57 protein-coding genes and 1 other annotated feature (2 of these 58 cut by a window edge) are annotated in these 56218 nt (G+C 56.4%); of the genes, 20 read left to right on the top strand and 37 right to left on the bottom strand.

Features of this window, described 5'->3' with window-relative positions; genetic code table 11:
- The 7 genes from uhpB to ACOTZC_RS15640 all read right to left on the bottom strand — a co-directional run.
- Positions 1–98: the beginning of a signal transduction histidine-protein kinase/phosphatase UhpB gene (gene uhpB / locus ACOTZC_RS15610; protein ID WP_333033293.1), read on the bottom strand. Its footprint begins 1408 nt before the window's first position; 98 of the gene's 1506 nt are visible here — the first part of the coding sequence; the start codon lies at positions 96–98; its stop codon lies off the left edge, out of view.
- Positions 95–688 carry a transcriptional regulator UhpA gene (uhpA, locus tag ACOTZC_RS15615; RefSeq protein WP_047173150.1) on the bottom strand — a complete coding sequence of 198 codons (594 nt, stop codon included), beginning with the start codon at positions 686–688 and terminating at the stop codon, positions 95–97. The genes uhpB and uhpA overlap by 4 nt, the downstream gene beginning before the upstream one ends.
- Positions 689–765: 77 nt before the next feature.
- A complete protein-coding gene (gene ilvN, locus ACOTZC_RS15620) occupies positions 766–1053 on the bottom strand; it encodes an acetolactate synthase small subunit (protein ID WP_033144334.1) in 288 nt (95 codons plus the stop codon).
- 3 nt (positions 1054–1056) lie between these two features.
- Entirely contained in the window at positions 1057–2745 is a 1689-nt protein-coding gene (gene ilvB, locus ACOTZC_RS15625) for an acetolactate synthase large subunit (protein WP_045354668.1), read from the bottom strand.
- A gap of 106 nt (positions 2746–2851) precedes the next feature.
- Positions 2852–2950: an ilvB operon leader peptide IvbL gene (gene ivbL, locus ACOTZC_RS15630; protein WP_057979964.1), complete on the bottom strand. Its 99-nt coding sequence runs from the start codon at positions 2948–2950 to the stop codon at positions 2852–2854.
- A 107-nt stretch (positions 2951–3057) separates the two neighbouring features.
- Complete coding sequence (locus tag ACOTZC_RS15635; protein ID WP_126303945.1) at positions 3058–3537, bottom strand: Hcp family type VI secretion system effector; 480 nt, start codon at positions 3535–3537, stop codon at positions 3058–3060.
- Positions 3538–3732: 195 nt separating this feature from the next.
- Complete coding sequence (locus tag ACOTZC_RS15640; RefSeq protein WP_126303947.1) at positions 3733–4446, bottom strand: hypothetical protein; 714 nt, start codon at positions 4444–4446, stop codon at positions 3733–3735.
- 309 nt (positions 4447–4755) lie between these two features.
- Here ACOTZC_RS15640 and ACOTZC_RS15645 point away from each other — a divergent pair, with 309 nt between their 5' ends.
- The 5 genes from ACOTZC_RS15645 (at position 4756) to emrD (ending at position 8023) form a co-directional block, all read left to right on the top strand.
- Positions 4756–5064: a hypothetical protein gene (locus ACOTZC_RS15645; RefSeq protein ID WP_164554888.1), complete on the top strand. Its 309-nt coding sequence runs from the start codon at positions 4756–4758 to the stop codon at positions 5062–5064.
- Between the two features lie 102 nt (positions 5065–5166).
- Positions 5167–5256 carry a type I toxin-antitoxin system toxin TisB gene (tisB, locus tag ACOTZC_RS15650; protein WP_023309830.1) on the top strand — a complete coding sequence of 30 codons (90 nt, stop codon included), beginning with the start codon at positions 5167–5169 and terminating at the stop codon, positions 5254–5256.
- Between the two features lie 64 nt (positions 5257–5320).
- Positions 5321–5767, top strand: a complete 447-nt coding sequence (locus ACOTZC_RS15655) for a GNAT family N-acetyltransferase (RefSeq protein WP_023309829.1) — start codon at positions 5321–5323, stop codon at positions 5765–5767.
- Between the two features lie 62 nt (positions 5768–5829).
- Entirely contained in the window at positions 5830–6663 is an 834-nt protein-coding gene (locus tag ACOTZC_RS15660; protein ID WP_023309828.1) for an EamA family transporter, read from the top strand.
- Positions 6664–6838: 175 nt separating this feature from the next.
- Complete coding sequence (gene emrD, locus ACOTZC_RS15665) at positions 6839–8023, top strand: multidrug efflux MFS transporter EmrD (RefSeq protein WP_126303949.1); 1185 nt, start codon at positions 6839–6841, stop codon at positions 8021–8023.
- Here emrD and ACOTZC_RS15670 read toward each other — a convergent pair.
- Both ACOTZC_RS15670 and dsdC read right to left on the bottom strand, forming a co-directional pair.
- Positions 7926–9014, bottom strand: coding sequence for a cellulase family glycosylhydrolase (locus tag ACOTZC_RS15670; RefSeq protein ID WP_023309826.1), 1089 nt, complete (start codon positions 9012–9014; stop codon positions 7926–7928). The two genes, emrD and ACOTZC_RS15670, sit on opposite strands and share 98 nt — an antisense overlap.
- Before the next feature lie 84 nt (positions 9015–9098).
- Positions 9099–10025, bottom strand: a complete 927-nt coding sequence (gene dsdC / locus ACOTZC_RS15675) for a DNA-binding transcriptional regulator DsdC (protein WP_126303951.1) — start codon at positions 10023–10025, stop codon at positions 9099–9101.
- A gap of 204 nt (positions 10026–10229) precedes the next feature.
- Here dsdC and dsdX point away from each other — a divergent pair, with 204 nt between their 5' ends.
- Both dsdX and dsdA read left to right on the top strand, forming a co-directional pair.
- Positions 10230–11567 (top strand): D-serine transporter DsdX, encoded by a 1338-nt coding sequence (gene dsdX / locus ACOTZC_RS15680; protein WP_126303953.1) that lies wholly within the window; start codon positions 10230–10232, stop codon positions 11565–11567.
- A gap of 17 nt (positions 11568–11584) precedes the next feature.
- Positions 11585–12871 carry a D-serine ammonia-lyase gene (dsdA, locus tag ACOTZC_RS15685; RefSeq protein ID WP_421635867.1) on the top strand — a complete coding sequence of 429 codons (1287 nt, stop codon included), beginning with the start codon at positions 11585–11587 and terminating at the stop codon, positions 12869–12871.
- Between the two features lie 82 nt (positions 12872–12953).
- Here dsdA and ACOTZC_RS15690 read toward each other — a convergent pair whose 3' ends face one another.
- The 4 genes from ACOTZC_RS15690 to ACOTZC_RS15705 all read right to left on the bottom strand — a co-directional run bounded on the left by ACOTZC_RS15690 (position 12954) and on the right by ACOTZC_RS15705 (position 16672).
- Positions 12954–13301, bottom strand: a complete 348-nt coding sequence (locus ACOTZC_RS15690) for a DUF202 domain-containing protein (protein ID WP_023309822.1) — start codon at positions 13299–13301, stop codon at positions 12954–12956.
- Positions 13291–13638, bottom strand: coding sequence for a YidH family protein (locus ACOTZC_RS15695; RefSeq protein ID WP_023309821.1), 348 nt, complete (start codon positions 13636–13638; stop codon positions 13291–13293). Before ACOTZC_RS15695 ends, ACOTZC_RS15690 begins: the two co-directional genes overlap by 11 nt.
- A gap of 92 nt (positions 13639–13730) precedes the next feature.
- Positions 13731–15053: a 6-phospho-alpha-glucosidase gene (locus ACOTZC_RS15700; protein ID WP_023309820.1), complete on the bottom strand. Its 1323-nt coding sequence runs from the start codon at positions 15051–15053 to the stop codon at positions 13731–13733.
- Positions 15050–16672, bottom strand: coding sequence for an alpha-glucoside-specific PTS transporter subunit IIBC (locus ACOTZC_RS15705; protein ID WP_126303955.1), 1623 nt, complete (start codon positions 16670–16672; stop codon positions 15050–15052). The genes ACOTZC_RS15700 and ACOTZC_RS15705 overlap by 4 nt, the downstream gene beginning before the upstream one ends.
- Positions 16673–16893: 221 nt before the next feature.
- On the opposite strand from ACOTZC_RS15705, the gene ACOTZC_RS15710 reads away from it, so the two are divergent.
- Entirely contained in the window at positions 16894–17640 is a 747-nt protein-coding gene (locus ACOTZC_RS15710; RefSeq protein ID WP_063440101.1) for a GntR family transcriptional regulator, read from the top strand.
- On the opposite strand, the gene ACOTZC_RS15715 is transcribed toward ACOTZC_RS15710, so the two are convergent.
- From ACOTZC_RS15715 to ibpA, 3 genes are all read right to left on the bottom strand, one after another.
- Entirely contained in the window at positions 17608–19269 is a 1662-nt protein-coding gene (locus ACOTZC_RS15715; protein ID WP_421635868.1) for a putative transporter, read from the bottom strand. The two genes, ACOTZC_RS15710 and ACOTZC_RS15715, sit on opposite strands and share 33 nt — an antisense overlap.
- Before the next feature lie 165 nt (positions 19270–19434).
- Positions 19435–19863, bottom strand: a complete 429-nt coding sequence (ibpB, locus tag ACOTZC_RS15720; RefSeq protein ID WP_023309816.1) for a small heat shock chaperone IbpB — start codon at positions 19861–19863, stop codon at positions 19435–19437.
- Positions 19864–19999: 136 nt separating this feature from the next.
- A complete protein-coding gene (gene ibpA / locus ACOTZC_RS15725) occupies positions 20000–20410 on the bottom strand; it encodes a small heat shock chaperone IbpA (RefSeq protein WP_008500162.1) in 411 nt (136 codons plus the stop codon).
- Positions 20404–20475, bottom strand: a sequence feature (ROSE (Repression Of Heat Shock gene Expression) occurs in the 5'-region of heat shock genes and acts as an RNA thermometer to modulate expression.). It overlaps the preceding gene by 7 nt.
- 248 nt (positions 20476–20723) lie before the next feature.
- On the opposite strand from ibpA, the gene ACOTZC_RS15730 reads away from it, so the two are divergent.
- Complete coding sequence (locus ACOTZC_RS15730; protein ID WP_024907391.1) at positions 20724–21056, top strand: YceK/YidQ family lipoprotein; 333 nt, start codon at positions 20724–20726, stop codon at positions 21054–21056.
- Here the strand turns inward: ACOTZC_RS15730 and ACOTZC_RS15735 are convergent.
- From ACOTZC_RS15735 to ACOTZC_RS15770, 8 genes are all read right to left on the bottom strand, one after another.
- Positions 21053–22282 (bottom strand): DUF3748 domain-containing protein, encoded by a 1230-nt coding sequence (locus ACOTZC_RS15735; RefSeq protein ID WP_047635108.1) that lies wholly within the window; start codon positions 22280–22282, stop codon positions 21053–21055. The genes ACOTZC_RS15730 and ACOTZC_RS15735 overlap by 4 nt on opposite strands.
- A gap of 51 nt (positions 22283–22333) precedes the next feature.
- Positions 22334–23671, bottom strand: a complete 1338-nt coding sequence (locus ACOTZC_RS15740; RefSeq protein ID WP_080298643.1) for an MFS transporter — start codon at positions 23669–23671, stop codon at positions 22334–22336.
- 78 nt (positions 23672–23749) lie between these two features.
- A complete protein-coding gene (gene dgoD, locus ACOTZC_RS15745; protein WP_045400449.1) occupies positions 23750–24898 on the bottom strand; it encodes a galactonate dehydratase in 1149 nt (382 codons plus the stop codon).
- Positions 24895–25512, bottom strand: a complete 618-nt coding sequence (locus ACOTZC_RS15750) for a 2-dehydro-3-deoxy-6-phosphogalactonate aldolase (protein ID WP_126303959.1) — start codon at positions 25510–25512, stop codon at positions 24895–24897. The genes dgoD and ACOTZC_RS15750 overlap by 4 nt, the downstream gene beginning before the upstream one ends.
- On the bottom strand, positions 25496–26374 hold the full coding sequence (locus tag ACOTZC_RS15755) for a 2-dehydro-3-deoxygalactonokinase (RefSeq protein WP_126303961.1): 879 nt from the start codon (positions 26372–26374) through the stop codon (positions 25496–25498). The genes ACOTZC_RS15750 and ACOTZC_RS15755 overlap by 17 nt, the downstream gene beginning before the upstream one ends.
- Positions 26371–27060 carry a D-galactonate utilization transcriptional regulator DgoR gene (dgoR, locus tag ACOTZC_RS15760; RefSeq protein WP_003861109.1) on the bottom strand — a complete coding sequence of 230 codons (690 nt, stop codon included), beginning with the start codon at positions 27058–27060 and terminating at the stop codon, positions 26371–26373. The genes ACOTZC_RS15755 and dgoR overlap by 4 nt, the downstream gene beginning before the upstream one ends.
- Before the next feature lie 226 nt (positions 27061–27286).
- The gene (yidA, locus tag ACOTZC_RS15765; RefSeq protein WP_421635869.1) at positions 27287–28099 is read right to left on the bottom strand and encodes a sugar-phosphatase; all 813 of its coding nucleotides are present in this window, start codon (positions 28097–28099) and stop codon (positions 27287–27289) included.
- A 115-nt stretch (positions 28100–28214) separates the two neighbouring features.
- On the bottom strand, positions 28215–29240 hold the full coding sequence (locus tag ACOTZC_RS15770) for a zinc-dependent alcohol dehydrogenase family protein (protein WP_126303963.1): 1026 nt from the start codon (positions 29238–29240) through the stop codon (positions 28215–28217).
- A gap of 110 nt (positions 29241–29350) precedes the next feature.
- On the opposite strand from ACOTZC_RS15770, the gene ACOTZC_RS15775 reads away from it, so the two are divergent.
- The gene (locus ACOTZC_RS15775) at positions 29351–30286 is read left to right on the top strand and encodes a LysR substrate-binding domain-containing protein (protein ID WP_421635870.1); all 936 of its coding nucleotides are present in this window, start codon (positions 29351–29353) and stop codon (positions 30284–30286) included.
- Between the two features lie 337 nt (positions 30287–30623).
- Here ACOTZC_RS15775 and ACOTZC_RS15780 read toward each other — a convergent pair whose 3' ends face one another.
- The 5 genes from ACOTZC_RS15780 to dnaA all read right to left on the bottom strand — a co-directional run bounded on the left by ACOTZC_RS15780 (position 30624) and on the right by dnaA (position 37663).
- On the bottom strand, positions 30624–31406 hold the full coding sequence (locus tag ACOTZC_RS15780; protein WP_241238615.1) for a hypothetical protein: 783 nt from the start codon (positions 31404–31406) through the stop codon (positions 30624–30626).
- 244 nt (positions 31407–31650) lie between these two features.
- Positions 31651–34062 (bottom strand): DNA topoisomerase (ATP-hydrolyzing) subunit B, encoded by a 2412-nt coding sequence (gene gyrB, locus ACOTZC_RS15785; protein ID WP_045400464.1) that lies wholly within the window; start codon positions 34060–34062, stop codon positions 31651–31653.
- Between the two features lie 28 nt (positions 34063–34090).
- Positions 34091–35164 (bottom strand): DNA replication/repair protein RecF, encoded by a 1074-nt coding sequence (gene recF / locus ACOTZC_RS15790; protein WP_126303967.1) that lies wholly within the window; start codon positions 35162–35164, stop codon positions 34091–34093.
- On the bottom strand, positions 35164–36264 hold the full coding sequence (gene dnaN / locus ACOTZC_RS15795) for a DNA polymerase III subunit beta (protein WP_023309804.1): 1101 nt from the start codon (positions 36262–36264) through the stop codon (positions 35164–35166). The genes recF and dnaN overlap by 1 nt, the downstream gene beginning before the upstream one ends.
- Before the next feature lie 4 nt (positions 36265–36268).
- Positions 36269–37663, bottom strand: a complete 1395-nt coding sequence (gene dnaA / locus ACOTZC_RS15800; protein ID WP_010426558.1) for a chromosomal replication initiator protein DnaA — start codon at positions 37661–37663, stop codon at positions 36269–36271.
- A 599-nt stretch (positions 37664–38262) separates the two neighbouring features.
- On the opposite strand from dnaA, the gene rpmH reads away from it, so the two are divergent.
- From rpmH to ACOTZC_RS15845, 9 genes are all read left to right on the top strand, one after another.
- Positions 38263–38403, top strand: coding sequence for a 50S ribosomal protein L34 (gene rpmH, locus ACOTZC_RS15805; RefSeq protein ID WP_000831330.1), 141 nt, complete (start codon positions 38263–38265; stop codon positions 38401–38403).
- 16 nt (positions 38404–38419) lie between these two features.
- Positions 38420–38779 (top strand): ribonuclease P protein component, encoded by a 360-nt coding sequence (gene rnpA, locus ACOTZC_RS15810; RefSeq protein WP_032640303.1) that lies wholly within the window; start codon positions 38420–38422, stop codon positions 38777–38779.
- Complete coding sequence (yidD, locus tag ACOTZC_RS15815; protein WP_001307474.1) at positions 38743–39000, top strand: membrane protein insertion efficiency factor YidD; 258 nt, start codon at positions 38743–38745, stop codon at positions 38998–39000. Before rnpA ends, yidD begins: the two co-directional genes overlap by 37 nt.
- Positions 39001–39002: 2 nt before the next feature.
- Entirely contained in the window at positions 39003–40646 is a 1644-nt protein-coding gene (gene yidC / locus ACOTZC_RS15820; protein ID WP_045400466.1) for a membrane protein insertase YidC, read from the top strand.
- Between the two features lie 72 nt (positions 40647–40718).
- Positions 40719–42083 (top strand): tRNA uridine-5-carboxymethylaminomethyl(34) synthesis GTPase MnmE, encoded by a 1365-nt coding sequence (gene mnmE / locus ACOTZC_RS15825; protein ID WP_021242672.1) that lies wholly within the window; start codon positions 40719–40721, stop codon positions 42081–42083.
- 111 nt (positions 42084–42194) lie between these two features.
- Positions 42195–43370 carry an MFS transporter gene (locus tag ACOTZC_RS15830; RefSeq protein ID WP_126303969.1) on the top strand — a complete coding sequence of 392 codons (1176 nt, stop codon included), beginning with the start codon at positions 42195–42197 and terminating at the stop codon, positions 43368–43370.
- Positions 43339–44310: an HTH-type transcriptional regulator YidZ gene (gene yidZ, locus ACOTZC_RS15835; RefSeq protein WP_029741480.1), complete on the top strand. Its 972-nt coding sequence runs from the start codon at positions 43339–43341 to the stop codon at positions 44308–44310. Before ACOTZC_RS15830 ends, yidZ begins: the two co-directional genes overlap by 32 nt.
- Positions 44311–44432: 122 nt before the next feature.
- The gene (locus ACOTZC_RS15840) at positions 44433–45179 is read left to right on the top strand and encodes a 4'-phosphopantetheinyl transferase family protein (protein WP_023309799.1); all 747 of its coding nucleotides are present in this window, start codon (positions 44433–44435) and stop codon (positions 45177–45179) included.
- 36 nt (positions 45180–45215) lie between these two features.
- Positions 45216–45782 (top strand): NADPH-dependent FMN reductase, encoded by a 567-nt coding sequence (locus ACOTZC_RS15845; RefSeq protein WP_023309798.1) that lies wholly within the window; start codon positions 45216–45218, stop codon positions 45780–45782.
- Positions 45783–45873: 91 nt separating this feature from the next.
- Here ACOTZC_RS15845 and adeP read toward each other — a convergent pair whose 3' ends face one another.
- On the bottom strand, positions 45874–47211 hold the full coding sequence (adeP, locus tag ACOTZC_RS15850; RefSeq protein WP_421635873.1) for an adenine permease AdeP: 1338 nt from the start codon (positions 47209–47211) through the stop codon (positions 45874–45876).
- A 164-nt stretch (positions 47212–47375) separates the two neighbouring features.
- On the opposite strand from adeP, the gene yieH reads away from it, so the two are divergent.
- Complete coding sequence (gene yieH, locus ACOTZC_RS15855) at positions 47376–48041, top strand: 6-phosphogluconate phosphatase (protein ID WP_023309796.1); 666 nt, start codon at positions 47376–47378, stop codon at positions 48039–48041.
- A gap of 94 nt (positions 48042–48135) precedes the next feature.
- On the opposite strand, the gene phoU is transcribed toward yieH, so the two are convergent.
- The 7 genes from phoU to glmU form a co-directional block, all read right to left on the bottom strand.
- Entirely contained in the window at positions 48136–48861 is a 726-nt protein-coding gene (gene phoU / locus ACOTZC_RS15860) for a phosphate signaling complex protein PhoU (protein WP_008500182.1), read from the bottom strand.
- 26 nt (positions 48862–48887) lie between these two features.
- Positions 48888–49661: a phosphate ABC transporter ATP-binding protein PstB gene (pstB, locus tag ACOTZC_RS15865; RefSeq protein ID WP_010426574.1), complete on the bottom strand. Its 774-nt coding sequence runs from the start codon at positions 49659–49661 to the stop codon at positions 48888–48890.
- A gap of 47 nt (positions 49662–49708) precedes the next feature.
- Positions 49709–50599: a phosphate ABC transporter permease PstA gene (pstA, locus tag ACOTZC_RS15870; RefSeq protein ID WP_047173129.1), complete on the bottom strand. Its 891-nt coding sequence runs from the start codon at positions 50597–50599 to the stop codon at positions 49709–49711.
- Complete coding sequence (gene pstC, locus ACOTZC_RS15875) at positions 50599–51558, bottom strand: phosphate ABC transporter permease PstC (RefSeq protein ID WP_023309793.1); 960 nt, start codon at positions 51556–51558, stop codon at positions 50599–50601. Before pstC ends, pstA begins: the two co-directional genes overlap by 1 nt.
- Before the next feature lie 128 nt (positions 51559–51686).
- Complete coding sequence (gene pstS / locus ACOTZC_RS15880) at positions 51687–52727, bottom strand: phosphate ABC transporter substrate-binding protein PstS (protein ID WP_008500186.1); 1041 nt, start codon at positions 52725–52727, stop codon at positions 51687–51689.
- A 321-nt stretch (positions 52728–53048) separates the two neighbouring features.
- Positions 53049–54878, bottom strand: coding sequence for a glutamine--fructose-6-phosphate transaminase (isomerizing) (gene glmS, locus ACOTZC_RS15885; protein ID WP_023309792.1), 1830 nt, complete (start codon positions 54876–54878; stop codon positions 53049–53051).
- A 224-nt stretch (positions 54879–55102) separates the two neighbouring features.
- Positions 55103–56218, bottom strand: the 3' portion of a protein-coding gene (glmU, locus tag ACOTZC_RS15890) for a bifunctional UDP-N-acetylglucosamine diphosphorylase/glucosamine-1-phosphate N-acetyltransferase GlmU (protein ID WP_047173128.1). It continues 255 nt past the right edge of the window; 1116 of the gene's 1371 nt are visible here — the last part of the coding sequence; its start codon lies off the right edge, out of view — the gene reads right to left on this strand; its stop codon occupies positions 55103–55105.

Genomic DNA, 56218 nt, shown 5'->3' on the forward strand with positions numbered 1-56218 from the left:
ACCAGGTGCAGGCTGATGCTCCACAGGCAGAACCAGGCGGCGGAGAAGATAAAAAAGCTGGCGGCGACGGCGATCAGCCGCGAAAAGACGGGACTCATTGCCAGCTGTCGAACATGCGGCGCGCCAGCTCGACGTCGTTGCTGACGTTGAGTTTTTCCATCAGGTTGGCGCGATGAACGTGCACGGTTTTCGGGGACAGATCCAGCTCGGCGGCAATCTCTTTTACCGACATGCCCTGGGCAAGCTTCTCTGCCACCTGACGCTCGCGTCGGGTAAGCGGATCCTGGCGCCCGGCCGCCAGCTTGATGGCAATATCCGGCGTTAAATAGCAGCCGCCGGTGGAGACCGTACGCACGGCGGCGATCAGTTCGTCGGGGCTACAGCGTTTGGAGAGGAACCCGCGCGCGCCCGCGTTGAGCGCCTGCTCGACCAGCGCCGGGCTGTCGTGGACCGAGAGCATAATGGTCGCCATCCCTTTCGGCAGCTGGCTTAACAGCTCCAGCCCGGAGAGATCCGGCATCGAGATGTCGCAAATACAAACCTTCACCCCGCGCCCCGGCAGGCCCGCCAGCGCCTCGCGACCGGAGCCAAACTCGGCCACGACCTGAAAATCCGGTTCGAGGTTCAGAAGCTGGGCAAATCCGGAGCGGACGATAAGGTGGTCGTCGATAAGGGCGATGGTGGTCATGGCGCATTCCTGGCGGGCGGATAAAAAAACGCGCCTACCTTAACGATAAGCGCGCGGGTGTTCAAGCAATGAGCGATTTATTCGAAAAACACCGCAATTTTGTTAAACATGGTGGGATCGGACTGGTTGCGCGCCACTCTGGTGACGTCTTCCAGCTTGTCGATCTGCGCCATCATCTGCTCAAGACGCTGGTCGTCGTTGACCAGTAGCCAGATGCGGCTGTGCTCGCTGCCCTGAATCGGCAGACAGAGAATGCCTTCCACGTTAAACGCACGGCGGGCAAAAAGCCCGCAGACGTGGGTCATGACGCCAGGGTGGTTGCGGACGGTGAGTTCCAGAATGACGTTATCATGTTGTTTCTGCATGGCTTATTCTCCCACCATCTCAGTATTTGCCGCTCCCGGCGGCACCATCGGATACACTTTTTGCTCAGGGTCGATACGCACGTGGATCAGCGCCGGGCCGGGGCGAGAAATCGCGTCCTGCAGCGCCGCGTGGGCATCCTCTTCGGCGTTCAGATCGCAGGTGTGCAGGCCGAAACCGGCGGCAATCTGCATAAAGTTAATCATCCCCGGATAGGTCGCGGCAAACACGCCCTGCTTGTAGAACAGGCTCTGCTGCTGGTGCACCAGCCCCAGCGCCTCGTTGTTCATCAGGATGATTTTCACGTCTAACTGGTTTTCGGCCGCGGTGGCCATTTCCTGAATGTTCATCATCAGGCTGCCGTCGCCGGAGAAGCAGATGACCTTGCGGTCCGGATTCGCCAGCGCCGCACCAACTGCTGCAGGCAGACCGAAGCCCATGGTTCCCAGACCGCCGGAGGTCAGCCACTGGCGAGGACGGTTCAGCGGGTAGGCCTGCGCGGTCCACATCTGGTGCTGTCCCACGTCGGTGGTGATAATCGCGCTGTCGTCCACGCAGGCGGCAACGGCGTTGATAAGACCGTAGTGGCTCAGCGGATCGCCTTCGGTTGGGATGGCGCCCGGGAACTCGCGCTGCAGATCGGCCACCAGCTTACGCCAGTCGGCGCGCTCGGCTGCGTCCGTCTGCGGGATCAGCTGCGCCAGCACCTCGGCCACGTCGCCCTGAATCGCCACGTGCGGCTGCTTGATTTTACCCAGCTCGGCGCGGTCGATATCCACGTGAATGATTTTGGCGTTCGGACAGAACTGCTCGGTTTTGCCAATCGCCCGGTCATCAAAACGTGCGCCCATAACAATCAGCAAATCCGCCTCTTGCAGGATGTAGTTGGTGCTGCGCGCGCCGTGCATGCCCAGCATGCCGAGAGAGAGCGGGTGCGCTTTAGGCAGCATGCCCAGCGCCATCAGGGTCATGGTGGTCGGCAGGTTGGCTTTTTCCGCAAACTGGCGGATTTCATCCGCAGCGTTGATGGCCCCACCGCCCAGATAGAGCACCGGGCGTTTGGCGGCGTTAATCATAGCGGCGGCGTCGCGCACGCTCTCAGCGCTGAATTCCGGCGCGGGGGCACGCTCGCCCGGCTCCGGCAGGACGTCTATCTCGATCTCTGCGGTCTGGACATCCTTAGGAATGTCTATCCACACCGGGCCCGGGCGGCCGGACTGCGCAATGCGGAACGCATCGCTAATAACCTGAGGAAGCTCGCTGATGTCGCGAACTAAATAGTTATGTTTGGTGATGGGGATAGAGATGCCGTAGGTGTCCACTTCCTGGAACGCATCGGTGCCGATCATTGAGGACGGTACCTGGCCGGTAATGCAGATCAGCGGAATGGAGTCGAGACGCGCGTCGGCGATGGCGGTGACCAGGTTGGTTGCGCCCGGGCCGCTGCAGGCCATACAGACCGCCGGTTTGCCCTGCGTACGCGCCATGCCCTGAGCAATAAAGCCTGCCCCCTGCTCGTGGCGCGCCAGCACGTGGCGGATCTGCGTGCTTTGGCTTAACGCATCGTACAGCGGCAGCACCGTGCCACCCGGGATGCCCGCAACCGTGGTGATGCCCTGCCGTTCCAGCAGATGAACGATCAGCTGCGCGCCAGTAAAACGCGTCTTGGTGGATGTTGTGCCCGAACTTGCCATGCTCCAGTCCTTTTCTTCTGGGCCGACGTTCCGGGGAGGGTCCTAAACGAAAAACCCCGCCCGGTTTGCGCCGGCGGGGTTTTGGATTCGTGTGTTGATCCAGTCCCTACGGCGCATTGCCGACGACCACCACCACACGCACGACGACCACTGCGGCTGGTTGCGCAGTTTTTAGTAGGGTCGAAGTGAAGATGGATGAAGTCATTGGGGACCTGTGTTTGGAATCATTGATGGAATTTATACAAACACAGGTTTTCGGGCGTGACAATGGAAATATTTTCATCTGCGCAAAAATGCGTCAGGGATCACGTTTCAGTAGGTTGCTGGCTCATTCCAGGAATCGCTGTAGATGACATTGCCGTCGCAATGCTTCCAGGTGATTTTCTCGTAGCGTATGAGAACCGTTTCAAGGTGTGTTCCGGTGTTTGCGCCGGGATACAGGTCTGGTGTGATTGAGGTTATTTTCACATTCTCCAGGAGGATATTAAAATACTCCTGTTCTAAACCCGCCTCATTAATCTGGTACATCTTAATGGTGGCTGACTGGAGCGTTCTTCCTGTACTCAGCGCCCGAAATAAAACCGGGGTTACACGATCAAATTCCTTCTGAAACATAACGGGCATGTGTATGCGCGTCCCCGTCAATTTCCCGGTATTCCCGTTGACTGGAATGTTAACATTATGAGTGAACGATTTGAGTTCAATTGCACCTTCACGTCCTGACACAAGGCAAGGTCCAACCATGGGAGAACCATTTTCATCTGTTAGAAACAAATAAGCTGGGTTTGACATAAAAAATCCTTTTTATAAATTCAATCGTACTTATCAAAGCGGCCGAAAATTATCGGATGCACAATAATAAACACAACAATAGAAATGAATGTTAGTAATACCCAGTGGTCAGGCACCAACCAAAGGAACAAAGAGGCGCACGCAAAAATATAAACGGGGAATAAAACATCCGAAAACAGAATTGATAGCAGACTCTTAAACATGCCTCTTGTCCTTTAAGTCGTCATAAATTGCATCGAAATCCTTATAGAATCCCATTTGTACTTTCTTAATGAGCTCGGACAGGAAAGGCTCAATAAAGTAGTAAAGCATCTCCAGTTGTGCGGCATAGAGGGTGGCGTAATACTGAGGGTCCAGTGTTTTCAGGCGACGGGTAGCAAGAGCGCACTTCTGGTCTGTTCCAATCAATTGAAGCGCCATGACAACGTTAGGTACGCGGCGTGCAAGCCGTTCGACGACGATTTCAGAGAGCAGGCCTGATTCGGAAAGGGATTTGGCCAGCCCCAATGCTATCGCTAAACGCATGGCCTTGTTTGTTGGTATGTTTTTAACAAGTCCGGTGAATTTTGAATCCATCTTACGAACGAGATTTTGTTCATTTCCATTTTCAGAATCGGTAATAACACGTTCAAAATAAAGGTATAGCATGCGTGCTATTACATCGCGATAACGGTAAAGCGAGAGAATTGAGAGGTACATTCTCTTTTCTTCTGAGAGAAGCTCATCACACACATCGTGATAGCTCGGGATTACGCATGATGAGTACCAACTCACACGCTCCATTCCTGAGTAAATATCAGAACCGATCCCCTTTAATGCTCTCCATGTCCCTGCAACGCCTTGCTGTCCATAAATAGCCAACTGCCTGTCACTCTGGAACTTCATCTTTAAATAATCAGATGCTTGCATAATGTATCCATACAATATTTGCGGCTCTGAAAATATACCCTGGAAAGCGCTGAGTTTCAAACAAGTGAAATTATTTCAACTAAACATTCACGTAAAAAATAAGTTGGCTCACTTTTATTTATTATTGTTATACGCGAAGTAATTAAATTACTTGAGAGGTATTAGTAAGTTATATTAGTTTACACATTAAGTGGTGTTATCTTATAAAATGAATCTAATACCTCTCCATTAAATAGAGTGGTTTAAACGATCCTGGCTAGCCCACTTCGAAGCCAAGCAGCAGAACCCTCGCTCATCGAGCAGTTTTTTATGAGGCAGACCAGAAAACAAAAAACCCCGCCGGAGCGAGGTTTTTATCAGGGTTTTGCGGTTGGTCGCCGCAGAACACACTGTGTTACGTCAACGCAAAAAGTATACGCGATCGAAGACGAACGCGCAATTCCGGCACGGATTTTGACGCTTTTGAGTATGGATCGCCTTCCTGATTTTGTCCAAAAAACACTGTTCATGCATACAGTATTTATCTATACTGAGGGTGTTCACAGTGAGCGAGGGGGCCGCAGTTTTACCGGCGCAAAGAAGTCCTGGCTGAAACGGGTGGTGCCGTCAGTGCCTTAACCCCTGAAGTGAGCACACTGTGTTACGTCAATCCAGGTGCTGGCAACAGGCGGCGGAAAGGTACGCCAGCATCGTGCTCCTTTTAACCAAAAGGAGACGCGTATGAGCGTAGTGGATATGGTGATACTTATCCTCAAACTCATTGTTGCTGTACTGCAACTACTTGATGCTGTCCTGAAATTCCTTCGGTAATTCAGGTTCAAGTCGCACCTGAGAGGGGCGGGCAACCGCCCCTCTTTAATAACGAGGGAATGCTATGTCGCGTCTGTTAATTGAGCCCGTCACACCAGATGAGCCGGGGTATATCGCCCTGAAGGCTGAAAGTATCGCATTGAATTTCAACATGCTGCGCAGGCTGGAAGATAACTGGCAGCGTGGTGAGAACCGCTTTAACGCGCCGGGTGAAAAGCTGCTGGGCGCGTTTCTCAACGGCAGGCTGGTCGGCGTGTGCGGCCTCAACCGCGATCCGTTCAGTCAGCAGCCGCGCGCCGGACGTATTCGCCATCTCTATGTCAGCGAGAAGTGCCGCGGGCTGGGCATTGGCAAACAGCTTTTAACCGTGGTGATGGCCGATGCCAGCATCTGGTTTGATTTCCTGAATACCCACGCACCGGAGAGCGCGTACGGCTTCTATCGCCAGGCGGGTTTTACGCTGGTCTCGGACGAGCCGCGGGTGACGCACCGCCTTTTTTGTGCCGTGTAGCCGGCTGGCAGCATCAGGGTGTGAATGTTACAGTTGAGTGACAATTCACCACCCGATACGCTATGACCATCACCGTTTTTTGCATTTTGCTCTTCGCCGCGCTGCTGCATGCCAGCTGGAACGCCATCGTTAAGGCCGGAACGGACAAGCTCTATTCCGCCATAAGCGTCAGCGGATCCGCCACGGTTATCGCTCTGGTCTTACTGCCGTTTTCCCCACAGCCATCTGCTGCAAGCTGGCCGTTTTTGATCGTCTCCTGCGCCTTACAGGTTGTGTACACCGTGCTGGTAGCGAAAACCTATCAGGTCTCCGATATGAGCCAGACCTATCCGCTGATGCGCGGCACCGCCCCGCTGCTGGTGGCGCTGATCGGCGTGCTGGCGCTCGGCGATCGTCTCTCGTGGCTCGCCTGGTCCGGTATCGGAGTAATTTGCCTGTCAATTCTGGCGATGGCGATGCATGGCCGCATACGGTCACGCAAAGGGATCGGGCTGGCGCTGCTGAACGCCTGCTTTATTGCCGGGTATACGCTGGTGGATGGCACCGGCGTGCGTCTGTCGAACACCGCGCTGGGCTATACGCTGTGGACCTTCTTTATGAACGGCTTCTGCCTGTTGAGTTGGGCAATGGTGGCGCGTCGGCGCGAGGCGTCCAGCTACCTGCGCCTGCACTGGAAAAAGGGGCTGCTCGGCGGAGTGGGAACCATGGGATCTTACGGTCTGGCGCTTTGGGCAATGACGCAGGCGCCGCTGGCGGTGGTCGCGGCGCTGCGTGAAACCTCCATACTCTTTGGGGCACTGATCGCGTTTGTCCTTTTAAAAGAGAAGGTTGCGGGCCTGCGTATCGCGGCGGCGCTGGGTATTGCCGGCGGCGCTATTCTGCTGCGCATGGCGTAAATCACTGGCAACATTAGTTGCCGATCTTGTTTACAAATCCTGCCTTTCCCGGTTTTTTCATTCACCACGACAATGCTTAAATTGTCATCTCTCTGTGGTAGATTCCTCGCGCATTTATGGGAATGCGCAGTCACTTATTCTTCATTTTTCTCTTTTGGCAAAAGTATTCAGCGACATGAAAAAACAAAGGAACGTTAACTTATTGTTGATGCTGGTGTTACTGGTGGCCGTCGGTCAGATGGCGCAAACCATCTACATTCCGGCGATTGCCGACATGGCAAAGGAATTGAACGTCCGCGAGGGCGCGGTGCAGAGCGTGATGGCAGCCTACCTGCTGACCTATGGCGTTTCGCAGCTCTTTTACGGCCCGCTGTCTGACCGCGTCGGGCGTCGCCCGGTGATCCTGGTGGGCATGAGCATTTTCATGGTGGCGACGGTGATTGCCATTACCACGCACAGCCTGACCGTATTGATTGCCGCCAGTGCCCTGCAGGGCGTCGGGACCGGCGTCGGTGGGGTGATGGCGCGAACCTTACCGCGCGATATGTATCAGGGCACCCAGCTCCGTCATGCCAACAGCTTGTTGAATATGGGAATTCTGGTCAGCCCGCTTCTCGCCCCGCTGATTGGCGGCCTGCTGGACACGATGTGGTCCTGGCGCGCCTGCTACGCCTTCCTGCTGGTGCTGTGCGTGATTGTCACCTTCAGCATGGCGCGCTGGATGCCGGAAACGCGCCCGCAGGACGCGCCGCGCACGAAGCTCATCACCAGCTATAAAACGCTGTTTGGCAACGGGTCGTTTACCTGCTACCTGCTGATGCTGATCGGCGGCCTGGCGGGCATTGCGGTGTTTGAAGCCTGTTCCGGCGTGCTGCTGGGCGCGGGTCTGGGCCTGAACAGCATGGTCGTGAGTATTCTGTTTATTCTGCCGATCCCGGCGGCGTTCTTCGGCGCGTGGTTTGCCGGACGCCCGAACAAACGCTTCTCCACCCTGATGTGGCAGTCGGTGATCAGCTGTCTGCTGGCGGGCCTGATGATGTGGATACCGGGGCTATTTGGCGTGATGACGGTCTGGACGCTGCTCATCCCGGCAGCGCTGTTCTTCTTCGGCGCGGGGATGCTGTTCCCGCTGGCGACCAGCGGCGCGATGGAGCCGTTCCCGTTCCTCGCAGGCACGGCTGGCGCGCTGGTGGGCGGTTTGCAGAATATCGGCTCCGGCGCGCTGGCCTGGCTCTCGGCGATGATGCCGCAGACCGGGCAGGCTAGTTTGGGCCTGCTGATGACGCTGATGGGGCTGCTGATTTTACTGTGCTGGCTGCCGCTGGCGTCGCGTGTTCCGCATCACGAGCAGCCGGTTTAACCGCATGATGGCCCGGCTTCTCGCCGGGCTTTTCACAGACGGGCGCAATCATCGCCTGCAACAACGGCTCCGGCGCGGGCCGCCAGGCCCCCTCTTCCCCATCGTAAAACTGGAAATCCGCGTTCAGCGCATACGGGATTTTCGCCTTTTGCAGCTCGCAGGCCATAAAGGTGGAGAACGCCATTTGCGAAGCGGTTGGCGTGAGGTGGTTTGACTCTCCCACGCCCCAGCCCCCGACCCAGCTAACGTGCCCGGTTTTTTGCTGCCAGCGCAGCGCGGTATTGATGCGATTATGGATAGCCGCTTTCTCCGCCGCCGTGCCGGACGTCCACGGGTATTTACCGCTATTTTTCAGCGGCCCCCACGGGAAAATATGCCACTCCGCCAGCAGGTAGTTTTGACTGTGCGCGGGCAGCTTCAGGCTGGATAAATCCTCCGGCGCGGCGCGCAGGCGTGGCGCAACAAAGATCATGCGCTGCGGGTCCATGTCGTGGATCGCTTTAATGGTTTTTTCATACACGCGGTTTAGCGACGCGAGGTTGTGGTTAAGCTTGTCGGCCGGCTCATAGATGAGATCAAAACCCAGCAGCGGATAGCTCTGACCGAAATAGTGCGCCACGGCAATCCACCAGTTGATCGTCTCTTTCTCGTTATCGGCTTTCGGGTCGTTTTTATATTCATCAGCCTGATAAGCGATAATCGGGATCACGCCATACTGCTCGCAGGCTTCTACCAGCTTGCGCAGGTGAATTAGCCGCGCTTCCGTCGGCTCATCGGCGACGCGAATGCGCACGTGGGTAATGCCTTTTGCACGAAAATCGCGTACCACCAGCGGGTCGAATTCGCGTATGCCGCGCTCGGTGCGCGCCCAGTCCACATCCATCCCGACGCCCAGCTGCTGCGCATAACGGGCAGCCGTCAGCGGCGGCTCAGCGGCAATCGCCCAGCCGGAAGAGATCAGTAATGCACAGGCAATAAAAGGCTTTAACACGGTTTACCCTGGATAAATCGAAAGCATTACCTGTATTTAGCACGCTTTTTCACATTTCGTGTAGAGCGAAAGCGTAATAATTCTTCAACCTGCCAGTTCTCTCAGCCAGCCGATAAAGGCGTCTATTTTCGGCCACTGACGACCGGAAAGGGTCGAGATATAGTAGTGCTGATGGCATCTCAGGGTCTTTTCACCAAACGGGGCGATAAGCTCGCCCCGTTCAAGCCGTTTCTGCACCAGCCGCTTTCTGCCCATCGCGACGCCGACGTGGTTGATGGCCGCAATAATCGCTAAATCGGAACGATCGAAACCAATGCCCGACGATGGCGGCATATTCACCGCAAAGTGTTGCGCCCAGCTCAGCCACTCATCCGTCCCGGAATCGTTGCTCCAGGCCTGACGGTCGTGCAGTAGCGTGCAGTGGCTGAGGTTATCGGGGTTTTTCAGCAGTTCATGCTCGCGGGCATACTGCGGTGAGCAGACGGGCAAAATCTCCTCGTCCATCAGGAAGTGATGAGAGAGATGGTTTGGCGGCGTATCGTCGAAATAGAGCGCCAGATCGACGCCCGTTCGCTGCATATTGACGTAATCATTGCCGGTCAGGACGGTGAGTGAAATCGACGGATAGCGGCGGGTAAAGTCCCCCAGCATGGGCACCAGCCAGCACTGGGCGATCGACGGCCGGGAGTAGACCGTCAGCGTGCCGGACAGCGCCTGGTTTTTGATATCCAGGATCTCCTGATTCAGGGTATCGAGGGATGATTTCAGCGTCCAGTAAACGCGCTTTCCCTCCTGCGTCAGCTCAACTTTACGGTGCGAGCGGACAAACAGCTGAATGCCCAGCTCCTCTTCCAGCAGGTTGATGCGGTGGCTCACCGCGCTGGGGCTGAGCGACAGCTCCTCCGCCGCCAGGGCGAAGGACTCATGCCGGGCGGCCACTTCAAAGGTATACATTTTCGACAGCTGCCAGCCGTTTAACAGGCGGTTTCTGGCTTCATTCGCATCGGTCATCACAATTCTCACGTGGGTTTTCTGCGCTCAGCATACCGCTCAAGGGTGAATTTATGTGAACCTAATACGAATTAAGTGCGCTTTTTAGAGCGCAGTCACTCAGTTGATCCAATCTGGCTCACCTGAACGCCAATTTATATCGTTTGTCAGCCCACGCCGTTTTTTCGTCCAATACCCACAGATGACATAAGGGTGAGGTGAGATATGGGATCTCAGGTCTGGGTTGTGGCAACGCTGCTGGTCAGCATTGTGTTGATTGTTTTAACCATCGTAAAACTGAAGTTTCACCCGTTCCTCGCGCTGCTGCTGGCGAGCTTTTTCGTCGGCGCGATGATGGGGATGAGCCCGCTGGATATGGTGAACGCCATCGAGAGCGGAATTGGCGGTACGCTGGGCTTCCTGGCGGCGGTGATTGGTCTGGGCACCATTCTCGGCAAGATGATGGAAGTCTCCGGCGCGGCCGAACGCATCGGGATCGCACTGCAGCGCTGCCGCTGGCTGTCGGCGGACGTGATTATGGTGCTGGTGGGCCTTATCTGCGGGATCACGCTATTCGTGGAAGTGGGCGTGGTATTGCTGATCCCGCTGGCGTTTTCCATCGCCAAAAAGACCAATACGTCTCTGCTCAAGCTGGCCATTCCGCTCTGTACCGCGCTGATGGCGGTGCATTGCGTAGTGCCGCCGCATCCGGCCGCGCTGTTTGTGACCAATAAATTAGGCGCGGACGTCGGAACGGTCATTGTCTACGGTTTGATGGTGGGCCTGATGGCCTCGCTGGTCGGCGGCCCGCTGTTCCTGAAACTGCTCGGCAACCGGCTGCCGTTTAAACCGGTTCCGGCGGAATTTTCAGACATGAAGGTGCGGGAAGAGCACACCCTGCCGTCGCTGGGCGCCACGCTGTTCACGGTGCTGCTGCCGATTGCCCTGATGCTGGTGAAAACCATCGCCGAGCTGAATATGGCGAAAGAAGGCACGCTGTATACGCTGCTGGAGTTTATCGGCAACCCGATCACCGCGATGTTTATCGCCGTGTTTGTCGCCTACTACCTGCTGGGGATACGCCAGCATATGGGCATGGGCACGATGCTGACGCATACCGAGCACGGCTTCGGCTCTATCGCCAACATTTTGCTGATTATCGGCGCGGGCGGCGCGTTTAACGCCATCCTGAAAACCAGCGGACTGGCGGACTCGCTGGCGCATATTCTCTCGAACCTGCACATGCACCCTATCCTGCTCGCCTGGCTGGTGGCGCTGGTGCTGCATGCCGCCGTCGGCTCCGCGACGGTGGCGATGATGGGCGCCACGGCGATAGTCGCGCCGATGCTGCCGCTCTACCCGAACGTGAGCCCGGAGATCATCACCATTGCCATCGGTTCCGGTGCCATTGGCTGCACGATCGTGACCGATTCTCTCTTCTGGCTGGTGAAGCAATACTGCGGCGCTACCCTGAACGAGACCTTCAAATACTATACGACGGCGACGTTTATCGCCTCGGTGCTTGCACTTGGCGGCACATTCCTGCTTTCCTTCATTATCTGAGCGCGAAGAGACGTATTATGGAAAACGCAACTATCACTACTTTAACCGCACAGTTTCCTCTGGTTGAGGATCTGATTGCTCTGAAAGAAACCACCTGGCTTAACCCGCGCACCACGACGCTTGCAGAAGGGTTGCCGTACGTCGGGCTGACCAAAGCCGACGTGGACGACGCGCACGCGCGCCTCAACCGCTTCGCGCCGTACCTGGCGAAAGCCTTCCCGGAAACGGCGGCAACGGGCGGGATTATCGAATCCGAACTGGTTGCCATCCCGGCGATGCAAAAGCGGCTGGAGAAAGAATCTGCGAAGTCTATTCCCGGCACGCTGCTGCTGAAAAAAGACAGCCATCTGCCGATCTCCGGCTCGATCAAAGCGCGCGGCGGCATCTATGAGGTGCTGACCCATGCGGAAAAACTGGCGCTGGAAGCCGGGTTGCTGAGCGTTGAAGACGACTACAGGGTTCTGCTGGAACCGCGCTTTAAGGACTTCTTCAGCCAGTACAGCATTGCGGTAGGCTCAACCGGCAACCTTGGGATGTCCATCGGCATTATGAGCGCCCGCATCGGCTTTAAGGTGACGGTGCATATGTCTGCCGACGCCCGCGAATGGAAGAAAGCCAAACTGCGCAGCCACGGCGTCATCGTCGTGGAATATGAGCAGGATTACGGCGTGGCGGTGGAGCAGGGACGAAAAGCGGCGGAAAGCGATCCGAACTGTTTCTTCATTGACGATGAAAACTCCCGCACCCTTTTCCTGGGCTACGCCGTTGCAGGCGAGCGGCTAAAGGCGCAGTTTGCCGAACAGGGCCGCGTGGTGGATGCCGATCATCCCCTGTACGTCTACCTGCCGTGCGGCGTTGGCGGCGGCCCTGGCGGCGTGGCGTTTGGCCTGAAGCTGGCCTTTGGCGATAACGTCCACTGCTTCTTCGCGGAGCCAACGCACTCCCCGTGCATGCTGCTCGGCGTCTACACCGGCCTGCACGATGAGATCGCGGTGCAGGATCTGGGCATTGATAACGTGACGGCGGCGGACGGTCTGGCGGTAGGGCGCGCCTCCGGCTTCGTGGGCCGCGCGATGGAGCGCCTGCTCGACGGGTTCTATACGCTCTCCGATCAGAGCATGTACGACATGCTCGGCTGGCTGGCGCAGGAGGAGGGCATTCGCCTGGAGCCGTCGGCGCTGGCGGGGATGGCCGGTCCAGTGCGCGTTCATTCGCATACCAACGTTACCCACCTGGTTTGGGCGACCGGCGGCGGGATGGTGCCGGAAGACGAGATGGCGAAGTATCTGGCGAAAGGGAAGTAATTATGCCGGGTGGCGGCTGCGCCTTACCCGGCCTACGGTTCGCGGCAGTTGCAGGCCCGGTAAAGCGTAGCCGCCACCGGGCTTACAGGCTCAAAATTTGCTGAATATGAGTTACCGCAAACAGCAGCGACAGCGAGAGAACAGCGAGCGCGATCAGGAACTTATCCCGCACCGCCTTCGGCTGTACAAAATCGTTCTGCGCCACGTCCATCAGGTTACGGCTGCGGGTATAGCGCCATAAAATAATGGCCACCAGCGCCAGCACAATAATGGAAATCCAGAATGGCACCCCTGTGCGGTGCCAGTTGTGCTTGATCGCCAGGGCAATCAGCGCGCCATACCCCAGCAGCGTGCGCAGCCAGGCGAGCGACGTCCGCTCCGGCTGCAGGCCGGGGTCCGCTTCGCGCCGCGCTTTGCGGCTATCCGCCATAGAACACCAGCACCATCACCACGCCCGCCACCGTCAGCAGAATCGTGCTGATAATCAGCAGCCCGCGCGTATAGGGCAGATCCTGCTTCAGACGCATCGCCTTCTCATTGCGCAGCCAGCGCAGGTAGCCGTAAATCGCCAGCACGCCCGCAAACAGGCACAGCAGCAGCGCCAGCACTTCGCGAATCAGCGGCGTGGCGAAATCGGGCGCGAGCTGATCGAGACCCACCCCTGCGGCAAGAAAGCCCAGCGCGGTGCGGATCCACGCTAAAAAAGTGCGTTCATTAGCCAGAGAGAAGCGGTAGTCCGGCGCTTCGCCGAGGCGGGAAATTTTCATGAGGGTTCCTTGTCGTGCTCCAGGCAGGCTTCAGCATAGCGTAAATCGACAAGGACAAGGAGACCGGCATCGGGCGATGCCGGTCAGGACGATTAGTGCAGCTCTGGCCAGTAGTCCTTATTGGCCGCGATCAGGTCATCCAGAATCGCTTTCGCGACGGACGCGCTCGGCACGGTTTTCGACAGGGTGATCGCCTGCCAGAGTTTCTGGTACGAGCGCTGCTCCCAGGCATCCACCACCAGTTTTTCCACCGCCACCTGCTGGCTCATCAGCCCTTTCTGGAAGTGCGGAATATCGCCCACCGTGAGCGGCTCCGGCCCGTTATGGCCAACCAGGCACGGGATCTCCACCATCGCGTCGGCATCAAAGTTATGGATGGCCCCGTTGTTAGGCACAATCAGCAGCATCCGCTCCTGGGTGTTGAAGGCAATCGCCGTCGCCAGATCGACGATGTACGACGCATGTTCGTCGATTTCCAGCTCACCGGCGGCGGAGTGACCGGCTTCAATAATTGCCCGGCAGGCGCTGAACACATGCTTTTCACGGTGATCCATGACCTCATTGGCGCGGGTGCGTTCCGGATTGGAGTGCGCGACCACATAGTCCGGGAACAGGTAATACTTCAGGTAGGTGTTCGGCATGGTATCCGGATCAAGCGCCTGTACATCTCTGGCCTTGGCAAAGGTATCGTTCCAGCTCGCTTCGGTATGCGCATCTTCCGAAGGCGGCACATAGCCGTTTTTCGCCACGTATTCGCGCAGTTTCGGCATCAGATCGTTGCCGTTGAGATCTTCAATCGACGTCCACCAGCCGAAGTGGTTCAGACCGTAGTAGCGCACGCGCATCTCTTTGCGGTTTTTCAGGCCGACAATCTGCGCCATGCGCCCTTCAATGCCGATCGGCATATCGCAGATGTTGAGGATTTTGGCGTTCGGACGCAGGCGACGCGTGGCTTCCGCGACAATCGCCGCCGGGTTGGAGTAGTTCAGCATCCACGCGTTCGGGGAGTACTGCTGCATATAATCCACCAGCTCCAGCACGCCGCCGATCGAGCGCATGCCGTAGGAGATGCCGCCCGGTCCGCAGGTTTCCTGGCCCAGCACGCCGTGGCGCAGCGGGATTTTTTCATCTTTTTCGCGCATCGGGTATTTGCCCACGCGGATATGCGCCATCACAAAATCCACATCGGTAAACGCCGCTTTAGGGTCGGTGGTGTAGCTGAATTCGATCTCCGGCGCCTGCTCCCTGAGGATGATTTTGCACGCTTCGGCGATGGTTTCCTGACGTGCGCCGTCGTTGTCATAGAACTTCAGCGCGCGCAGCGGGAAACGGTCACGGTTGGCTAACAGCATCAGGACGATACCAGGCGTAAAGGTGCTGCCGCCGCCTGCAATGACAACTGAGAATTTTTTCATGATATAGCCTCTGTCAGGGTGGTTTGTTCATTTGTTAAAGGAGTTTTCATCAACGATTCCAGCTGGTCGCGCACCTGAGGAACGTGCAGGCCGACAATCACCTGAATGCCGTTGCCGCGTCGCACCACGCCGTGGGCGCCGAGGGCTTTGAAGACGTCATCGCTTTGGGTTTTCGCCATATCCACCAGCGCAATGCGCAAGCGGGTGGCGCAGTTGTTGATGCTTTCGATGTTGGCCGCGCCGCCGAGCGCCTGCAGGAATCCGGCGGCCTGCCCGACCTGCTGGCTGGCCGCGGCCGGGACGGTGGTTTGCCCGCGCGCCGCCTTATAGTCGGCCTTGCTGTAGAGTTTGATTTCGCTCTCTTCCCGGCCCGGCGTTTTCAGGTTCAGACGTTCGATCAGCGTTTTGAAGACCGCGAAGTAGATGCCGGTGAAGCAGACGCCGATGCCGATCTGGGTGAATACCGTCGAGGCGTGGTTATGAAACATTGGGATCCAGTTTTGCGGCAGGAACTGGTCCAGCAGGCCGCCGCCCATGTTCCCGACCACGCCAAAGGCGTACATCACCGTTGCCATAGTCGCCGCCAGCACCGCATGGACGGCAAACAGCAGCGGCGAGATAAACAGGAAGGTGAACTCAAGAGGTTCCGTGATGCCCACCAGCACGGCGGTGAGCGTGGCCGGCACCAGCAGCCCCGCCACCTTGACGCGGTTTTCCGGCGACGCGGTGTACCAAATCGCCAGCGCAATCCCGACCGAGCCAAACACTTTTGAGTTGCCGTGCAGCGCGAACCCGCCTTCCGGGAAGAGGGTTTTCAGCGGCAGGGTGCTCTGGCTGAACTCCTGCAGGTGCTGTGCCCAGTAGACCTGAATCCCGCCTTCCACCGCCGCCGGGCCGAAGATGAACGGACCGTAGACGAAGTGGTGCAATCCGGTTGGGATCAGAATGCGTTCCAGGAAGGTATACACCCACACGCCCAGCGCACCGGCGGAGCGCAGAAACGCCTGCAGGGACTCAATGCCCATCTGTACTTTTGGCCAGCCCAGCAGCGTCAGCCAGGCGCAGGGGATCATGACGAAGAACGCGAGGATAACGACAAACGAGCTGCCCTGGAAAATCCCCAGAAAGACCGGCAGCGGCTTGTCGAAGTAGCGGTTGTGGATGGCGGTGACGATACCTGAGATCACAATGGCGCCGATGATGCTGGTATCGAGCGTTTTGATGCCGGCAATCATCGCCAGCCCGCTACCCGCCGTCGGCTCGGCGGAGAAGTCGACGCCGAAGAAGTGGCCCCAGGTCATCCCCATCGCGTTAATGAAGTAGTTCCAGGTCAGAAAGCTAATCAGCACCGCCAGACAGGCTCGGCCCTGCGCCTGCTTCGCCAGGCCAATCGGTAAGCCAACGGCAAAAATCAGCGGCATATTGCGAAACACCGCCCAGCCGCCCTCTTCAATGATGTGAACAATCTGCGCGAAAAGATGATCGGGGGCCGTTAGCGCTTCGCCGACAAACAGCGGGTTGCGAAGCATGATGGCGATTCCCACCACGATCCCGGCGAACGGAAACAGCAACACCGGGGTAAACATGGCACCGCCAAAACGTTGTATTTGACTGAGCATTTTTAAATCCTCATGAAACAACCTGTAGGGGTAGAGGCCTTTATGGTTTTTTGCTGGCCTGAGGTGAGCATAAGAACTTACTGATGCGCGAACATGGCGTGCCGCTGCGATTCGTGATCGCATTCATGGTTTTATTTTGACCAATCAGGTCTACTTTTTGAGGTAAACATGGACATGTCAGGACACAATCCACGCTCTGATAAGGGCAGAGAGGTCTACTGGTGATCTACAAATCTATCGCCGACAGATTGCGGCTGCGGCTGAATTCGTCGGACTACAACATCGGCAGCCCGCTGCCCGGCGAAAAGGCGCTGGCGCAGGAGTTCGGCGTGGCGCGAATGACCATCCGCAAGGCGCTCGATCTGCTGGTGAGCTGGGGGCTGGTTGAGCGGCGGCACGGCAGCGGAACCTTTGTCTCGCGCAAAGACGTTCACCACGAAACCACCAACCTGACCGGGCTGGTGGAGGTGCTGCGGCAGCAGGGAAAAGAGGTGCAGAGTAAGGTCTTACAGTTTGAAGTGATGCCCGCCCCGCCCGCTATCGCCAGCCAGCTGCGGATTCAGGTGGATGAGCGGATCTACTTTTCCCGGCGGGTGCGCTACGTGGACGGGAAGCCGCTGATGCTGGAGGACAGCTTTATGCCGGTGAAGCTGTTCCGCAATCTGTCGCTGGCGCATCTTGAGGGGTCTAAGTTTGATTACATCGAGAAGGAGTGCGGGATCACTATCAGCGGCAACTACGAGAGCCTGACGCCGGTGCTGGCAGATAAAACGCTGGCCGGTTATATGAACCTGCCGGAACAGACGCCGCTGCTGCGAATTACGTCTCTCTCCTACAGCGACAGCGGCGAGTTCCTCAATTATTCCGTAATGTTCCGAAATACCAGTGATTACCAGGTGGACTACCATCTGCGGCGCATCCACCCGGAAGATTTACTAGCTCATCCCCCAGAACAGCACCGCCAGTAGCTGCGGGGTGATGATGCGCAGGAACATCACCAGCGGATAGACGGTGGCATAGGAGAGCGCGGCCGCACCGCTGGTGGCGTGCAGGTTGTTGGCAAAAGCCAGCGCGGGTGGATCGGTCATGGAGCCCGCCAGCATCCCGCACAGCGTCAGGTAGTTCATTTTGGCGAACATCCGCGCCAGTATTCCCACCGTCAGCAGCGGGATCGCCGTGATAAAGATACCGTAGCCTACCCAGCTCATCCCTTCGCCCTTGACCAGGGTATCGACAAAATCCCCGCCGGACTTCAGCCCGACCACCGCCAGGAACAGCACGATACCCAGCTCGCGCAGCGCCAGGTTGGCGCTCGGTGGCATAAACCAGTAAAGCTTCCCGATACAGCCGATACGCCCGAGGATCAGCGCCATAATCAGCGGTCCACCCGCCAGGCCCAGCTTGAGCGCCACCGGGAAGCCCGGCACGTACACAGGAATAGAACCGAGCAGCACGCCGAGCCCGATACCGATAAACACCGGCAGCATCTGCACCTGCTGCAGCTTTTGCTGGGCGTTACCCACCATATCCGCCACGGCGTCGATGGACGACGGGCGCCCGACCAGGTTGAGGATATCCCCGAACTGCAGGCTGGCCTCCGGGCTGGCGACCAGTTCAACACCCGCACGGTTAAGGCGAGAGATCACCACGTCATAGCGCTCTTTTACCTGCAGATCGCGTATTTTCTTGCCAAGAACGTGTTCGTTAGTCACCACAACGCGTTCCACGCTCATATCGGTGCCGCGGGTTGAGAGCGAGGTATCCACTTCCTGGCCAATCACCAGCCGCGCGTTGTTTAAATCTCCGGGCTGGCCGACCAGGTGCAGCAGATCGCCCTGCTGAATGACGGTGCCGGGGCCAGGCACCATCAGCATATCGTCACGCTTGAGGCGGGAGCAGATGATATTGGCGCTGTTCAGAATCGGCACGTCCTGAATCGCCATATTGTTCAGGTTGGGGTTATCGACCCGAATGTTGATGGTTTTAATTGGCATATGGCCGTTGGTGAGCGTGGTTTCATGGTCCTTCGCCTCTTTGTCGACGTTAATGCGAAACAGGACGCGCACCAGCCACATGGAAAGCAGAATGCCGCAAATCCCAAACGGATAGGCCATGGCGTAGCTCATCCCCATCTGGTCGACAATGCCGGGTTCGATACCCAAATCGCGCAGGATTTGCTGCCCGGCACCGAGCGCAGGCGTGTTGGTAACCGCCCCGGAGAAAATGCCCAGCACCACGGGGAGCGGGATATCGAAGATTTTGTGCAGAATTGCGGTGACCAGCCCGCCCATCACCACAATGCCGAGGGCAAACAGGTTGAGCCGTAAACCGGAAACCCGAAGTGAGGCGAAAAAGCCCGGTCCCACCTGAATACCGATGGTATAAACGAAGAGGATCAGGCCGAACTCCTGGGTAAAGTGGAGCATTTCGGCGCTGAGGACCAGCCCGAGCTTGTCGGCGAAGTGCCCGACAAAAATGCCGCCAAACAGTACCCCGCCTATCCCAAACCCGACGCCGCGGATTTTGATATTACCTATCCACAGGCCAACAACAGCGACCAGGGCCAACACGCTGACGGTTAACGCGATATCACTCATGACCCACTCCCTTAGCATAACCTTAGTTATGCTAAGGATTCTCTCAGAGCCGGGGGCGGTTGTATGGGTGATGGCGCACAAAAAAGCCCTGCCGGGGCAGGGCTTTATCTTTTCACCCTCTCCCACAGGGAGAGGGCCAGGGTGAGGGCATCAGCCCGCACAGTGCTAACTGTTCAACGCCGGCCGCTCGCTAATGGCGATACGCTGCGGCGCGATGGCTTCCGGCACGTTGCGGATCAGGTCGATATGCAGCAGACCGTTGGTAAACGTTGCGCCGGACACTTCCATATGGTCTGCCAGGGTAAAGCTCAGGCTAAACGGCTGATTAACCAACCCCTGATGCAGCCATTTGGTCTCGGTCTCTTGTTTTTCCGGCGACCCCTTCACGGTCAGGCGAGTGCCTTCAAGCTGGATGTCCAGATCGTCCTGGCGGAAACCGGCCAGCGCAAGGGTAATGCGATAGTGGTTATCGTCGCTTTTTTCGATGTTGTACGGCGGAAACGTCTGTTGCTCGGTGGTGCTTTGCAGGGCGTTAGCAAGTTTGTCAAAACCAATCCACTGACGCAGCAGGGGGGATAAATCATAGTTACGCATACTAAATCTCCTTCTGAGAAGCGAGTTCGGCACAGTGTAATTTTGTGCACAGTTATTCCTGCAAATCCTGATGGATTCGCATATGCTCCCGTTACGGCAAGCAAGTTCGGGTGGGCCGCTCACGCGACCCGCGTAATTAGTTAATTTCGATACGGCGCGGTTTTTTCTCTTCCGGAATCACACGTTCCAGTTCGATAAACAGCAGACCGTTAACCAGGTTCGCGCCTTTAACGTGAATGTTCTCGGCTAACTGGAATTTGCGTTCAAAGTTGCGCTCGGCGATGCCCTGATAGAGGTAGGTACGTTCTTTCTGCTCGGCCGTATGGGAACCTTTCACCACCAGCAGGTTGTCCTGCGCGGTGATCTCCAGTTCGTTTTCTGCAAAACCGGCGACGGCAATGGCGATGCGGTAGTGGTTTTCGTCAACCAGCTCAACATTGTATGGAGGGTAGCCGTTGCTCTGGCTTTGGTTATTTTCTAAATGGTTAAACAGGCGGTCAAAACCAATTGCAGAACGGTATAGCGGAGAAAGATCGAAGTTACGCATAAATAAAACTCCTGAAATCAGCGAGAAATTGTAGCCTTCCACCATGGACAGGCCTTTGCGCCCCCGAACACCCATCAGGCGAGTTCGTTATCGGGCCACATTCTTAAAATGGGTCTGCAATCGGGCTTTTCAAGAACGACAGCTGCACTTTTTTTTGCACTTTCCTGCATCTCGCTTAGACTGGGACAACAGCACAAAGGGTTAAATTGCGATGGCTGCCACAGTGCGGGGTTATAGAGCTATCCATTTTGGATAAGGCTCGCTATAACCCTGAGTTGCAGGTCTATGCAGTGCCATTAACGATGACTGAGTGATGATGAAAAATGTTCTGATAAAGCTGACGACGTTCAGCGGGGTAGTTTTACTTTGCGGGTGTTCGAGCGTGATGTCTCACACCGGCGGTAAAGAAGGAACATATCCGGGGACGCGCGCCAGCGCGGCGATGATCTCCGATGACGATACAAACTGGGGCACCAAATCCCTGGTTATCCTGGATATGCCGTTTACGGCCGTGGCGGATACGCTTCTGCTGCCGTGGGATATGTTTCGTAAGGACAACTCCGTACGCTCGCGTGTAGAGAAAAGCGAGCAGGAAAATCTGGCGACAAACGCCGTCATCCCGCCCGCTGAAATGCCTCCACGCTAGTACTGCGCGGTTTCCGTCACCCAAAGCTGACGGAAACCGGCTGTCTCCTCCATCCACGCAATAACGCGCCCGTCAGGGGAAAACACGACCGCATCAGCAGACGGCGGGTTGCCGTGATCGGACGTCAAAAACGTCACCTCTCCGGTCTGTGCGTCGCAGCAGGCGATCCGATTTTCGAGCACAAACCCCAGACGATCGCCCGCAGGATGCCAGTTAAATGCTGACTGAATATCGCTCCCGGTACGCGTCAACTGGCGCGGCTCGCCTCCCTCAGGAGAGATCAGCCACAGCTGCACAATGCCGTTATCATCCCGCATCAGAAACGCAATCTGTGTCCCCTGCGGGTTGCAGCGAACCCAGTGACGCGGCACGTTCACCAGGCCCGGGTACGCCCTCTGATGCGTGAAGGTCAAACGACGCTGCTTCACACCCGCAGGCGGCGCTGGCAGGGTCTCCGTCGTGCCCTGTAGCGGCGCATCGCCCGCATGCTTCCAGCCCTGCTCGTCTTCCGGCAGATTTACGATAAACAGTTCCGGGACTTTTTCACCCTGCTCAGACAGGGTGTCGCCGATGAACGCCAGCCTGTCGTTGCCCACCCAGCCCTCTTCGTAGGCGCGGTTAATCTCGTCGCTGCCCGGCTGCGGGTTGGGCGTCGTGCGGCTGACCAGCACGCTCCAGAATGTACCTGAATATTCGCGCGGATGGTTCCCGCGCGGGTTCACCGGGCCGTAAGGCGCAGCCACGCCGACGTTGCGTAAATCAAGTTTAGGATCGCGTTCGTGCAGAACATGGTCGTTATAGGTAAAGCTGACGAGCTGCCCGTTTGGGCTGAAGACATGGACGTGGCTGCCGCCGCGCAGCGCGCCTGCGGTGTAAGGCGCTGTGATATCCATCGCGTCCAGGTTGCTCACATGACCGTTTTGCGCAACCACTCCCTGACGATGATGAAAATCGTAGTGCCAGTCTGCATCCGGGTTTTTCGGGCCGTGGATAAAGACATATTTCTCTTCTGCAGGATGAACGGTCACCACGCCGACATGCGCGCCGTCAGTCGCGCGATAAACCACCTCTACCTCACCCGTCGCGACATTGACCCGCTCGATGGTTTCACCGGTGAACGACGCACCGGACGGGCGCACGTCGTAGACCAGCCACTGGCTGTCCGGCGTCCAGGTATTGATGTTGGTCAGCTGGTGGTTGCGGGAAGCGAAGGTGATTTGTTTCATGAGGATACCCTGATGCACGGTGAATGCATCAGGGTAAAACATCCGCAGAGATTAGCCTACTCGTTTCACGTCGCCCACCAGCAGGATGTAGGAGAGTGCCCCGATCAGCGCCACGGCAGAAATATAGACCAGCGCCGGGCCGAAGCCGTAGTCCTGCGCCAGGTAGCCGATGACCAGCGGTACGGTGATCCCGCCCAGCCCGCCGACAAAGTTGAACACGCCGCCGGTCAGGCCAATCAGCCGCATCGGCGCAAGGGACGACACCAGCGACCAGGTGATAGAGGCGAAACCGTTACCGAAGAACGCCACCGCCATCAGGGTCATAATCCACACCGGATCGTTGGTGTAGTTGGCACCCATGATGCAGGTTGAGATCAGCAAGCCGCAGATGATCGGCGTTTTACGCGCCACGCCCAGCGAGTAGCCTTTTTTCACCAGCTTATCGGCCAGCCAGCCGGAGAGCAGCACGCCGAAGAATGCTGCGAGAAACGGCACGGTGGTCATAAAGCCCGCCTGCAGCGCCGCGATCCCCTTCTCCTGGGTCAGGTAGTTCGGGAACCAGGTGAGGAAGAACCACAGCGTGGAGGTCACCGCGAACTGGCCCAGATAAACACCCACCAGCTTACGATGGAAGACCAGCTTCCAGTCCGCTTTGGTCAGCGGCTGGCGCGCCTCTTTTTTCACCGGCGCATCGCCGTCCACCAGGCCACCGCCGTCGCGGATGTAGTCCAGCTCGGCTTTGGTGATGCTTTTGGTCAGACGCGGCGGCTGGTAAACCTTGAACCAGATCAGCGACCAGATAATGCCAATCCCACCCGTGACGATGAATACCCAGTGCCAGCTCAGCAGCTCCTGGATCCAGATCAGCAGCGGCGTCAGGAACGCCAGGCCGACAAACTGCCCGGAGGTGTAAAAGCCAACGGCGGACGCGCGCTCGTGTTCCGGGAACCAGCTAGTCACCATACGGTTGTTGGTCGGAAACGCGGGCGCTTCGAACACCCCGGTGATGGCGCGCAGGCCAATCAGCGACATCAGCCCGGTCGCGAAGCCCTGGAACAGGGTCGCCACTGACCAGCCGAAAATGGCAATGAAATAGGTCAGACGTGAACCCACGCGGTCAAGGAACCAGCCGCCCGGGATCTGACATAAAGTATACAGCCAGGCAAACGCCGAAAAGACGTAGCCCATTTCCGCTTTGGTGATGCCAAACTCTTCCTGGATATGGGCCGATGCCACGGCAAGGTTGGCGCGGTCTACATAGCAAATGACCACGGTAATAAAGATCATAATCAGCGTCAGGTAGCGGCGACGCCCGGTTTTTGTAGCGGTAACTGGAATATCCATCGCAATCTGTCTCCAGATTTTGGGCATAGCGAAGCCGCTCACCATGCCCTGTAATTTACAGAGGGTTATATTTTTGTATGTATGATTTTTGCCCGGAGGCTTATCGGGTCTACGGGATGGCGATTACCATTCCGCTACGCTGCCGTCCTCATGACGCCACAGCGGGTTACGCCAGTCTGGCGCATTTTTACTCAGCTCAATGACTTTGGCTTCGTCAATTTCTACGCCAAGGCCCGGCTTCGTTAACGGTTTAAAGAAACCGCCTTCCATGCAGAAGTCTTCTTTATTTTTCACAAAATCGAGCAGTTCCGCGCCCTTGTTATAGTGAATCCCCATGCTCTGTTCCTGGAACACCGCATTGCGGGAGACAAAGTCGACGTGCAAACAGGCAGCCAGCGCGATCGGGCCTAGCGGGCAGTGCGGTGCCAATGCCACATCGTAAGCCTCTGCCATCCCGGCAATTTTGTAGCATTCAGTTATGCCGCCCGCGTGAGAGAGGTCCGGCTGCAGGATGGCAATGCCGCCCGCTTCAAGCACGCGTTTGAACTCGAAGCGCGAGAACATACGTTCACCCGCCGCGATAGGGATGTGGGTCTGTTCAGCCAGTTTCGGGTAGTACTCGGCCTGCTCGGCCAGCACCGGCTCTTCAATAAACAGCGGACGATACGGCTCCAGCTCTTTGATCAGAACTTTGGCCATCGGCGCGCTGACGCGGCCGTGGAAATCCAGGCCAAACTCAATCTCGTTGCCGAAGGCTTCACGGATTTGCGCCACGGTGTTCACCGCCCGGTCTACCGCGCGCGAGTTGTCGATAATGCCCATCTCTTCGCAGCCGTTGAGCTTGAAAGTGTCGAAGCCGATGTTGCGCAGCTGCGTGATGCCATCAATCACTTCCGCAGGACGGTCACCGCCGACCCAGCTGTAGGCTTTGATTTTGTCGCGCACCAGGCCGCCCATCAATTGCCAGACCGGCGCGTTCAGCACTTTGCCTTTGATATCCCACAGCGCCTGGTCGATGCCGGCGATGGCGCTCATCAGGATCGGCCCCCCGCGGTAGAAGCCCGCGCGGTACATCATCTGCCAAAGGTCGTTAATGCGCGCCGGATCCTGACCAATCAGGTATTCACCCAGCTCGTGCACCGCCGCTTCTACGGTACGCGCCCGCCCTTCAATCACCGGTTCGCCCCAGCCCACAACCCCTTCATCGGTTTCGATTTTCAGGAACATCCAGCGCGGGGGTAAACGGTACGTGGTGAGTTTGGTTATTTTCATTTCACTGCCTCTCGATACGCTTTCACAAATGCTGCCGCCTGCTGTGCGGTACGCTCCACGGACTGTCCGGCACGATAAAGATCGCTGCCCAGCCCCGCGCCCACACAGCCAGCGCTCATCCACTGGCCCAGGTTTTCTGGCGTTACGCCGCCTACGGCAAAGATCGGCACGCTGGCGGGCAATACCGCTTTCAGCGCTTTGATGTAGTCCGGACCAAAAGCCGATGACGGGAAAATTTTGAGCGACTGTGCGCCTGCTTCGAGAGCAGTAAAGGCTTCCGTGGCGGTGGCGCAGCCCGGGCAGACGGTCATGCCGTGCCCCACCGCGCGGCGGATCACCTCTGGCTGAATGTTGGGCGTGACGATAAGCCTGCAGCCCATTTCCGCCAGCCGATCCACCTGCTCAGGCTGTAACACGGTGCCTGCGCCAATCAGCGCCTTATCACCAAAGGCCTTCACCACGGCCGGAATGCTTTTTTCCCACTCCGGAGAGTTAAGCGGGATTTCCACCGCGTCGAACCCGGCGTCAATAACCGCGCCGACGTGGGCTAACGCCTCATCGGGCGTGATGCCGCGCAAAATCGCGATAAGGGGAAGATCAGTTTGCCACTGCATGAGCGATGCTCCTTATTCCTGCCTGAAATGCCGTGTCGCCGGATATCGTTAAAACATCGCGCCCCACGGCGCGAAACGCCTGCTCGTAGCGCGACGTCAGCGATGCGCCTGCGACAATGGCGATGGCCTGCTCGTGCGCGATGAAATCACGCATGCTGGCAACCTCAGCGCCAATCAGCAGGCCGGAAAGAAACTCGCTGACCTGCTCGCGCGGGAGATTTCCCAGCACGTGCGAGGCGCGAACCTCAAAAAGGTGCGGCAAGACATCAGGAGAAGCGATCCCACGTTCAAGCCCGGCAGCAAACGCCTCTGCCGAGGCTTCCTGCTCAGGTAAACCGGCCCCAACCAGCGAATGGTTGAGCAGCAAATGGTGCAGCTCGCCGGTCATCACGGTGCGAAAGTCGTGGATTTGCTCAGCGTCAGCCTGGACCCACTTGCAGTGCGTTCCGGGCATGACGTAGACAGAAGAAGGAGAAAGCGCGCGCGCACCAAGCAGCTGCGTCTCTTCGCCGCGCATCACGTTGTGGTTGTCGTCGCGAGAAACGCACAAGCCGGGAATAATCCAGATATTGTCGCCAACGGACGTTAACTGCTCACCAATAGCGGAAAAATGGGCGGGAACCGGCAGGTAAGGCGCGATTTTCCACCCTACGTTGCTGCCGACCATACCCGCCATCACTACCGGCGTGGCGCTGTCGCGCCAGTTTTGTGTGACCTCTGCTAACACCGCCTCGGGGGATTTACCGTTCAGGCGCGTCACGCCTGCTTCTGATTGCCTGCTTTCCAGGCACTGCTCGCCCTCATACAGCCAGGCGCGCAGATTGGTCGATCCCCAGTCAATTGCGATGTAGCGAGATGTCATGTGATTTCCTTCAGCCTTCGTGTCGAGCTGGCAATCATGGTAAGTGCCGCCTGCTCTGCCGCATCGCCGTCCTGATGCCTTATCGCATCGAACAGCGCTTTATGTTCCTGGAGCGTTTTCGGCATGTTGGCCTCATCGCCCATCCAGGTACGTTCAAATACTGCTCGCTGTAGCGAGCTGATCGCTACGCTAAGCTGCTGTAATACCGGGTTATGCACCGACTGCAGCACCGCTTCGTGGTAGCGAATATCTGCCTCGTTAAACGCCTCCCGGTTCTGGTTATTGGCGATCATGTCGTTTAAAGCCGACTCGATCTGGGCCAAATCGCCGGAAGTTGCGCGTTCCGCCGCCCAGCGGGCGATGGCCGGTTCAACCAGGTTTCGGACTTCGCTCATCGCGCCGATAAGCCGCGGGTCGTAGTCATTTTCCAGCACCCACTGCAGCACGTCGGTATCGAGGTAGTTCCACTGATTACGCGGGGCAACAAACGCGCCGCGATAGCGCTTCATTTCAATCAGCCGCTTCGCCATCAGCGAGCGGAATACTTCCCGGATGATGTTGCGCGAGGTTTCAAACTCCTCACACAGTTCGGCCTCTGCCGGCAGCGGCGAACCGGGAACGTATTTGCCACCCACAATCTGGGTGCCCAGCGTGATGACGATGCGATCGGTTTTATTGAGTGTCATGGAGAGTCCTTGTGCTCTGTATGTCCATCACTACTTTACCGCGACCGCTGAATTTCACCTCACTTTTGCAGTACAAACGTGAGGGAGTTCGTCTTTGTCATGGCCGTAATGTAGTACAATCATTTAATGATGTACTACAATCAAGATCACAAAAAGAACAATTCAATAAATTCAGCGCAAAAAAAAGCCCCGGTTGATAACCGAGGCTGATGATTAAAAATAAGCGTTACTGCAGCACAAACTTCTCGATCGCGTAAGCAACGCCGTCTTCCAGGTTGGATTTTGTCACGAAGTTGGCCACTTCTTTCACGGATGGAATGGCGTTATCCATCGCCACGCCCATACCGGCGAATTCGATCATCGCGATGTCATTTTCCTGGTCGCCCAGCGTCATGATCTCTTCCTGTTTAATGCCCAGCGCATCGGCCAGTGATTTGACACCGGTGCCTTTATTGACGCGTTTATCGAGGATTTCGAGGAAGTACGGCGCACTTTTCAGCACGGTGTACTTCTCTTTTACCTCCGCCGGAATGCGCGCAATCGCTTTATCCAGGATCTCCGGCTCGTCGATCATCATCACTTTCAGGAACTGCGTGGCCGGGTCCATTTTCTCCGCTTCACAGAACACCAGCGGAATGGTCGCAACGTATGATTCATGTACCGTGTAGTAGCTGATATCGCGGTTGGCGGTATAGAGCGTATTGCGATCGAGCGCGTGGAAGTGGGAACCCACTTCACGGGACAGTTTTTCCAGGAACAGATAGTCATCGTAGCTCAGCGCGGTTTGCGCAACCGTACTGCCGTCAGCGGCTTTCTGCACCAGCGCGCCGTTATAGGTGATGCAGTAGTCGCCCGGCTGATTCATGTGCAGCTCTTTCAGGTAGCTGTGTACGCCCGCATACGGACGCCCCGTGGTCAGGACCACATTCACGCCCTTTGCGCGCGCCGCGGCGATCGCGTTTTTAACGGCTGGAGAGATAGTGTGATCTGGCAGCAGCAGCGTGCCGTCCATGTCGATTGCGATGAGTTTGATAGCCATGAGTTCCCCGGAATAAATGAGTGCTGCCTCATGCTAACGCGATTAAGCACACAAAAATAGAGCTATATTGCGCAACAGGAATGCCCCTTTTACGTTTATTCCGGGGAACAAAGGCTTACTCGCGGGTGAGAACTATTTTACCGAACGCGCCGCGATCGAGGTGTTCAAACGCCTGTTCAAGCTCGTTAAAACGGTAGCGATGCTCGATCACCGGCTTCAGCCCCGTGACGTCAACTGCGCGGACAAAATCTTCCAGCGCCCGGCGATGCCCCACGCCAATCCCCTGAATGACGGGGGATTTCAGCAGCAGTTCGCCAGCAGAGAGCGTAATCTCCGTCCCGGCCAGCACGCCAATGACGGAGATATGTCCGTGAACGGCAACGGCGCGCAGGGAATGCTTCAGGTTCTCTCCGCCTACGGTTTCAATAATATGGTCGATGCCGCGATCCTGCGTGAGCGCCAGCGTATTTTCCGCCCAGTCGCCTTTCAGACGGTTGATGCCCTGGCTGGCTCCCAGCTTTTTGGCCAGCGCCAGCTTTTCATCACTCCCCGAGGTGACAAAAACCTCAGCCCCGTGCGCTTTTGCGATTTGCAGGGCGAATATCGCCACGCCGCCCGTGCCCTGCACCAGCACCGATTGCCCGGCGCGCAGCTGGCCGCGTTCCACCAGCGCAAACCAGGCGGTAAGCCCTGCGCAAGGTAAGGTGCTGGCCTCGGCGTCATCCAGAGTCTCCGGGGAGGCCACCAGCGCGCCTTCATTCACAATCACATACTCGGACAGCATGCCCTGAAAGTATCCGCCGGACGTTTTATAGGGCAGATTGCGCGCGTCCGCCTGCGGCTTACCGTCGATCCACTCAGGGAAGAAGGTTGAGATGACGCGCGCGCCGGGCTGGAAGCGCGTGACGCCTTCACCAATGCTGTCCACCACGCCCGCCATGTCAGATGCCGGGGTAAACGGGAAGGAAAGCGGGATCGGCATTGTGCCTTCAACAACCATTTTATCGCGATAGTTAAGCGCAACGGCATTTACGCGCACGCGCACTTCACCCGGGCCCGGCTGTGGGACGGGCGCCTGAGTCAGCTTGAGGTTCTCGCGCCCGAGGGCATCCATGGACCAGCGTTGCATTGTCTCTGTCATTTAATTTCTCCTGCCATCAGATGAGCTTTAGTCCTGACAGTCTACCGTTGACTAAAGGTCGCCAGTGGCGATAAGTTTTCTCTTTATTGACGCCATAACAGATACAATCGATGACCGATACGCTGAAGGACATTCCTGTTTTTGTGGCCGCCGTTGAGGCGGGAAGTTTTGCGCAGGCTGCCATTCGTCTGCATTTGTCACGCTCGGCGGTCGGAAAAAGCATCGCTCGCCTTGAACAACGGCTGGGGGTACGTCTTTTTCAGCGCACCACCCGCAGCCAGAGTCTGACCGATAACGGCGCCCTTTTTTATGAACGCTGCCTGCGCGCGCTGGAGGAGATTCGGAGTGCGGAATCGCTGCTTGAGACGGGGAAACAGCAGGTCAGCGGTCGCCTGCGCATTTCCATGCCGGTGCTGTTTGGCCGCCAGTGTGTCGCCCCGCTGCTGATAGCGCTGGCTCAGGAACACCCCGGGCTTGAGCTGGAAATGTCATTCAGCGACCGCGTGGTGGATCTGGTCGAGGAAGGGTTTGATATGGCGGTGCGTAACGGCACGCTTCAGGACAGCAGCGTGCTGGTCGCCAGAAAGCTGGGAGAACACCGCATGGTGCTGTGCGCCGCGCCGGAGTATCTGCTGAAGAAAGGCCAGCCACAAAGCGTTAATGATTTATCCCAGCATACGGCCATTAACTATTTGAGCGCAGGCAGAGTGTTATCCTGGCAGCTGATGGATAACGAAGGAAAGTCGCACACCTTTACGCCCCGATCGTCGCTCAATATGGATGATTTGCAGGCGATCTGCGACGCTGCGCTGGCCGGACACGGCATTGCATGGCTGCCCTGCTGGATGGTCGTCAAAGATATTCACCAGGGTAAACTCGTCCCGCTCTTAAAGCAGGCACCGGATGTGCATTTCAACGTTCATGCCGTGTGGCAGCAGACGCCGCATCTGCCGCTGAGGGTAAGAATAGCGATAGATACTCTGGCGAGCCGTTTACCGTCCGTGATGTCGCTGGATATGCCTGCGCCCACAAAAAAGCCGCGCTAAAAGCACAGGTTAACGATCTGATTCATACAGGCAAACCTGCTTACCAGGCGAAAATCTGCTTATAACAGTGAAGTACACATCCCGGCTACGTTCTGACGTCCACAACTCCCCGGCGGGAGCTTTTCTCGCAAAGGAATAGCCACGCGAAACAAGGTATTGTTTAAGTGCAGCGGTATCAGATACCCCGCTAAAGCACACGCCAGCGGTTTCCGGCTGTCCATTTGCAGCAGAGTGGCTGAAGGTATAATCCGGTGAAAGGCGTGGTACCTGCTTAATCGATTCTGGGGTGTAAAGATGATAGCGAACCCTATCTGATTCACGGTATGTCATCTCAGGCTCATACGGCAAAAGGAGGTATATGACCGTGACAATCACGATGGCCAGCCCTGAGAATATGGCTAACTTTTTCATGCTCAACGTCGTCCTGAGTGGGTAAAGAAGGAATGATATGTGTGCCGTTATCGTTAAGAATACGAACAATGTCTGAACTGAAGTTATCAAACGGCGTTACCCACTTCATAAAGCGGGGAAGCGAGCCTTTATAGGGTTCATGCCGGATATTTAGGTCATCAGGGTCGGGAAACATCAGTGGAAGAAAACCCCGGTTCTTGAAATTACCGATCGGTCCGTAATGATCCCAGCGGCGTAGTGCGCTTTCACGGCTGACAGGCCTCAACTGAGCCCGGTAATCCGAAGGAATCAGCGCCCTGTAAAAACCGAGCAGATCCGACACCAGGTCTTCTCCGCTGAACCCGCTATCGGTGTACCAGCTGAAAAAAGCGCGAGACTGGTAATTTTCAAAATTTCTCGCGGTATCCATCATCATGGCCAGGGCAATGCTGTTAATTTCTGACATCGAGCGCCCACGTTTTATTTCCCAGCGAACAAACTTACCCGTTCCGGCAAGTCCTTTCCCGATATTCATTCTCTGATTGTATGCAATCGTGTAATAAGGTCTGCCACTGGCTTCGCCGCTGCTGAAATCAGCCAGAAGCAGGGAAATATCTTCGCCCCTGGCATGCCCCAGGTCAATCCAACCGAGGACCTCACTGTAGATGAGGCCACTGCGGGTCGTTACCTGCCATTCATCGGCCCCGATAATATCGCTCCTGCTGCTCATTCGGTGTATTCCTTTTTCCGTAACGATTTCAACTCTAACAGACCACCATACTCTTCGTCAGGGTATGTTCGGGATATATTCTCCTGGTAGAGGGTTATGCCAATGAGATCGACTTTGTTCTATTGATACACCAATTTAAGCAAAAAAAGAGAGGGACATCGTGCCCCTCTCTTTTTGTTCTTAACCGACTGCATTCTTTATGAGATGTCATTTCATTTGAAATGAGACCCCACAATAACAACCGTTAAATATCGATATTTGCCGCTTTCAGGGCGTTCTCTTCGATGAAGGCACGACGTGGTTCAACCGCATCGCCCATCAGGGTCGTGAACAGCTGGTCTGCAGCAATCGCATCTTTAACGGTGACGCGCAGCATGCGGCGGCTTTCCGGATCCATGGTAGTTTCCCACAGCTGCTCCGGGTTCATTTCACCCAGACCTTTATAACGCTGGATCGCAAGACCACGACGAGACTCTTTCACCAGCCAGTCCAGCGCCTGCTCGAAGCTGGTTACCGGCTGACGACGTTCGCCACGTTCGATGAACGCATCGTCTTCGATCAGGCCGCGCAGCGTCTCGCCGAGCGTACAGATACGACGGTATTCCGGACCGGTCACAAACTCATGTTCCAGCGGGTAGTCGGTGTCAACGCCGTGGGTACGCACGCGAATAATAGGCTCGAACTGCTTATCGGCGTTCTGCTGGATATCGCATTTCCACATGCTGCCGTGCTGCTCTTTCTCGTTGAGATCGGTCACCAGGGCGTTCACCCAGCGGGTTACGGTCTGCTCGTCGCTCAGATCGGCTTCGGTCAGGGTTGGCTGATAAACCAGCTCCTTCAGCAGCGTTTTCGGATAGCGGCGTTCCATACGCGTGATCATTTTCTGCGTCGCGTTGAACTCGGACACCAGACGCTCCAGCGGCTCGCCGGCCAGTGCAGGGGCGTGCGAGTTCGCATGCAGGGTTGCGCCATCAAGGGCGATTGCGATTTGGTACTGATCCATCGCTTCGTCGTCTTTAATGTACTGTTCCTGCTTGCCTTTCTTCACTTTGTACAGCGGCGGCTGGGCAATGTAGACGTGGCCACGCTCAACGATTTCAGGCATCTGACGATAGAAGAAGGTCAACAGCAGCGTACGAATGTGCGAGCCGTCGACGTCCGCATCGGTCATGATGATGATGCTGTGGTAGCGCAGTTTGTCCGGGTTGTACTCATCACGGCCGATGCCGCAGCCCAGCGCGGTAATGAGCGTCGCCACTTCCTGAGAAGAGAGCATCTTGTCGAAGCGCGCCTTCTCAACGTTGAGGATTTTACCCTTCAGCGGCAGGATAGCCTGGTTCTTACGGTTACGGCCCTGCTTCGCAGAACCGCCCGCGGAGTCCCCTTCCACGAGGTACAGTTCGGACAGCGCCGGGTCGCGTTCCTGGCAGTCAGCCAGTTTGCCCGGCAGGCCTGCTAAGTCCAGCGCGCCTTTACGACGGGTCATTTCACGGGCTTTACGCGCCGCTTCACGGGCACGCGCCGCATCGATAATTTTACCCACCACGATTTTCGCGTCGGACGGGTTTTCCAGCAGGTATTCGCTCAGCAGTTCGTTCATCTGCTGTTCAACCGCCGATTTCACCTCGGAAGAGACCAGCTTGTCTTTGGTCTGTGAGGAGAACTTCGGATCCGGCACCTTCACGGAGACAACGGCAATCAGGCCTTCACGGGCGTCATCACCGGTAGCGCTGACTTTCGCTTTCTTGCTGTAGCCTTCTTTGTCCATGTAGGCGTTTAGGGTACGGGTCATCGCCGCACGGAAGCCTGCAAGGTGCGTACCGCCGTCACGCTGTGGAATGTTGTTGGTGAAGCAGTAAATATTTTCCTGGAAACCGTCGTTCCACTGCAGCGCCACTTCCACGCCGATACCGTCTTTTTCGGTGGAGAAATAGAAGATATTCGGGTGAATAGGCGTTTTGTTCTTGTTCAGATACTCAACGAACGCCTTGATACCGCCTTCGTAGTGGAAGTGGTCTTCTTTGCCGTCACGCTTGTCGCGCAGGCGAATAGAGACGCCGGAGTTCAGGAACGACAGTTCACGCAGGCGTTTCGCCAGGATGTCGTACTCGAATTCGGTGACGTTGGTGAAGGTTTCGAGGCTCGGCCAGAAACGCACCATGGTACCGGTTTTGTCGGTATCGCCAGTAACGGCCAGCGGTGCCTGCGGCACGCCGTGCGTATAGAGCTGACGGTGGATCTTGCCTTCGCGCTGGATAACCAGCTCCAGCTTCTGCGACAGGGCGTTAACCACGGAGACGCCTACGCCGTGCAGGCCGCCGGAAACTTTATAGGAGTTATCGTCGAACTTACCGCCTGCGTGCAGCACGGTCATGATCACTTCCGCGGCAGAGACGCCCTCTTCCGGGTGAATACCGGTTGGGATGCCACGACCATCATCGGTGACGGAGACGGAGTTATCCGCATGGATGGTGACCACGATGTCTTTACAGTGACCCGCGAGCGCTTCGTCGATAGCGTTATCTACCACCTCGAATACCATGTGGTGCAGACCGGTGCCGTCATCCGTGTCGCCGATATACATACCCGGGCGCTTACGCACCGCATCCAGCCCTTTCAGGACTTTGATACTGGAGGAGTCATAAGAATTCGACATCAACGTTTCTCGCTCATTTCAACTTGGGTTAATCCGTTATTTTACCCTTTTCCACGGTAAACATCTTCGAATTTTCGTCCGACATGTCTATAACGTGTTCAGCGCTAATGGCGCTGACGAAAACCTGCGACTGCGTGGCTTTTAAGCGGCTGGCAAGCAGCCCGCGCCGCGCGTCATCAAGTTCCGAGGCAAAATCATCTATCAGGTACAGGCAGCGTCTTCCGCTCTCGCGGGTGAGAAACTCTCCCTGTGCCAGGCGCAGCGCACACATCAGGAGCTTGAGCTGCCCGCGCGACAGCGTGTCTTCCACCGGTGCACCGTCGGCACGAATGCGGAAATCCGCCTTGTGCGGGCCGTGCGCGGTGTAGGTCAACATGCGGTCGCGCTCGAAGCTTCTCTCTAACACCTCGGCATAATCCGTCTCTTTCTCCCAGCCGCGCTGGAAGGAGAAGGTGAGAGAGAATTCAGGTAAAAACTGTTTGCAGGTGTCGGCCATATCTTCGGCGATACCTGCGCTGTATTCGGCACGCCAGTTGCTGATTTGTTCCGCGAGAGGGATTAACTCCATGTCCCACGGACGCAGCTGGGCGTAACGGGTAACCTGGCGCAGTGCAGCGTTACGCTGCTTGAGCAGACGCTTCAGGTTGCTCCAGGCGTTAAAGAAACCGGCTTCGTTGTGAAAGCATCCCCAGTCGAGGAATGCTCTTCTGTATTTGGGGCCGCCGTTGAGTAAAGTAAACCCCTCCGGCGTAATCAGCTGCATTGGCATCAGCAGCGCCAGCTCCGCCACTTTATGGCCGTCGGTGCCGTCGATGCGCACCTTACTGTCGCCCTGCTTGTCTTTGGTCAGGCCGATGGCGGTTTCCCGCCCCGCCCCCTGCAAACGCCCGTGCAGGACAAAGGATTCCTGCTCGTGGCGAATGACGCGACCAATCTGCAAACTGCGAAACGCCCGACCGTGGCCGAGCGTATAGATGGCCTCAAGCACGCTGGTTTTGCCGCTGCCGTTTGCGCCAACCAGGAAGTTAAAGCCAGGGGATAAAGCGAGATCCGCGCTTTCGATATTGCGAAAGTCGCGGATCAACAGACGGGTGAGCGACATTACAGTCTCATTGGCATGACAACATAAGCAGCCGACTGTGATGCGGCATCTTCAATCTGTACGCTTGAAACGGAGTCGGTCAGCAGAATGCGCACGTTCTCGCACTTCAGCGCATTCAGCACATCCAGCACGTAGCTGACGTTAAAGCCGATTTCCATCTCGGTTCCGGCGTAGGTGACGTCCAGAATTTCTTCTGCCTCTTCCTGCTCCGGGTTGTTAGCGGTGATTTTGATCTGGTTTTCACTCACGTACAGGCGCACGCCGCGGAATTTCTCGTTTGAAAGAATGGCCGCACGGGCAAAGGCCTGCTTGAGGCTGTCGCAGCCTGCTTCCAGCGTTTTGTCCGGATTCTTCGGCAATACGCGGCGATAATCAGGGAAACGACCGTCAACCAGCTTCGAAGTGAAGACAAAATCGCCCACGTGTGCGCGGATATTGTTGCTGCCGATCTGCACGCGCAGCGGCGTGTCGCCGCCGTCGAGCATACGCATCAGCTCAATCACCCCTTTACGCGGCACGATCACCGAATGGTTTGGCAGCGCGTCGCCAATCGGCATAGAACAAACCGCCAGACGGTGGCCGTCGGTGGCTACGGTACGCAGCTCTTCACCTTCGGTTTCGAACAGCATGCCGTTTAAGTAGTAACGGACGTCCTGATGCGCCATGGAGAACTGCGTGGCTTCAATCAGACGCTTCATCGTCGCCTGCGGCAGGGTGAATTCAACTTCGCTCTGCCAGTCGTCCAGGTTCGGGAAGTCCGCAGCAGGCAGCGTGGAGAGCGAGAAACGGCTGCGGCCAGAGCGCACCAGCATACGGTCGCCTTCCAGCTGCACGGCGATTTCAGCGCCTTCCGGCAGCCCGCGGCAGATATCAAAGAATTTACGTGCCGGAACCGTGGTCGCGCCCGCGTCGTGCGGCTGCGTCAGCGTAACGCGCGCGATCATTTCCATTTCCAGGTCTGTACCGGTCAGCGACAGCGTACCGTCCGCGACCTGAAGCAGCAGGTTTCCGAGAATAGGCAGCGTTGGGCGGCCACCTAATGGGCCACTCACCTGTTGCAGCGGTTTTAATAAATGTTCACGTTCAACGGTAAATTTCATAGCGTCACGATGATAATGTTCTGATTAGATTGGAAAAATCTTCTTTTATGTCGTGGCTTTCTTCGCGTAACTGCTCAATCTTGCGACAAGCGTGCAGCACGGTCGTATGGTCACGGCCACCAAACGCATCCCCGATTTCCGGCAGACTGTGGTTGGTTAACTCCTTTGCCAGCGCCATCGCCATCTGACGCGGACGCGCCACCGAGCGGGAACGACGTTTAGACAGTAAATCTGCCACTTTGATCTTGTAGTACTCAGCCACTGTCTTTTGAATATTGTCGATAGTGACCAGTTTTTCCTGCAATGCCAGCAAATCGCGCAGCGCTTCACGCACAAAATCGATAGTGATCGCACGACCGGTGAAGTTGGCATTGGCGATAACGCGGTTCAGCGCCCCTTCCAGCTCACGCACGTTGGAGCGCAGACGCTTGGCAATGAAGAACGCCACTTCGCCCGGCAGGCGAATGTCGTTTTCATCGGCTTTCTTCATCAGGATCGCGACGCGGGTTTCCAGCTCCGGTGGCTCGATCGCCACGGTCAGGCCCCAGCCGAAGCGGGATTTCAGACGATCTTCAACGCCGTTGATCTCTTTTGGATAACGATCCGAGGTCAAAATGATCTGTTGATTGCCTTCCAGCAGGGCATTGAAGGTGTGGAAAAACTCTTCCTGCGATCGTTCTTTATTCGCAAAGAACTGGATGTCATCGATGAGCAGCGCGTCAACGGAACGATAGTAGCGTTTAAACTCTTCGATCGCATTGTTTTGCAGGGCTTTTACCATGTCCTGAACGAAGCGTTCGGAGTGCATATACACCACTTTGGCATTGGGCTTGCGCGCCATAATACCGTTACCCACCGCATGCAGCAGGTGCGTTTTACCCAGACCCGTGCCGCCATATAGGAACAGCGGGTTGTAGGCCCCACCAGGGTTATCAGCAACCTGACGAGCCGCCGCGCGCGCCAGCTGGTTCGACTTACCTTCAACGAAGTTATCGAACGTGTGTTTCACGTTAACGTTAGAGCGGTAGGTTGGCTCAGCCGGTGCAGGGACATTATCCCAGCCCTGACGAGCGGGTGCGACGCGAGGGGCCGGAGCAGGAGCGGCCTGAGCGGGCGCTGCTACGTTCACGGTTTCACGAACGGTTTGGGTGACCGGCTTTGTGCCCACTTCAAAGCGCAGCTGCGGGGCATCTGACCCGCAGAAATCGTTCAGCAGTCCATTGATGTTATTAAGGTACTTGTCCCTTACCCAATCGAGCACAAAACGGTTTGGCGCATACAAAGCCAGCGTGTTATCGCTCAGTTCCGCCTGCAACGGGCGGATCCACATACTGAATTCTGTGGCTGGTAACTCATCCTGCAATCGGGCAAGACACTGCTGCCAAAGCGAAAGTGACACGGCGGACTCCACTCGAACAATAAAAGAAAACTATTGAATATTCATGATTGTTGGCGCACATCGACATGACCCTGTGTAAAGGGGGACGTGCGAATTGCTATCTGCAATTTATCCTGACCAGGATCCTGGGATCCCGATCGGGACCGCGGATCATAGCCTAAACTGAGCCAGAGATCTTCTGTTTCTCACAGATTCTTCCCGATTTATCCACAGGAAGATCCGGAACCGAATAAGTGTAAACGATCCTGGCACCAGTGCCCCACGATTTAGTCCGCATATTGGAAAAATTAATGAGCACAGACAATTTATTGCTTAAATGATCTAACGAAGATCCGGGACGATCCTTGCGCTTTGTTGGCGAGGCCGTATAATCCTCGACCCGGCGCGTGATGCTCATCTTCCTGCGTCGTCCGTTGCTCATTTTCCACGCGAAAACGTGCGGAAATACGCGGGAAATAAGGAAAGAGAATTGACTCCGGAGTGTACAATTATTACAATCCGGCCTCTTTAATCACCCACGCTGAGGCGTTAGTCGTTCGAAACTCGTTCGGGTATACGCAAAAGTCAGTGAATTTATTCAAGTTTAGGTAGAAATCGCCATGAAACGCACTTTTCAACCGTCTGTACTGAAGCGCAACCGTTCTCACGGCTTCCGTGCTCGTATGGCTACTAAAAATGGTCGTCAGGTTCTGGCACGTCGTCGTGCTAAAGGCCGCGCTCGTCTGACCGTTTCCAAGTAATAAAGCTAACCCCTGAGTGGTTAAGCTAGCATTTCCCAGGGAGTTACGTTTGTTAACTCCCGCTCATTTCACTTTCGTCTTCCAGCAGCCACTACGGGCTGGCACGCCGCAAATCACCATCCTCGGCCGCCAAAATTCGCTGGGGCATCCCCGCATCGGTCTCACAGTCGCCAAGAAAAATGTTAAGCGTGCGCATGAACGCAATCGGATTAAACGTCTGACGCGTGAAAGCTTCCGTTTACGTCAGCACGAACTGCCTTCAATGGATTTCGTGGTGGTGGCGAAGAAAGGGGTTGCCGACCTCGATAACCGTGCTCTCTCGGAAGCGTTGGAAAAATTATGGCGCCGCCACTGTCGCCTGGCTCACGGGTCCTGATAGCCCTCATTCGGGTCTATCAACGCCTGATTAGTCCGCTACTCGGGCCGCACTGCCGTTTCACACCAACATGCTCAAGCTACGGAATTGAGGCATTGCGCAGGTTTGGAGTGATAAAAGGCAGTTGGTTGACGGTGAAACGCGTATTAAAATGCCACCCTTTACACCCAGGTGGAGACGACCCCGTCCCCCCAGGACCCTTTGATACCAGAGAACACTAACGATGGATTCGCAACGCAATCTTCTTATCATCGCTTTGTTGTTCGTGTCTTTCATGATCTGGCAGGCATGGGAGCAGGATAAAAATCCTCAACCCCAGCAGCAGACCACGCAGACTACGACCACCGCAGCGGGTAGCGCCGCCGACCAGGGCGTACCGGCCAGTGGCCAGGGGAAACAGATTACGGTTAAGACCGATGTGCTTGAGCTGACAATCAACACCCGTGGTGGTGATGTTGAGCAGGCGCTGCTGTTGACCTACCCGAAAGAGCTGAAGTCTAACGAACCGTTCCAGTTACTGGAAACCACGCCTGAGTTTATCTACCAGGCGCAGAGCGGCCTGACCGGTCGTGATGGCCCGGATAACCCGGCTAACGGTGCGCGTCCACTGTATACCGTCGAGAGCGACACCTTTGTGCTGGCTGATGGTCAGAACGAACTCGCGATCCCGATGACGTATACCGACGCCGCAGGCAACACCTTCACTAAAACCTTCACCCTGAAGCGCGGTGAATATGCGGTGAACGTGGGCTACAGCGTACAGAACGCCAGTGCGAAACCGCTGGAACTGTCTACCTTTGGCCAGCTGAAGCAGTCCATCAATCTGCCGTCTCACCGTGACACCGGAAGCAGCAACTTTGCGCTGCATACCTTCCGTGGCGCGGCGTACTCCACGCCAGACGCGAAGTATGAGAAATACAAATTCGACACCATTGCGGATAACGAAAACCTGAACGTTAGTTCCAAAGGCGGTTGGGTTGCGATGCTGCAACAGTATTTCGCTACGGCCTGGATCCCAAACAACGACGGTACGAATAACTTCTATACCGCGAACCTGGGCAACGGTCTTGCAGCCATCGGCTACAAATCTCAGCCGGTTCTGGTTCAGCCGGGTCAAACCGGTAAGATGGCAAGCACCCTGTGGGTCGGCCCGGAAATTCAGGACAAAATGGCCGCTGTTGCGCCGCACCTGGATCTGACCGTCGATTACGGTTGGTTGTGGTTCATCTCTCAGCCGCTGTTTAAGCTGCTGAAGTTCATCCACAGCTTCCTGGGTAACTGGGGCTTCTCCATCATCGTTATTACCTTCATCGTTCGTGGCATCATGTACCCGCTGACTAAAGCGCAGTACACCTCCATGGCGAAGATGCGTATGCTGCAGCCGAAGATTCAGGCTATGCGTGAGCGTCTGGGCGATGACAAACAGCGTCAGAGCCAGGAAATGATGGCCCTGTATAAAGCAGAGAAAGTAAACCCACTGGGTGGCTGCTTCCCGCTGCTGATTCAGATGCCAATCTTCCTTGCGCTGTACTACATGCTGATGGGTTCCGTTGAGCTGCGCCACGCGCCGTTCGCACTGTGGATCCATGACCTGTCCGCACAGGACCCGTACTACATCCTGCCGATCCTGATGGGCGTGACGATGTTCTTCATCCAGAAGATGTCGCCGACCACCGTGACCGACCCGATGCAGCAGAAGATCATGACCTTTATGCCGGTCATCTTCACCGTGTTCTTCCTGTGGTTCCCGTCAGGTCTGGTGCTGTACTATATCGTCAGCAACCTGGTGACCATCATCCAGCAGCAGCTGATTTACCGTGGTCTGGAAAAACGTGGCCTGCATAGCCGCGAAAAGAAAAAGTCCTGATTCGGTAAGTTAACGCTAAAATAAGGGCGGTCGATTGACCGCCTTTTTTATTTGTATTGAACGAGACCAACCATGAGCCATAACGACACTATCGTCGCCCAGGCAACCCCACCGGGACGCGGTGGTGTAGGCATTCTGCGTATCTCCGGCCTGAAGGCGCGCGAGGTGGCCGAAGCGGTGCTGGGTAAACTGCCAAAGCCGCGCTACGCTGATTACCTGCCGTTTAAAGATACCGACGGCACGCCGCTGGACCAGGGCATTGCGCTGTGGTTCCCCGGCCCGAACTCTTTCACCGGCGAAGACGTGCTGGAGCTGCAGGGCCACGGCGGCCCGGTTATCCTCGACCTGCTGTTAAAACGTATCCTGACCCTGCCTGGCCTGCGCATTGCGAAGCCGGGCGAGTTCTCCGAGCGTGCCTTCCTCAACGACAAGCTCGACCTGGCGCAGGCAGAAGCGATTGCAGACCTGATCGACGCCAGTTCTGAACAGGCGGCCCGCTCCGCCCTGAACTCGCTGCAGGGGGCATTCTCCGCCCGCGTAAATCACCTTGTGGAAGCACTTACTCACCTCAGGATCTACGTGGAAGCGGCTATCGACTTCCCGGATGAGGAGATCGACTTCCTCTCTGACGGTAAAATCGAAGCGCAGCTCAACCAGGTGATGGCCGATCTCGACGCCGTTCGCGCCGAAGCGCGCCAGGGCAGCCTGCTGCGCGAAGGGATGAAGGTGGTGATTGCCGGACGCCCTAACGCCGGGAAATCAAGCCTGCTGAACGCCCTGGCGGGCCGTGAAGCGGCGATCGTCACCGACATTGCCGGAACCACCCGCGACGTACTGCGCGAGCATATCCATATCGACGGCATGCCGCTGCACATCATCGACACCGCCGGCCTGCGCGATGCCAGCGACGAGGTTGAGCGCATCGGTATCGAACGTGCCTGGCAGGAGATCGAGCAGGCCGACCGCGTGCTGTTTATGGTGGACGGCACCACGACCGACGCCGTTGACCCGGCTGAGATCTGGCCAGACTTTATCGCCCGTCTGCCGGCTAAACTGCCCATCACCGTGGTGCGTAACAAAGCGGACGTCACCGGCGAAACGCTGGGCATCAGCGATGTGAATGGTCACTCACTGATTCGCCTGTCGGCGCGTACCGGTGAAGGCGTTGACGACCTGCGTAACCATCTCAAGCAGAGCATGGGCTTTGATACCAGCATGGAAGGCGGCTTCCTGGCGCGTCGTCGTCACCTGCAGGCGCTGGAAGAGGCGGCAAACCACCTTGTTCAGGGTAAAGCGCAGCTGATCGGCGCGTGGGCGGGTGAACTGCTGGCGGAAGAGCTGCGTCTGGCGCAGCAGAATCTGAGCGAGATCACCGGGGAGTTTACGTCGGACGATCTGCTGGGACGGATTTTCTCGAGCTTCTGTATCGGTAAGTAAGGCCCGATCGCTGATGGTGATTTCCTCCAGGGAAATCACCATTGTCCAAATGGCAACTCGCCTAATCCCTTTTCACCCCCTATCCTGCATGCCTGCATCTATGGGGGGTTTATGGCGCGTTTTCTGTTTTGTAGTTTCGCTTTAGTTCTGCTTTATCCGTCCGGCATTGATATGTATCTGGTGGGATTGCCGCACATCGCCCGCGATCTGGGCGCCAGCGAAGCGCAGCTGCACATCGCGTTTTCGGCCTACCTCGCGGGAATGGCGTCGTCTATGGTCTTTGCCGGGAAGATCGCGGATAAGGCAGGCCGTCAACCCGTCGCGATAAGCGGCGCCATCATTTTTGCCCTGGCCTCTCTTCTCTGCTCACAGGCGCAAAGCAGCACCTTGTTCCTGGCCGGACGGTTTATCCAGGGCATTGGCGCCGGTGGCTGCTATGTCGTCGCGTTTGCCATTTTGCGCGATACCTTAAGCGCCCAGCGTCGCGCTAAGGTGCTTTCGATGCTGAACGGTATTACCTGCATTATCCCGGTGCTGGCCCCGGTCGTGGGATATCTGATCATGCTGAAATTCCCGTGGCAGAGCCTGTTCTGGACCATGGCGGCGATGGGCGCGCTGGTGTTTATCCTGTCTATCGCCGTGCTGAAAGAGACCCACCCGGGCTCGCAGAATACCGGTCATACCGCAACTATTCACCCAGCCGAGAAGCTGCTTAACCGCTTTTTCCTCAGTCGTCTGGCCGTGACCACGTTAAGCGTGGCGGTGATCCTGACCTATGTAAACGTTTCCCCGGTTTTACTGATGGAGACCATGGGCTTCGATCGGGGTGAGTATTCAATGGTGATGGCATTAACCGCCATGGTCAGTATGGCAGTCTCGTTCTCCACCCCGTTTGCGCTAAATGTTTTCAGCCAGCGCACGCTGATGCTGACCTCACAGGTTTTATTCCTCACGGCTGGCGCGATCTTGGCAACCACCAGCTCGCATGCGGTGATGCTGGCGGGTATTACCCTTATTTGTGCCGGGTTCTCGGTTGGCTTTGGCGTGGCGATGAGCCAGGCGCTTGGCCCTTTCTCGCTGCGGGCAGGCGTGGCAAGCTCGGTGCTGGGAATTGCGCAAGTCTGCGGCTCGTCGCTGTGGATTTGGCTGGCGGCGGTCATCGGGCTTAACGCGCTGAATATGCTGATCGGGGTTCTGATTGGCTGTAGCATACTGTGCATCACCTTACTTATGGTCATCCAGCCCGCGGCGCATTATGAAGAAGCCCATCAGCAGTCTCGATCTTAACCTGTTGCTGTGCCTGCAGCTTTTGCTGCAGGAGCGCAGCGTCACCAAAGCGGCGAAGCGGATGAACGTGACGCCGTCTGCGGTGAGTAAATCGCTGGCCAAGCTGCGTGACTGGTTTGACGACCCGCTGTTTGTCAAAACGCCGCTGGGGCTGCTGCCGACCCCGCTGACGGTAAGCCTCGAGCAGGATTTGGCTGACTGGATGCAAATCGGCAACCAGATCCTCGATAAATTTCACCATGATTCCCCGGGCGGGCTAACGTTCGTGCTGGCCGCCGAAACGCCGTTGATGCTGATCCGCTTTAACGCCCTGCTGGAGCAGGTGAACCAGCGCTATCCGCAGGCTACGGTGAAGATGCGTCACTGGGATTATGACTCGCTGGACGCCATTACGCGTGGAGAGGTGGATCTGGGATTCACCGGACGCGAAACGCACCCGCGATCGCGTGAATTGCTGAAGCTAATGCCGTGGTTCATCGACTATGAGATCCTGTTCAGCGACCGTCCGTGCGTGTATCTGCGTGAGGATCACCCCGCGCTACAGGACGAATGGAATCTTGAGACCTTCCTGCGCTACCCGCACATCAGCATCTTCTGGGAACGCAGCGACACCTGGGCACTGGACGAAGTGCTAAAGGAGATGGGTCGGGAGAGAAACATTGCCATGAGCGTGCCGGGCTTTGAGCAGTCGATGTTTATGGCGGCCCAGCCCGGTCACAACTATATCGCCACGGCTCCGCACTACTGTCATCACTACAATCAACTCCACCAGCGGAAGCTGATCGCACTGCCCATTCCCATTGACGAAGCGCAGGCTGAAAAGCTTACCGTTCCCTTCACGCTGATCTGGCATAAACGGAACAGCCATAATCCGAAAATCCTCTGGCTGCGGGAAACCATCAAGGCGCTGTACGGTGCCAGCGATCCAATTTTTGCCTAAGAAAATGTAAAGTTCGGTCCTGAGGCTTCTCTTACTCCCATTTACTGATTAAAACAGGAGTCAAGTTAAGCGATAATCATGTAACCGTTTAACCGATTACGACCATTATCAAGGAGCGAAAAATGGCTACGCACTTTGCAAGAGGGATACTTACGGAAGGACGTCTCGTATCGGCAAGAATTTCTTCAGCCTGTCACAGTGAAGCACTCACTCTTCCGGAACACCGCAGAACGCGGTTTTTAGCGTCCAGAGCGCTTCTCGCAGAACTGCTGTTTATGCTGTACGGCACCAGCGAGCTGCCGGACATCATTACCCAACCCGAAGGCCGCCCGGTCTTTGCCGACCCGGATCTCCCTCGTTTTTCGATTGCCTACGCGGGCAATATCATTGGCGTCGCGCTGACCACCGAAGGGGATTGTGGGCTGGATATGGAACTTCAGCGCGCGACGCGCAGCTTCCATGGCGGTAATGCGCATGAAGACTATCCGCTCTCCAGCAATGAGAAGCTGTGGGTACGCAACCAGAACGATCCTGTCGAAGCCCGAGCACAGCTCATTACCCTGCGCCAGAGCATTCGCAAGCTCTGTGGATGCGCCTCAGACGACGCCAGCATGCTGCAACTGCTTCCAGGCTCCGGACGTCTGCGCGCCACTCAGGCCACGCTGGTAGAGGCGCTCAGCGACGCAGAGGATGTGCTCATTTGGTCCATTGCGGTTACCCCCGCCATCGAACGCATGAAAATCTGGGAATTTGACAGCCAACAGGGATGGCGTAGCCTTCCTGATGTGCCCGAGCGCGCCAACGAGCCCGCCGCACGCCTGATGCGTTTAACCAGTTTACCGGCAGAAAAAGCATTCACCCTTAGCTGATCCGATCAGGGTCATCATGATGAAACAGGAGTAATCATGTCTGATACGTTGAAAGTAGTTACGTTACTGGGAAGCCTGCGCAAAGGTTCATTTAACGGGATGGTTGCCCGCACGCTGCCACAGCTGGCACCGGCAGGAATGGAAATTAGCGCCCTGCCGTCTATTGGCGATATTCCGCTGTATGACGCTGACGTACAGCAGGAAGAGGGTTTTCCGCAGAGCGTTGAGGCGCTGGCGGAGCAGATCCGCCAGGCCGACGGCGTGGTCATCGTCACGCCGGAGTATAACTATTCGGTTCCGGGTGGTCTGAAGAATGCCATCGACTGGCTGTCCCGTTTACCTGAGCAGCCGCTGGCAGGTAAGCCGGTGCTGATCCAGACCAGCTCAATGGGCGCGATTGGCGGCGCGCGCTGCCAGTATCATCTACGCCAGATCCTGGTATTCCTGGATGCGATGGTCATGAACAAGCCGGAATTTATGGGTGGTGTGATTCAGAACAAGGTCGACCCGCAAACGGGTGAAGTGGTGGATCAGAGCACGCGCGATCATCTGTCTGGCCAGCTGACGGCGTTTGGGGATTATATTAAGCGGGTGAAGGCGTAAGCTTATTGCGGCCTGATGCCCTCACCCCAGCCCTCTCCCACGGGAGAGGGTGCAAACACTAAAGCCCTTTTCTTCGAAAAGGGCTTGCTGTTTATTTGGCATCAATAAACACAATCTTCAGCACAAACAGCAGCGCCACAACAATCACGCATGGGCTGAGGTCGCGGAAGCGGCCGGTACCGATCTTCATTACGCAGTAAGAGATAAAGCCCAGCGCGATACCTTCGGTAATCGAGAAGCTGAACGGCATCATCACGGCGGTAATAAACGCCGGCACCGCTTCGGTTAAATCATCCCACTTCACGCGAGACAGGCTGGAGGTCATCAGCACCCCCACATAGATCAGCGCGCCGGCTGCCGCATACGGTGGAACCATACCCGCCAGCGGAGAGAGGAAGATCACCAGCAGGAACAGAATACCCACGACCACCGCCGTCAGGCCGGTACGGCCTCCCACGGACACGCCGGAAGACGATTCAATGTACGCGGTAACGGACGAGGTTCCGATAAAAGCACCGGTCACAGAGGAGACGCTGTCCACAAACAGCGCCTGCTTCATGCGCGGGAATTTGCCTTTTTCATCCGCCAGGCCCGCTTTGTCGGTCACGCCAATCAGCGTGCCGGAGGAGTCAAACAGGTTGACCAGCATGAAGGAGAAAATCACGCCCGCCAGGCCCAGGTTCAGGGAACCCGCCAGATCGACATGACCAATCACGGTAGAGACGCTCGGTGGCGCGGAGACAATACCGTTATAGTGAACGTCGCCCAGCATCCAGCCCAGCAGGGTGGTGACCACGATGGAGACCAGCACCGCCGCGTGAATATTGCGGGAAGCCAGGATCGCGATGATAAAGAAGCCCAGCACGCCCAGCAGCACGTTATGAGAGGTCAGGTGACCGATGCTCACCAGCGTATCCGGGTTCGCCACGATAACGCCGGCGTTTTTCAGCCCCATCATCCCGATGAACAGACCGATACCGCTGGTGATGCCCACGCGCAGACTCACGGGAATGTTTGCAATCATCCAGTAACGCACGCGGAAAATGGTCAGCAGCAGCAGGCCAACCGCGCCCCAGAAGATGGCGCCCATGCCAACCTGCCACGGCAGCCCCATCGCCTGAACAACCACGAATGCGAAGAACGCATTCAGGCCCATCGCCGGTGCCAGCGCAACCGGCAGGTTAGCGAACACACCCATCAGAATGCTGCCAAGGGCCGCAATCAGGCAGGTGGTTACAAAGACGGCGCTGGTATCCATGCCAGCAACGCCCAGAATTTGAGGGTTCACAAAAACGATATAGACCATCGTCAGGAAGGTGGTGAAACCAGCGATCACTTCGGTGCGTGCCGTTGTGCCGTGCTCGCGCAGTTTAAAAACGCGCTCAAGCAGACCCTGACCAGACTTCTGGGTAGTGTGTTGTTGACTCATCATCAATTCCGAACAAGGAGGGAAAATTCGTCGCTATCCTATACCAAAATGCGACAATAGTGGCGGTTACGTGATACTTTTTTCATTGATTTTGCTTATACGGCAACGATTGCGTCCCGGCGAACTGCCGTACGTAAACGTTAAACTTGTTAAAAGGGAAAGGCATGTCCGGAATTGAAGCGGTATTTTTCGACTGCGACGGTACGCTGGTCGACAGTGAGGTCATTTGTTCCCGCGCGTATGTCACTATGTTCAAGGAATTTGGCATTACGCTGGAGCTCGAAGAGGTGTTTAAACGCTTTAAGGGCGTGAAGCTCTACGAGATCATCGACATCATTAACCGGGAACACGGTGTGGATCTGGCGAAAGCCGATCTGGAACCGGTGTACCGCGCCGAGGTCGCACGCCTGTTTGATTCGGAGCTGGAGGTCATTCCGGGCGCAAACGCGCTGCTGGATGCGATGACGGTGCCTGTCTGCGTCGTCTCTAACGGCCCGGTCAGCAAAATGCAGCATTCGCTGGGCAAGCTTGAGATGTTGCACCATTTCCCGGAAAAACTGTTCAGCGGCTACGATATCCAGCGCTGGAAGCCAGACCCGGCGCTGATGTTTCATGCGGCAAAAGCAATGAACGTCAACGTAGAGAACTGCATTCTGGTGGATGACTCGTCTGCGGGCGCGCAGTCAGGGATTGATGCGGGGATGGAGGTGTTTTACTTCTGCGCCGACCCGCACAACAAGCCGATCGATCATCCGAACGTGACGACCTTTACCGATCTGGCGCAGTTGCCAGCGCTGTGGAAGGCACGCGGGTGGAATATTACTCGCTGAGTTTCCCCCCTCATCCCGACCCTCTCCCCAGGGGAGAGGGAGAAAACCGAATTGTCCTCTCTCCCTGTGGGAGAGGATTAGGGTGAGGGTAAAATCACTCTTTCGGATCTTTACCCGCCAGCAGTTTGTCCAGCTCGTCGCCGCCCACGTGACGGAAGTCCTGACCTTTCACGAAGTAAAAGATGTATTCGCAAATGTTCTGGCAGCGGTCGCCGATACGCTCGATGGAGCGCGCGCAGAACAGGGCGGTCAGTACGCTTGGGATCGTACGGGAATCTTCCATCATGTAGGTCATCAGCTGACGCACGATGCCTTCATACTCCTGGTCGACCTTCTTGTCTTCACGGTAGATACGCACCGCTTCGTCAAGATCCATTCGCGCAAAGGCATCCAGTACGTCATGAAGCATCTGTACGGTGTGGCGGCCCAGCGACTCCAGGCTGACCAGCAGCGGCTGGTGCTGCTGAGAGAACTTCTCCAGCGCGGTGCGGCAGATTTTATCCGCAACGTCGCCAATACGTTCCAGCTCGGCGATGGTTTTGATGATCGCCATCACCAGACGCAGGTCGCTCGCCGTCGGCTGACGCTTCGCGATAATGCGCACGCAGGCCTCGTCGATAGCGACTTCCATCATGTTGACGTTTTTGTCGCCTTCAATGACGCGCTTCGCCAGCTCGCTGTCCTGATTGTGCATTGCAGTAATCGCATCAGAAAGCTGCTGCTCGACCATGCCGCCCATGGTCATTACCTGGGTGCGAATGCTTTCCAGCTCTGCGTTGAACTGGCCGGAAATGTGTTTATTAAGATTGAGGTTGTCCATGGTTTCTCCACATGCACTAAGGCAAATCAACCGTAGCGGCCAGTAATATAATCTTCGGTTTGTTTCTTCGCGGGCCTGGTGAACAGCGCGTCCGTATCGCTGAACTCAATCAACTCGCCCAGGTACATAAACGCCGTGTGATCGGAACAACGTGCAGCCTGCTGCATGTTATGGGTCACGATAACCACGGTGTAATCCTGCTTCAGCTCGGTGATCAGCTCTTCAATACGGCCGGTTGAGATCGGGTCCAGCGCTGAACACGGCTCATCCAGCAGCAACACTTCCGGGCGAATAGCAATACCGCGCGCAATGCACAGACGCTGCTGCTGACCGCCGGAGAGAGAGTAACCGCTCTGGTGCAACTTATCTTTGGTTTCGTTCCATAATGCGGCCTTGGTCAAAGCCCACTGCACGCGCTCGTCCATATCGGCACGGGAGAGTTTTTCAAACAGACGCACGCCAAAGGCGATGTTGTCATAAATTGACATCGGGAAAGGCGTGGGTTTCTGGAACACCATCCCCACTTTGGCGCGCAGCAGGGCGATATCCTGAGCCTGGGTCAGAATGTTTTCACCGTCCAGGATGATTTCACCTTCAGCGCGCTGCTCCGGATAGAGCGAATACATTTTGTTAAAGGTACGCAGCAGCGTGGACTTCCCACAACCTGACGGACCGATAAATGCCGTGACCTGGTTCTTCGCGATATCCAGGTTGATGTTCTTCAGGGCATGGAATTTGCCGTAGTAGAAGTTCAAATCACGAACCTGAATCTTACCCGGGGCAGTATCAACCATACTCATTGACTCATTTCCTCATTCGGCGCCGCGAGCTGCCGCGCCGTAAAAAATTAACCGTGTTTCTTCTTCGCGAAAATGACGCGCGCCAGAATGTTCAGCAACAGTACGCAAAGGGTAATGATCAGCACCCCGGCCCAGGCCAGCTGCTGCCATTCCGCGAATGGGCTCATCGCAAATTTAAAGATCGTCACCGGCAGGTTGGCGATCGGTTGCATCATGTCCGTGCTCCAGAACTGGTTGGAGAGGGACGTAAACAGCAGCGGCGCCGTTTCACCCGCGATACGCGCTACCGCCAGCAGGATACCTGTCATGATCCCGGAGACGGACGCCTTCAGCGTAATCGCAGAGATCATCTTCCATTTCGGCGTACCCAGCGCATAAGCCGCTTCACGCAGGCTGTCCGGCACCAGTTTCAGCATGTTCTCGGTGGTACGAATAACAATCGGCACCTGCAGCAGCGCCAGCGCAATGACGCCCGCCCAGCCGGAGAAGTGTTCCATCTGCGCCACCACCACGGTGTAAACAAACAGACCCACGACGATAGACGGGGCTGAGAGCAGAATGTCGTTGATGAAGCGAATCACTTCAGCCAGCCAGGATTTACGCCCGTATTCTGCCAGGTAGATGCCCGCCATGATGCCCAGCGGCGTGCCGAAGACCGTCGCCCAGAGGATCAGCAGGCCGCTGCCCGCCAGGGCGTTCGCCAGGCCACCACCCGCCGTGTTCGGCGGCGGCGTCATTTCGGTGAACAGCGACAGTGACATGCCGTCAATCCCGCGAACGACCGTCGAGAAAAGGATCCAGACCAGCCAGAACAGGCCGAATGCCATCGTCGCCATAGAGAGCGACAGGGCAATACGGTTTTTCACGCGGCGTCTGGCCTGCATTTTGCGGCGGGATTCCGCCAGTTCAGCGGTTGCTTGCATTTCGAGAGTTGCCATTAGCGTGCTCCCTCATTTTTAGCGAGGCGCATAATCATCAGCTTGGAAATCGCCAGAACAATGAAGGTGATAACGAACAGAATCAGACCCAGCTCCATCAGCGCCGCCACGTGCAGCCCCGATTCCGCTTCCGCAAATTCATTCGCCAGCGCCGAGGTAATACTGTTACCCGGCATGTAGAGCGACGCGCTGTCGAGCTGGTAGGTGTTACCGATGATAAAGGTGACCGCCATGGTTTCACCCAGCGCACGACCTAAACCCAGCATCACGCCCCCGATCACCCCGTTTTTGGTGAACGGAAGGACAATGCGCCAGATAACTTCCCAGGTGGTGCAGCCGATGCCGTAGGCCGACTCTTTCATCATCACCGGCGTTTGTTCGAAGACATCGCGCATGACCGCCGCAATGTAAGGAATAATCATGATGGCGAGGATCACACCTGCCGCCAGAATGCCAATACCGAAAGCCGGGCCAGAGAACAGGGCCCCCACAAACGGAATAGCGGAAAGCACGTTACCGACCGGTTCCTGGAAATACGTTGCGAACAGCGGAGCAAAGATGAACAGACCCCACATGCCGTAAACGATACTTGGAATAGCCGCCAGCAGTTCGATGGCAATACCCAGCGGGCGTCGCAGCCAGCCCGGCGCCAGCTCCGTCAGGAACAGGGCAATACCAAAGCTCACCGGAACCGCAATCAGAAGGGCGATGAACGAGGTCACCAGCGTGCCGTAAATCGGCACCAGGGCACCGTAGATGTCGTTCGGCGCGTCCCACTCTTTGGTCCACAGGAAGGAAAAACCGAATTTCTGGATGCTCGGCCATGAGGAGAAAATCAGAGACACGATAATGCCGCCCAGCAGCAATAGCACAATCAGCGCAGCCAGTTTCACCAGCGCGCTGAAAATCATGTCACCTTTTTTACCCGGAGGGTTAAATGCAGGCTTGGTTGCAGCCATAAATTACTCTTCTGTTTGAGACGTTTTTACGAATATGCCCGGTGGCGCTAACGCTTACCGGGCCTACAGCTTAAACCGTAGGGCGGGTAAGCGCAGCGCCACCCGCCATCTTCGTTAAATATATCCTGTTAGTACAGCGCTTTACCGCTGCTGTCTTTCACGTTGGTTTTCCATGCAGCGCGAATCTGCTCAACCACGTTGTCCGGCAGGGTGGCGTAATCCAGAGCGTTAGCCTGTTTGCCGCCGTTTTTGTACGCCCAGTCGAAGAACTTCAGCACTTCGGCGCCCTGCTCAGGTTTCTTCTGCTCTTTGTGAACCAGGATGAAGGTGGTAGAGGTGATTGGCCACGCACCTTCGCCTTTCTGGTTAGTCAGATCCTGCGCGAAGGATTTGCTCCAGTCAGCGCCTTTCGCGGCGTTAGCAAAGTTCTCTTCGGTTGGGCTAACCGGTTTGCCGTCGGCTGAAACCAGTTTGGTGTAGGACAGATTGTTCTGCTTGGCGTACGCATACTCTACGTAACCAATTGAGCCAGGCAGACGCTGTACGAACGCGGCGATACCGTCGTTACCTTTACCGCCCAGACCGGTTGGCCAGTTAACGGTAGAGCCGGAGCCGACTTTAGATTTCCACTCTTCGTTCACTTTTGCCAGGTAGCTGGTGAACACGAAAGAGGTACCGGAACCATCCGCGCGGCGAACCACGGCGATGTTCTGAGAAGGCAGCTTCAGGCCTGGGTTGAGTTTAGCGATCGCTTCGTCATCCCATTTTTTGATTTTGCCCAGGTAGATGTCACCCAGCGTTTTGCCGTCCAGCACCAGCTCACCCGACTTCACGCCCGGCAGGTTGATGGCCAGGACCACGCCACCGATCACGGTAGGGAACTGGAACAGGCCTTCCTGAGCCAGTTTGTCATCAGACAGCGGAGCGTCTGATGCGCCGAAATCAACCGTGTTCGCGGTAATTTGTTTAACGCCACCGGAGGAGCCGATACCCTGATAGTTAACCTTGTTACCGGTTTCTTTCTGGTAGGTATCCGCCCATTTGGCATACACCGGCGCAGGGAAGGTTGCACCAGCGCCAGTCAGGCTTGCTTCTGCAAATACAGAGAACGCGCTCAGAGATAAGGTCGCGGCGACAACAGTTGCGACAGTGGTACGCATAACTTTCATAATGTCTCCTGCAAGATTTTCGTAAATCGTTGTTTAGTGGCTACGATGAGCAAAATAGGACAAACAGGTGACAGATAAATGTACGAATTATGACAGTTTTATGACAACGTAAATTTCACTTAAAAATAAGCAAAAGAAAGCTTATTTTTCATCGCGTTAGACGCTTTTATGACAAGGCGTTTTCAGAAATATTTTCTTTATGTGACACTGAAAAAAGTAGCTGAAGATGACAAATTGTCATTATTAAAAACGAGAAAGGATTGATGAAGAACAAGCCGGGCAGGATAAAAAAGCTCCACCCGAAGGTGGAGCCTGAAGGGATTATTCTACGGTAACCGATTTCGCCAGGTTACGCGGCTGGTCAACGTCGGTACCTTTGATCAGCGCAACGTGATAGGCCAACAGCTGCAGCGGAACGGTGTAGAAGATTGGTGCAATCACCTCTTCCACATGCGGCATCTCGATGATATGCATGTTGTCGTTGCTGACAAAACCGGCATCTTTGTCGGCGAAGACGTACAGAACACCGCCGCGGGCGCGCACTTCTTCGATGTTAGACTTCAGTTTTTCCAGCAGTTCGTTGTTTGGTGCCACAACGATGACCGGCATATCCGCGTCAATCAGCGCCAGCGGGCCGTGCTTCAGCTCGCCAGCCGCATAGGCTTCAGCGTGAATGTAGGAGATCTCTTTCAGCTTCAGCGCGCCTTCCAGCGCAATCGGATACTGATCGCCACGACCCAGGAACAGGGCGTGATGTTTGTCGGAGAAATCTTCCGCCAGCGCTTCGATGCGTTTGTCCTGAGACAGCATCTGCTCAATACGGCTCGGCAGCGCCTGCAGGCCGTGAACGATGTCGTGCTCAACGGACGCATCTTCACCTTTCAGACGCGCCAGCTTCGCCACCAGCATCAGCAGAACGGTCAGCTGAGTGGTAAACGCTTTGGTAGAGGCCACACCGATTTCGGTGCCCGCTTTGGTCATCAGCGCCAGATCGGACTCACGCACCAGCGATGAGCCAGGAACGTTACAGATAGCCAGAGAGCCCAGGTAACCCAGCTCTTTAGACAGACGCAGCGCTGCCAGCGTATCCGCCGTTTCACCAGACTGGGAAAGGGTGATCATCAGGCTGTTACGACGCACCGCGGATTTGCGATAGCGGAATTCAGACGCGATTTCCACATCGCACGGCACGCCCGCCAGGGATTCAAACCAGTAGCGAGAAACCATACCGGAGTTGTATGAGGTGCCGCAGGCCACGATCTGAATATGCTCGACCTTGCCGAGCAGTTCGTTCGCGTTTGCGCCCAGCTCGCTCAGATCCACTTCACCGTGGCTGATGCGCCCGGTCAGCGTGTTTTTGATGGCGTTTGGCTGCTCGTAAATCTCTTTCTGCATGTAGTGACGGTAAGCGCCTTTGTCGCCCGCGTCGTACTGCAGGTTAGATTCGATCTCCTGGCGTTTTACCTGCTCGCCTTTGGTATCGAATACGGTCACGCTGCGACGGGTCACTTCCGCGATATCCCCCTCTTCCAAGAAGATAAAGCGACGGGTAACCGGCAGGAGCGCCAGCTGGTCAGAAGCGATGAAGTTTTCGCCCATGCCCAGACCGATAACCATCGGGCTACCGGAACGCGCTGCCAGCAATGTGGACGGATCGCGGGAATCCATGATCACCGTACCGTACGCACCGCGCAGTTGAGGGATAGCACGCAGAACCGCATCACGCAGCGTGCCGCCCTGCTCCAGCTCCCAGTGCACCAGGTGAGCAATCACTTCGGTGTCAGTTTCAGAGACGAAGGTGTAGCCGCGCGCTTTCAGTTCTTCGCGCAGCGGTTCGTGGTTTTCGATAATGCCGTTGTGCACGACCACGATGTGTTCAGACACATGCGGGTGCGCGTTACCTTCAGACGGTTCGCCGTGCGTCGCCCAGCGGGTGTGAGCAATACCGGTCCCACCGTGCAGCGGATGTTCTTCCGCGGCCTGGGCCAGCATCTGCACTTTACCGAGACGACGCAGACGGGTCATATGACCTTCTGCATCGACGACAGCCAGACCGGCTGAGTCGTAACCACGGTATTCCAGACGACGTAAACCTTCGAGAAGGATTTCAGCAATATCACGCTGCGCAACTGCGCCAACAATTCCACACATAATTTTAGATTCCGAATTTAGGCATTATGCCTGCGTTGTCGCTGACCTGTATTTACCCTTTCCGGGCGCCCCGAGCCTTGTAGAGAGTGGGGTTATTTTTATGGGTACTGCTTATGGGGGGAAATATATATTTATCTCCTCTCCCGGGTTTGCCTGATGACGGCTACGCCTATCAGGCCTACTCAATCGTAGGGCGGGTAAGCGTAGCGCCACCCGCCTTGTTGTTACTTTTTCTTCTCCGGGCGTTTCCAGCCCTGCTTGCTGACCTGCGGAACGCGGCTTAACACCAGCTCGTTCTCGGCCACATCGCGCGTAACGGTTGTTCCCGCGGCAATGGTCACCCCGTTACCCACGGTAACAGGCGCCACCAGCTGCGTATCGGAGCCAACAAACACGTCGTCACCGATGATGGTTTTAAACTTATTCGCGCCGTCATAGTTACAGGTAATAGTCCCTGCACCAATATTCACGTTATTGCCAATTTCCGCGTCGCCCAGATAGGTCAGATGACCGGCTTTCGAGCCTTTACCCAGACGCGCTTTTTTCATTTCCACGAAGTTACCCACGTGAGCGCCTTCCAGCAGCTCAGCGCCCGGGCGCAGACGCGCAAACGGGCCGATGGTGCATGCCGCATCCAGACGGGCATCTTCCACCACGCTGTACGGGCTGATTTCGCAGTCGTCGCCGATGACGCTGTTTTTAATCACGCAGCCGGCGCCAATTTTGACGCGATTGCCCAGCGTGACGTGACCTTCGAGGATAACGTTCGTATCAATTTCAACGTCACGCCCGTGAGATAACGAACCACGCAGATCGAAACGCGCCGGATCGCGCAGCATCACGCCCGCAAGCAGCAGTTTTTCGGCCTGCTCGGACTGATAAATACGCTCAAGACGGGAAAGCTGCAGGCGGTTGTTCACGCCGTCCGTTTCGCTGATGCGCGCCGGATGAACGGCGGCAATTTCACGCCCTTCGTGGTACGCCATCGCAATGATGTCGGTGATGTAGTATTCACCCTGCGCGTTGTTGTTGTCGAGTCTGGACAGCCAGCGCTTCATATCCGCGCCGTTGGCAATCAGGATACCGGTGTTGATCTCCTGAATCTGGCGCTGTTCGTCGCTGGCATCTTTGTGCTCAACAATACCCGTGACGTTGCCGTTTTCACGGGTGATGCGGCCATAACCGCTTGGATCGTCCAGCACGACGGTCAACAAACCGATGCCGCCCTGCGGTTTGGCTTCACGCAGGCGAGTCAGGGTTTCAACGGAGATCAGCGGGACATCGCCGTAGAGCATCAAAATGTCTTCGTCATCTGCAAAGAAAGGCGCAGCCTGCTGCAT

Origin of the sequence: Enterobacter cloacae complex sp. SHL009 (assembly GCF_049237205.1) — a bacterium.
Taxonomy (GTDB): Bacteria; Pseudomonadota; Gammaproteobacteria; order Enterobacterales; family Enterobacteriaceae; genus Enterobacter; species Enterobacter cloacae_M.

Bases quoted from the DNA above. Each gene is read 5' to 3' on its own strand.
- dgoR (WP_003861109.1), bottom strand. From the start codon at position 27,060: ATGACACTCAATAAAACCGATCGCATCGTCATCACGCTGGGCACCCAG.
- glmS (WP_023309792.1), bottom strand. From the start codon at position 54,878: ATGTGTGGAATTGTTGGCGCAGTTGCGCAGCGTGATATTGCTGAAATC.
- pstS (WP_008500186.1), bottom strand. From the start codon at position 52,727: ATGAAAGTTATGCGTACCACTGTCGCAACTGTTGTCGCCGCGACCTTA.
- yidC (WP_045400466.1), top strand. From the start codon at position 39,003: ATGGATTCGCAACGCAATCTTCTTATCATCGCTTTGTTGTTCGTGTCT.
- ACOTZC_RS15715 (WP_421635868.1), bottom strand. From the start codon at position 19,269: ATGAGTGATATCGCGTTAACCGTCAGCGTGTTGGCCCTGGTCGCTGTT.
- yidD (WP_001307474.1), top strand. From the start codon at position 38,743: ATGGCGCCGCCACTGTCGCCTGGCTCACGGGTCCTGATAGCCCTCATT.
- ACOTZC_RS15695 (WP_023309821.1), bottom strand. From the start codon at position 13,638: ATGAAAATTTCCCGCCTCGGCGAAGCGCCGGACTACCGCTTCTCTCTG.
- ACOTZC_RS15655 (WP_023309829.1), top strand. From the start codon at position 5,321: ATGTCGCGTCTGTTAATTGAGCCCGTCACACCAGATGAGCCGGGGTAT.
- phoU (WP_008500182.1), bottom strand. From the start codon at position 48,861: ATGGACAACCTCAATCTTAATAAACACATTTCCGGCCAGTTCAACGCA.
- ACOTZC_RS15640 (WP_126303947.1), bottom strand. From the start codon at position 4,446: ATGCAAGCATCTGATTATTTAAAGATGAAGTTCCAGAGTGACAGGCAG.
- yieH (WP_023309796.1), top strand. From the start codon at position 47,376: ATGTCCGGAATTGAAGCGGTATTTTTCGACTGCGACGGTACGCTGGTC.
- yidZ (WP_029741480.1), top strand. From the start codon at position 43,339: ATGAAGAAGCCCATCAGCAGTCTCGATCTTAACCTGTTGCTGTGCCTG.
- ACOTZC_RS15770 (WP_126303963.1), bottom strand. From the start codon at position 29,240: ATGACAGAGACAATGCAACGCTGGTCCATGGATGCCCTCGGGCGCGAG.
- dnaN (WP_023309804.1), bottom strand. From the start codon at position 36,264: ATGAAATTTACCGTTGAACGTGAACATTTATTAAAACCGCTGCAACAG.
- ACOTZC_RS15660 (WP_023309828.1), top strand. From the start codon at position 5,830: ATGACCATCACCGTTTTTTGCATTTTGCTCTTCGCCGCGCTGCTGCAT.
- dsdC (WP_126303951.1), bottom strand. From the start codon at position 10,025: ATGACCGATGCGAATGAAGCCAGAAACCGCCTGTTAAACGGCTGGCAG.
- ACOTZC_RS15730 (WP_024907391.1), top strand. From the start codon at position 20,724: ATGATGAAAAATGTTCTGATAAAGCTGACGACGTTCAGCGGGGTAGTT.
- pstA (WP_047173129.1), bottom strand. From the start codon at position 50,599: ATGGCAACTCTCGAAATGCAAGCAACCGCTGAACTGGCGGAATCCCGC.
- ACOTZC_RS15705 (WP_126303955.1), bottom strand. From the start codon at position 16,672: ATGCTCAGTCAAATACAACGTTTTGGCGGTGCCATGTTTACCCCGGTG.
- gyrB (WP_045400464.1), bottom strand. From the start codon at position 34,062: ATGTCGAATTCTTATGACTCCTCCAGTATCAAAGTCCTGAAAGGGCTG.
- ACOTZC_RS15690 (WP_023309822.1), bottom strand. From the start codon at position 13,301: ATGGCGGATAGCCGCAAAGCGCGGCGCGAAGCGGACCCCGGCCTGCAG.
- ACOTZC_RS15645 (WP_164554888.1), top strand. From the start codon at position 4,756: ATGAGGCAGACCAGAAAACAAAAAACCCCGCCGGAGCGAGGTTTTTAT.
- tisB (WP_023309830.1), top strand. From the start codon at position 5,167: ATGAGCGTAGTGGATATGGTGATACTTATCCTCAAACTCATTGTTGCT.
- dsdX (WP_126303953.1), top strand. From the start codon at position 10,230: ATGGGATCTCAGGTCTGGGTTGTGGCAACGCTGCTGGTCAGCATTGTG.
- ACOTZC_RS15840 (WP_023309799.1), top strand. From the start codon at position 44,433: ATGGCTACGCACTTTGCAAGAGGGATACTTACGGAAGGACGTCTCGTA.
- dgoD (WP_045400449.1), bottom strand. From the start codon at position 24,898: ATGAAAATAACCAAACTCACCACGTACCGTTTACCCCCGCGCTGGATG.
- ACOTZC_RS15780 (WP_241238615.1), bottom strand. From the start codon at position 31,406: ATGAGCAGCAGGAGCGATATTATCGGGGCCGATGAATGGCAGGTAACG.
- ilvN (WP_033144334.1), bottom strand. From the start codon at position 1,053: ATGCAGAAACAACATGATAACGTCATTCTGGAACTCACCGTCCGCAAC.
- ACOTZC_RS15740 (WP_080298643.1), bottom strand. From the start codon at position 23,671: ATGGTGAGCGGCTTCGCTATGCCCAAAATCTGGAGACAGATTGCGATG.
- ACOTZC_RS15635 (WP_126303945.1), bottom strand. From the start codon at position 3,537: ATGTCAAACCCAGCTTATTTGTTTCTAACAGATGAAAATGGTTCTCCC.
- dsdA (WP_421635867.1), top strand. From the start codon at position 11,585: ATGGAAAACGCAACTATCACTACTTTAACCGCACAGTTTCCTCTGGTT.
- adeP (WP_421635873.1), bottom strand. From the start codon at position 47,211: ATGAGTCAACAACACACTACCCAGAAGTCTGGTCAGGGTCTGCTTGAG.
- ACOTZC_RS15700 (WP_023309820.1), bottom strand. From the start codon at position 15,053: ATGAAAAAATTCTCAGTTGTCATTGCAGGCGGCGGCAGCACCTTTACG.
- ibpB (WP_023309816.1), bottom strand. From the start codon at position 19,863: ATGCGTAACTATGATTTATCCCCCCTGCTGCGTCAGTGGATTGGTTTT.
- pstB (WP_010426574.1), bottom strand. From the start codon at position 49,661: ATGAGTATGGTTGATACTGCCCCGGGTAAGATTCAGGTTCGTGATTTG.
- ivbL (WP_057979964.1), bottom strand. From the start codon at position 2,950: ATGACTTCATCCATCTTCACTTCGACCCTACTAAAAACTGCGCAACCA.
- ACOTZC_RS15830 (WP_126303969.1), top strand. From the start codon at position 42,195: ATGGCGCGTTTTCTGTTTTGTAGTTTCGCTTTAGTTCTGCTTTATCCG.
- mnmE (WP_021242672.1), top strand. From the start codon at position 40,719: ATGAGCCATAACGACACTATCGTCGCCCAGGCAACCCCACCGGGACGC.
- ACOTZC_RS15775 (WP_421635870.1), top strand. From the start codon at position 29,351: ATGACCGATACGCTGAAGGACATTCCTGTTTTTGTGGCCGCCGTTGAG.
- ilvB (WP_045354668.1), bottom strand. From the start codon at position 2,745: ATGGCAAGTTCGGGCACAACATCCACCAAGACGCGTTTTACTGGCGCG.
- pstC (WP_023309793.1), bottom strand. From the start codon at position 51,558: ATGGCTGCAACCAAGCCTGCATTTAACCCTCCGGGTAAAAAAGGTGAC.
- rpmH (WP_000831330.1), top strand. From the start codon at position 38,263: ATGAAACGCACTTTTCAACCGTCTGTACTGAAGCGCAACCGTTCTCAC.
- ACOTZC_RS15845 (WP_023309798.1), top strand. From the start codon at position 45,216: ATGTCTGATACGTTGAAAGTAGTTACGTTACTGGGAAGCCTGCGCAAA.
- ACOTZC_RS15755 (WP_126303961.1), bottom strand. From the start codon at position 26,374: ATGACATCTCGCTACATCGCAATTGACTGGGGATCGACCAATCTGCGC.
- uhpA (WP_047173150.1), bottom strand. From the start codon at position 688: ATGACCACCATCGCCCTTATCGACGACCACCTTATCGTCCGCTCCGGA.
- ibpA (WP_008500162.1), bottom strand. From the start codon at position 20,410: ATGCGTAACTTCGATCTTTCTCCGCTATACCGTTCTGCAATTGGTTTT.
- recF (WP_126303967.1), bottom strand. From the start codon at position 35,164: ATGTCGCTCACCCGTCTGTTGATCCGCGACTTTCGCAATATCGAAAGC.
- emrD (WP_126303949.1), top strand. From the start codon at position 6,839: ATGAAAAAACAAAGGAACGTTAACTTATTGTTGATGCTGGTGTTACTG.
- yidA (WP_421635869.1), bottom strand. From the start codon at position 28,099: ATGGCTATCAAACTCATCGCAATCGACATGGACGGCACGCTGCTGCTG.
- ACOTZC_RS15735 (WP_047635108.1), bottom strand. From the start codon at position 22,282: ATGAAACAAATCACCTTCGCTTCCCGCAACCACCAGCTGACCAACATC.
- ACOTZC_RS15750 (WP_126303959.1), bottom strand. From the start codon at position 25,512: ATGCAGTGGCAAACTGATCTTCCCCTTATCGCGATTTTGCGCGGCATC.